At 54.5% G+C, this 57,671-nt stretch carries 44 protein-coding genes (2 of these 44 only partly in view); 16 read left to right on the forward strand and 28 right to left on the reverse strand.

The genetic code is table 11. The features are described from left to right. The 3 genes from asnS to K6R05_RS12470 form a co-directional block, all read left to right on the forward strand. On the forward strand, nucleotides 1–601 hold the final stretch of the coding sequence (gene asnS / locus K6R05_RS12460) for an asparagine--tRNA ligase (protein WP_222924261.1). The gene continues 800 nt to the left of window position 1, outside the view; only the last 601 of its 1,401 coding nucleotides appear in the window; its start codon lies beyond the left edge, outside the window; it ends in the stop codon at nucleotides 599–601. Nucleotides 602–901: 300 nt separating this feature from the next. Further along, nucleotides 902–2,005 carry a porin OmpF gene (gene ompF, locus K6R05_RS12465; RefSeq protein ID WP_304621843.1) on the forward strand — a complete coding sequence of 368 codons (1,104 nt, stop codon included), beginning with the start codon at nucleotides 902–904 and terminating at the stop codon, nucleotides 2,003–2,005. 232 nt (nucleotides 2,006–2,237) lie between these two features. After that, on the forward strand, nucleotides 2,238–3,428 hold the full coding sequence (locus K6R05_RS12470) for an amino acid aminotransferase (protein ID WP_222924262.1): 1,191 nt from the start codon (nucleotides 2,238–2,240) through the stop codon (nucleotides 3,426–3,428). Nucleotides 3,429–3,468: 40 nt separating this feature from the next. Here K6R05_RS12470 and K6R05_RS12475 read toward each other — a convergent pair whose 3' ends face one another. The 7 genes from K6R05_RS12475 to cmoM all read right to left on the reverse strand — a co-directional run bounded on the left by K6R05_RS12475 (nucleotide 3,469) and on the right by cmoM (nucleotide 14,122). After that, a complete protein-coding gene (locus tag K6R05_RS12475; RefSeq protein ID WP_161736085.1) occupies nucleotides 3,469–4,098 on the reverse strand; it encodes an MBL fold metallo-hydrolase in 630 nt (209 codons plus the stop codon). A gap of 39 nt (nucleotides 4,099–4,137) precedes the next feature. Further along, the gene (mepK, locus tag K6R05_RS12480; RefSeq protein WP_010254972.1) at nucleotides 4,138–4,686 is read right to left on the reverse strand and encodes a peptidoglycan L,D-endopeptidase MepK; all 549 of its coding nucleotides are present in this window, start codon (nucleotides 4,684–4,686) and stop codon (nucleotides 4,138–4,140) included. A gap of 185 nt (nucleotides 4,687–4,871) precedes the next feature. After that, nucleotides 4,872–6,683, reverse strand: a complete 1,812-nt coding sequence (ldtD, locus tag K6R05_RS12485) for a L,D-transpeptidase (RefSeq protein WP_222924263.1) — start codon at nucleotides 6,681–6,683, stop codon at nucleotides 4,872–4,874. Between the two features lie 147 nt (nucleotides 6,684–6,830). Continuing rightward, nucleotides 6,831–11,318, reverse strand: coding sequence for a chromosome partition protein MukB (gene mukB, locus K6R05_RS12490; RefSeq protein WP_222924264.1), 4,488 nt, complete (start codon nucleotides 11,316–11,318; stop codon nucleotides 6,831–6,833). Then, nucleotides 11,315–12,037 (reverse strand): chromosome partition protein MukE, encoded by a 723-nt coding sequence (gene mukE / locus K6R05_RS12495; RefSeq protein WP_147788446.1) that lies wholly within the window; start codon nucleotides 12,035–12,037, stop codon nucleotides 11,315–11,317. The genes mukB and mukE overlap by 4 nt, the downstream gene beginning before the upstream one ends. After that, nucleotides 12,018–13,340, reverse strand: coding sequence for a chromosome partition protein MukF (mukF, locus tag K6R05_RS12500; protein ID WP_013357325.1), 1,323 nt, complete (start codon nucleotides 13,338–13,340; stop codon nucleotides 12,018–12,020). The genes mukE and mukF overlap by 20 nt, the downstream gene beginning before the upstream one ends. Next, complete coding sequence (cmoM, locus tag K6R05_RS12505) at nucleotides 13,337–14,122, reverse strand: tRNA uridine 5-oxyacetic acid(34) methyltransferase CmoM (RefSeq protein WP_161736088.1); 786 nt, start codon at nucleotides 14,120–14,122, stop codon at nucleotides 13,337–13,339. The genes mukF and cmoM overlap by 4 nt, the downstream gene beginning before the upstream one ends. Before the next feature lie 125 nt (nucleotides 14,123–14,247). On the opposite strand from cmoM, the gene elyC reads away from it, so the two are divergent. Beyond that, nucleotides 14,248–15,033: an envelope biogenesis factor ElyC gene (gene elyC, locus K6R05_RS12510; RefSeq protein WP_161736089.1), complete on the forward strand. Its 786-nt coding sequence runs from the start codon at nucleotides 14,248–14,250 to the stop codon at nucleotides 15,031–15,033. Here elyC and K6R05_RS12515 read toward each other — a convergent pair. The 12 genes from K6R05_RS12515 to serC all read right to left on the reverse strand — a co-directional run bounded on the left by K6R05_RS12515 (nucleotide 15,013) and on the right by serC (nucleotide 29,020). Then, nucleotides 15,013–15,906, reverse strand: a complete 894-nt coding sequence (locus K6R05_RS12515) for a phosphotransferase (RefSeq protein ID WP_222924265.1) — start codon at nucleotides 15,904–15,906, stop codon at nucleotides 15,013–15,015. The genes elyC and K6R05_RS12515 overlap by 21 nt on opposite strands. A gap of 111 nt (nucleotides 15,907–16,017) precedes the next feature. Further along, nucleotides 16,018–16,767: a 3-deoxy-manno-octulosonate cytidylyltransferase gene (gene kdsB / locus K6R05_RS12520; protein WP_161736091.1), complete on the reverse strand. Its 750-nt coding sequence runs from the start codon at nucleotides 16,765–16,767 to the stop codon at nucleotides 16,018–16,020. Continuing rightward, nucleotides 16,764–16,946, reverse strand: a complete 183-nt coding sequence (locus K6R05_RS12525; RefSeq protein WP_003849374.1) for a Trm112 family protein — start codon at nucleotides 16,944–16,946, stop codon at nucleotides 16,764–16,766. The genes kdsB and K6R05_RS12525 overlap by 4 nt, the downstream gene beginning before the upstream one ends. Nucleotides 16,947–17,051: 105 nt before the next feature. Then, nucleotides 17,052–18,266: a winged helix-turn-helix domain-containing protein gene (locus K6R05_RS12530; protein WP_222924266.1), complete on the reverse strand. Its 1,215-nt coding sequence runs from the start codon at nucleotides 18,264–18,266 to the stop codon at nucleotides 17,052–17,054. 39 nt (nucleotides 18,267–18,305) lie between these two features. Then, nucleotides 18,306–19,292 carry a tetraacyldisaccharide 4'-kinase gene (lpxK, locus tag K6R05_RS12535; RefSeq protein WP_161736093.1) on the reverse strand — a complete coding sequence of 329 codons (987 nt, stop codon included), beginning with the start codon at nucleotides 19,290–19,292 and terminating at the stop codon, nucleotides 18,306–18,308. Then, nucleotides 19,289–21,037 carry a lipid A ABC transporter ATP-binding protein/permease MsbA gene (gene msbA, locus K6R05_RS12540; RefSeq protein ID WP_010669759.1) on the reverse strand — a complete coding sequence of 583 codons (1,749 nt, stop codon included), beginning with the start codon at nucleotides 21,035–21,037 and terminating at the stop codon, nucleotides 19,289–19,291. Before msbA ends, lpxK begins: the two co-directional genes overlap by 4 nt. A gap of 34 nt (nucleotides 21,038–21,071) precedes the next feature. Then, nucleotides 21,072–23,327, reverse strand: a complete 2,256-nt coding sequence (locus tag K6R05_RS12545; RefSeq protein WP_222924267.1) for a DNA internalization-related competence protein ComEC/Rec2 — start codon at nucleotides 23,325–23,327, stop codon at nucleotides 21,072–21,074. Between the two features lie 203 nt (nucleotides 23,328–23,530). Further along, the gene (ihfB, locus tag K6R05_RS12550; protein ID WP_003849360.1) at nucleotides 23,531–23,815 is read right to left on the reverse strand and encodes an integration host factor subunit beta; all 285 of its coding nucleotides are present in this window, start codon (nucleotides 23,813–23,815) and stop codon (nucleotides 23,531–23,533) included. Between the two features lie 82 nt (nucleotides 23,816–23,897). Further along, a complete protein-coding gene (rpsA, locus tag K6R05_RS12555) occupies nucleotides 23,898–25,571 on the reverse strand; it encodes a 30S ribosomal protein S1 (protein WP_003849352.1) in 1,674 nt (557 codons plus the stop codon). 108 nt (nucleotides 25,572–25,679) lie between these two features. Then, nucleotides 25,680–26,366: a (d)CMP kinase gene (cmk, locus tag K6R05_RS12560; RefSeq protein WP_013357315.1), complete on the reverse strand. Its 687-nt coding sequence runs from the start codon at nucleotides 26,364–26,366 to the stop codon at nucleotides 25,680–25,682. Nucleotides 26,367–26,565: 199 nt separating this feature from the next. Further along, nucleotides 26,566–27,852: a 3-phosphoshikimate 1-carboxyvinyltransferase gene (aroA, locus tag K6R05_RS12565; protein WP_161736095.1), complete on the reverse strand. Its 1,287-nt coding sequence runs from the start codon at nucleotides 27,850–27,852 to the stop codon at nucleotides 26,566–26,568. Nucleotides 27,853–27,934: 82 nt separating this feature from the next. Beyond that, entirely contained in the window at nucleotides 27,935–29,020 is a 1,086-nt protein-coding gene (serC, locus tag K6R05_RS12570) for a 3-phosphoserine/phosphohydroxythreonine transaminase (RefSeq protein ID WP_161736096.1), read from the reverse strand. A 326-nt stretch (nucleotides 29,021–29,346) separates the two neighbouring features. Here serC and ycaO point away from each other — a divergent pair, with 326 nt between their 5' ends. The 4 genes from ycaO (at nucleotide 29,347) to pflA (ending at nucleotide 35,602) form a co-directional block, all read left to right on the forward strand. Then, nucleotides 29,347–31,110: a 30S ribosomal protein S12 methylthiotransferase accessory factor YcaO gene (gene ycaO, locus K6R05_RS12575; RefSeq protein ID WP_222924268.1), complete on the forward strand. Its 1,764-nt coding sequence runs from the start codon at nucleotides 29,347–29,349 to the stop codon at nucleotides 31,108–31,110. A gap of 373 nt (nucleotides 31,111–31,483) precedes the next feature. Further along, entirely contained in the window at nucleotides 31,484–32,344 is an 861-nt protein-coding gene (gene focA, locus K6R05_RS12580) for a formate transporter FocA (RefSeq protein WP_161734222.1), read from the forward strand. A gap of 71 nt (nucleotides 32,345–32,415) precedes the next feature. Beyond that, nucleotides 32,416–34,698 (forward strand): formate C-acetyltransferase, encoded by a 2,283-nt coding sequence (gene pflB / locus K6R05_RS12585; RefSeq protein ID WP_222924269.1) that lies wholly within the window; start codon nucleotides 32,416–32,418, stop codon nucleotides 34,696–34,698. A 163-nt stretch (nucleotides 34,699–34,861) separates the two neighbouring features. Then, nucleotides 34,862–35,602: a pyruvate formate lyase 1-activating protein gene (pflA, locus tag K6R05_RS12590; protein ID WP_161734226.1), complete on the forward strand. Its 741-nt coding sequence runs from the start codon at nucleotides 34,862–34,864 to the stop codon at nucleotides 35,600–35,602. A 52-nt stretch (nucleotides 35,603–35,654) separates the two neighbouring features. On the opposite strand, the gene K6R05_RS12595 is transcribed toward pflA, so the two are convergent. From K6R05_RS12595 to lrp, 6 genes are all read right to left on the reverse strand, one after another. Continuing rightward, nucleotides 35,655–36,806 carry an MFS transporter gene (locus K6R05_RS12595; protein ID WP_222924270.1) on the reverse strand — a complete coding sequence of 384 codons (1,152 nt, stop codon included), beginning with the start codon at nucleotides 36,804–36,806 and terminating at the stop codon, nucleotides 35,655–35,657. 320 nt (nucleotides 36,807–37,126) lie between these two features. Next, a complete protein-coding gene (gene serS, locus K6R05_RS12600; protein ID WP_033732108.1) occupies nucleotides 37,127–38,419 on the reverse strand; it encodes a serine--tRNA ligase in 1,293 nt (430 codons plus the stop codon). A 92-nt stretch (nucleotides 38,420–38,511) separates the two neighbouring features. Beyond that, nucleotides 38,512–39,855: a replication-associated recombination protein A gene (locus K6R05_RS12605; protein WP_161734230.1), complete on the reverse strand. Its 1,344-nt coding sequence runs from the start codon at nucleotides 39,853–39,855 to the stop codon at nucleotides 38,512–38,514. Between the two features lie 7 nt (nucleotides 39,856–39,862). Next, nucleotides 39,863–40,474, reverse strand: coding sequence for an outer membrane lipoprotein periplasmic chaperone LolA (gene lolA, locus K6R05_RS12610; protein ID WP_003849334.1), 612 nt, complete (start codon nucleotides 40,472–40,474; stop codon nucleotides 39,863–39,865). Nucleotides 40,475–40,651: 177 nt separating this feature from the next. After that, nucleotides 40,652–44,308: a DNA translocase FtsK 4TM domain-containing protein gene (locus tag K6R05_RS12615; protein ID WP_222924271.1), complete on the reverse strand. Its 3,657-nt coding sequence runs from the start codon at nucleotides 44,306–44,308 to the stop codon at nucleotides 40,652–40,654. Nucleotides 44,309–44,426: 118 nt separating this feature from the next. Further along, nucleotides 44,427–44,921 (reverse strand): leucine-responsive transcriptional regulator Lrp, encoded by a 495-nt coding sequence (gene lrp, locus K6R05_RS12620; RefSeq protein ID WP_006118610.1) that lies wholly within the window; start codon nucleotides 44,919–44,921, stop codon nucleotides 44,427–44,429. A 520-nt stretch (nucleotides 44,922–45,441) separates the two neighbouring features. On the opposite strand from lrp, the gene trxB reads away from it, so the two are divergent. The 5 genes from trxB (at nucleotide 45,442) to infA (ending at nucleotide 51,343) form a co-directional block, all read left to right on the forward strand. Continuing rightward, nucleotides 45,442–46,410, forward strand: coding sequence for a thioredoxin-disulfide reductase (gene trxB / locus K6R05_RS12625; RefSeq protein WP_161734234.1), 969 nt, complete (start codon nucleotides 45,442–45,444; stop codon nucleotides 46,408–46,410). Nucleotides 46,411–46,553: 143 nt separating this feature from the next. Then, on the forward strand, nucleotides 46,554–48,323 hold the full coding sequence (gene cydD, locus K6R05_RS12630) for a heme ABC transporter permease/ATP-binding protein CydD (RefSeq protein ID WP_222924272.1): 1,770 nt from the start codon (nucleotides 46,554–46,556) through the stop codon (nucleotides 48,321–48,323). Next, nucleotides 48,323–50,053: a heme ABC transporter ATP-binding protein/permease CydC gene (gene cydC / locus K6R05_RS12635; protein ID WP_222924273.1), complete on the forward strand. Its 1,731-nt coding sequence runs from the start codon at nucleotides 48,323–48,325 to the stop codon at nucleotides 50,051–50,053. The genes cydD and cydC overlap by 1 nt, the downstream gene beginning before the upstream one ends. 33 nt (nucleotides 50,054–50,086) lie before the next feature. Continuing rightward, nucleotides 50,087–50,779, forward strand: a complete 693-nt coding sequence (aat, locus tag K6R05_RS12640; RefSeq protein ID WP_161734240.1) for a leucyl/phenylalanyl-tRNA--protein transferase — start codon at nucleotides 50,087–50,089, stop codon at nucleotides 50,777–50,779. Nucleotides 50,780–51,124: 345 nt separating this feature from the next. Continuing rightward, complete coding sequence (infA, locus tag K6R05_RS12645) at nucleotides 51,125–51,343, forward strand: translation initiation factor IF-1 (RefSeq protein ID WP_002211347.1); 219 nt, start codon at nucleotides 51,125–51,127, stop codon at nucleotides 51,341–51,343. An 86-nt stretch (nucleotides 51,344–51,429) separates the two neighbouring features. Here the strand turns inward: infA and clpA are convergent, their stop codons facing one another. Both clpA and clpS read right to left on the reverse strand, forming a co-directional pair. After that, nucleotides 51,430–53,706 (reverse strand): ATP-dependent Clp protease ATP-binding subunit ClpA, encoded by a 2,277-nt coding sequence (gene clpA / locus K6R05_RS12650; RefSeq protein ID WP_161734242.1) that lies wholly within the window; start codon nucleotides 53,704–53,706, stop codon nucleotides 51,430–51,432. 52 nt (nucleotides 53,707–53,758) lie between these two features. Further along, nucleotides 53,759–54,079 carry an ATP-dependent Clp protease adapter ClpS gene (clpS, locus tag K6R05_RS12655; protein ID WP_003849318.1) on the reverse strand — a complete coding sequence of 107 codons (321 nt, stop codon included), beginning with the start codon at nucleotides 54,077–54,079 and terminating at the stop codon, nucleotides 53,759–53,761. Nucleotides 54,080–54,394: 315 nt separating this feature from the next. On the opposite strand from clpS, the gene cspD reads away from it, so the two are divergent. Next, nucleotides 54,395–54,616, forward strand: a complete 222-nt coding sequence (cspD, locus tag K6R05_RS12660) for a cold shock-like protein CspD (RefSeq protein ID WP_098051073.1) — start codon at nucleotides 54,395–54,397, stop codon at nucleotides 54,614–54,616. Nucleotides 54,617–54,690: 74 nt separating this feature from the next. Here cspD and K6R05_RS12665 read toward each other — a convergent pair whose 3' ends face one another. Beyond that, on the reverse strand, nucleotides 54,691–56,328 hold the full coding sequence (locus K6R05_RS12665; RefSeq protein WP_222924274.1) for an ATP-dependent nuclease: 1,638 nt from the start codon (nucleotides 56,326–56,328) through the stop codon (nucleotides 54,691–54,693). Between the two features lie 125 nt (nucleotides 56,329–56,453). Between K6R05_RS12665 and K6R05_RS12670 the strand changes: the two genes are divergently transcribed. Both K6R05_RS12670 and poxB read left to right on the forward strand, forming a co-directional pair. Beyond that, the gene (locus tag K6R05_RS12670; RefSeq protein ID WP_222924275.1) at nucleotides 56,454–57,353 is read left to right on the forward strand and encodes a LysO family transporter; all 900 of its coding nucleotides are present in this window, start codon (nucleotides 56,454–56,456) and stop codon (nucleotides 57,351–57,353) included. A 130-nt stretch (nucleotides 57,354–57,483) separates the two neighbouring features. After that, nucleotides 57,484–57,671, forward strand: the 5' portion of a protein-coding gene (gene poxB, locus K6R05_RS12675) for a ubiquinone-dependent pyruvate dehydrogenase (protein WP_222924276.1). It continues 1,534 nt past the right edge of the window; the window shows 188 of its 1,722 coding nt (coding positions 1–188); its start codon is at nucleotides 57,484–57,486; the stop codon falls past the right edge of the window.

Raw genomic sequence — 57,671 nt, forward strand, 5'->3', positions numbered from 1 at the left:
AGCAATGCTGAAGTATGTCTTCAACGCGGTGCTGGAAGAGCGTGCCGATGACATGGCGTTCTTCGCTGAGCGCGTGGATAAAGATGCCGTTGAGCGTCTTCAGCGTTTCATTACCACCGATTTTGCCCAGGTCGACTACACCGACGCGGTTGAGATCCTGATGAACTGCGGTCAGACCTTCGAAAACCCGGTTTCCTGGGGTATTGACCTCTCCTCTGAGCATGAGCGTTACCTGGCCGAGAAACACTTTAAAGCGCCGGTGGTGGTGAAAAACTATCCGAAAGACATTAAAGCGTTCTATATGCGCCTGAACGAGGATGGCAAAACCGTGGCGGCGATGGATGTTCTGGCGCCAGGCATTGGTGAGATCATCGGCGGTTCACAGCGTGAAGAGCGTCTGGATGTCCTGGATGCGCGTCTGGAAGAGATGGGTCTGAATAAAGAAGATTACTGGTGGTATCGTGACCTGCGTCGCTACGGTACTGTGCCACATTCAGGTTTCGGATTAGGCTTTGAACGTTTAATCGCCTATGTGACTGGCGTGCAAAATGTCAGGGACGTTATCCCCTTCCCGCGCACGCCACGCAATGCAAGTTTCTAAAATTCAGCATTAAATATAACAAATTCATATATATAAAGAGGTCGGCACTGCCGGCCTTTTTTTATTTTTGTAAATTTTGAGTTCTCTCACAAAGTTCCGTATTTTTTACATTTTGTAATACATATTTTCTTACTGAAACAAGATTACGAGTTTAGTAGCATTTAAGCGCTAGAATTACGGCGGGTGGGATGGAAAGATGCGTGCAGACACAGGAAGACACCAAACTTCGCTCAGGGTTCTGTAAAGATTTCCTGACGGCAGTGGCAGGTGTACAAATAACTCCAATGAGGGTAATGAATAATGATGAAGCGCAATATTCTTGCAGTGGTTATCCCTGCTCTGTTAGCCGCCGGCGCAGCAAACGCTGCAGAAATCTATAACAAAGACGGCAACAAACTGGACCTGTACGGTAAAGCAGTCGGCCTGCACTACTTCTCTGATAACGATGGCAGCGATGGCGACAAGTCATACGTTCGTTTCGGCTTCAAAGGTGAAACTCAGATTAATGACCAACTGACCGGTTACGGCCAGTGGGAATACAACATTCAGGCTAACAACTCTGAAGGTTCCGACGCACAGAATAACAACAAAACCCGTCTGGGCTTTGCGGGTCTGAAATTCGGTGATGCTGGCTCAATCGACTACGGCCGTAACTACGGTGTGGTTTACGATGCAATCGGCTGGACCGATATGCTGCCAGAGTTCGGTGGCGACTCAGGATACTCAGATAACTTCATGAACGGTCGTAGCACCGGCCTGCTGACCTACCGCAACACCAACTTCTTTGGTCTGGTAGATGGCTGGGACTTCGCAGTTCAGTATCAGGGCAAAAACGAGCGTAGTGACATTCGTCGTGCTAACGGCGACGGCTGGGGTCTCTCAACCTCTTACGTTTCACCAATCGGCGTAGGTGTTGTTGGTGCTTATAGCAGCAGCGATCGTACTGATGCACAGGCAGCCGGTGTTGCTGCTAACGGTACAGTTGTTGGTCAGGGCAAACGCGCTGAAAACTGGGCAACTGGTCTGAAATATGATGCGAACAATGTTTACCTGGCTGCTTACTACGGTGAAACCCGTAACTCAACGCCATTTGACTTAACAATTGCTCCTGGCACCACCACCACTGCATTCGCTAACAAGGCTCAGAACATTGAATTGGTTGCACAGTACCAGTTCGACTTCGGCCTGCGTCCTTCCGTTGCTTACGTGCAGTCTAAAGGCAAGGACATTGAAGGCGTGGGCGATGCTGACCTGGTTAAATACATCGACGTTGGCGCGACTTACTACTTCAACAAAAACATGTCTACCTATGTGGACTATCAGATCAACCAGCTGGATGACAACAACCGTCTGGGTCTGAACACAGACGACGTGGTTGGTGTTGGCCTGGTTTACCAGTTCTAATTCCGCTTTAAACATGTTGAAAAACGGGGCTACGGCCCCGTTTTTTATGGCTGCTATTCCCAACAGGTGCGTTTTTCCCCGAGCCGTTACCTCGCTTTAATCACTACCTTTCTCCGTCGCGCAATCCACACTGCAAAATGTATGAATTTGTCTCGCAAACGGTTGGCATTTGTCTGGCCGGACGCTAACCTGAGAGCCCTCTTGCTAAAGTTCACGCTAATGGACCTGACACATGTTTGAATCGATCTCTGCTGCACCCGCCGATCCTATTCTTGGACTGGCCGATCTGTTTCGTGCTGATGACCGCCCTGAAAAAATCAATCTGGGTATCGGCGTTTATAAAGACGAAACCGGCAAGACCCCGGTACTGACCAGTGTTAAAAAAGCTGAGCAATACCTGCTGGAAAATGAAACCACCAAAAACTATCTCAGCATTGATGGGCTGACGGATTTTGCCCGCTGCACGCAGGCCCTGCTGTTCGGCAACCAGAGTCCGCTAATCACCGCTGGCCGCGCCCGCACGGCTCAGACACCGGGTGGTACAGGTGCGCTACGCGTTGCAGCCGATTTCCTCGCCACGCAAACATCGGTGAAGCGGGTCTGGATAAGCAATCCAAGCTGGCCAAATCACAACAACGTGTTTAAGGCTGCCGGTCTTGAGGTCTGTGAATACCACTATTACGACCCGGCAAACCATACGCTGGATTTCGATGGCATGCTGGCGTCACTGAAACAGGTTCAGCCAGGCGACGTGGTGCTGTTCCACGGCTGCTGCCATAACCCGACCGGTATCGACCCGACCGCCGGGCAGTGGCAACAGCTGGCGCAGCTGTCACAGGCCAATGGCTGGCTGCCGTTGTTCGACTTCGCTTACCAGGGCTTTGCCCGTGGTCTGGATGAAGATGCAGAAGGCCTGCGCATATTTGCCGCCTCGCATCAGGAACTGATCGTCGCCAGCTCTTACTCCAAGAACTTCGGTCTGTATAACGAACGTGTTGGTGCCATCACGCTGGTTGCCGCCGATGCGAGCGTGGCAGATACCGCGTTCAGTCAGGTGAAGTACACCATTCGCGCGAACTACTCCAATCCGCCTGCACATGGTGCCGCCATCGTCGCCACCATTCTGGGCAATGATACCCTGCGTACCATCTGGGAGCAGGAGCTGTCGGACATGCGTCAGCGCATTCAGCGCATGCGTCAGCTCTTCGTAAATACTCTGGCGGAAAAAGGCGCACAGCGCGACTTCAGCTTTATTATTAAGCAGAACGGTATGTTCTCCTTCAGTGGCCTGACCAAAGACCAGGTGATTCGCCTGCGTGAAGAGTTTGGCGTCTACGCGGTGAACTCAGGGCGGGTGAATGTGGCGGGCATGACGCCAGACAATATGTCGGCGCTGTGCGAAGCGATTGTCGCGGTGCTGTAACGCTGTCGACGAAACAAAAATGGGCCTGCTGGCCCATTTTTTATTGCAGGAAAGGATTGCTGATGCGTTCATGCCCCAGCGTAGAAATCGGGCCGTGACCGGGAAGAAAAGTCACATCATCGCCCAGCGGCAGTAATTTTGTGCGGATAGCCTCGATGAGCTGCTGATGATCGCCCTGTGGGAAGTCAGTACGCCCAACACCACCATTAAAAATCACGTCGCCTGAAATCAGTAATTGACCTGGCCGGTCAAAGAACACGACATGGCCAGGTGAATGTCCCGGGCAGTGCAGAACGTCCAGCGTGATCAGCCCGACCTGCACGCTCTCTCCCTCTTCCAGCCAGCGATCGGGGGTAAACGGCGCGCACTCGTCAAGTCCGAACATCCGGCTCTGAGTTGGCAGCGCTTCAAGCCAGAAGGCATCGCGCTTTTGCGGTCCAACAATCGGAATCTGATAAAATGCTGCCAGTTCAACAGCGGCCCCGACATGATCAAGGTGTCCATGTGTCAGCAGAATCTGAGCGGGTTTAAGTTTAAGCTGTTCCAGCGTTTGTTTGATCAGTCCGGCATCGCCGCCTGGGTCGACCAGTGCGGCTTCGCGAGTCGTGTCGCACCAGATAACTGAGCAGTTCTGGGCAAAAGCGGTAACAGGAATAATGTGGTAATTCATAACGCTCCATGACCGGCTCACGCAGCGTTGCCGGTGTCACTACCAGTGCCTGATCGGACCGGTATCAATATGTACAAAGTTACTGCGGGGATAATATCCTACACCACCCGCACGCAGAGATAACGCCGCTTTGCGTACATTCGCCAGCGAAACGCCTTCAATATGAAAATCCATCGCCTGGCCTTTGGTGTGATAGCTGTGTTTCGCGACTCCCGGACCGCTCTCACGTAACATGTTGTTGGTTGCCAGTGAACGATAGCCAGAAACCAGCTGTATCGGTTTACGCATACCCAGCAGCGCCTGCAGGCGAAAAATCTGGTCAAACAGATGTGGATCGATGCTTTTCACTTTGTTGGCGCGATAGTCACGGAAAAAATGATTTAATCGTGACAGCTCATCCTTGTCGTAACTCTTACCATTAAAAAACTCAGTTTTAAGGGTTTCACCGGTGTGAAGATTATTAAGCATCAATACACGCGGGCGAGACGTTGAAAGCGAGGCCCTTGCAGAAGCTGGCAATAATGCCAGTCCGGCGGCGGCACTACCGCACAGCAGTAGTTTGCGACGAAAAGAATCAATAGTAGACATGTAACGGTTTACCTGAGAGTGGAGCCATAGAAATGTGCAAAAAGCGCACAGGCCGAACCATAACTTTCTCTCAGAGAAGCGTCAACCCATCTGCCATGAGTTTGCGAGGCGATCCCCTGAGGGATCGCCATTTGATAAGATTTTTCTTTAATAAGGATTTGCGGGGAACGATTTAAAATCAATTACTAGAGCAGTAATTGCTCGGCCCGACTCAGAGCCTGACTGCCCGAACGGGCGGTGTCATCATAATTGTAAATATCTGTGCGGAACTGCGGTTTGCCATCATCAGCGACCCACGCCGTCAGATAATAGAGATTGACCGGAATGCGGTGGCGAATCGGCACATAGCGGGTGTCACCCTCTTTCAACGTACTGGAAATTCGGGAGTCGTTCCAGCCCGCATCCTGCAGCAATAAGCCTGCCAGCTCAGAAGCTTTGTTCACCCGCACACAACCTGAACTGAGCGCACGGATATCACGCTGGAACAGGTTATGGTTTGGCGTGTCATGCAGGTAGATCGCATCTGAACTCGGCATATTAAATTTATACCGGCCCAGCGCATTCGCCACGCCCGGGGCCTGAATCAATCGGTAAGGGAACGATGAGGCGGTGACCATGCGCCAGTCGATCATGCTGGGATCAATTACTTCAGCATCTGCGCTCCAGCCTGACAGCAGGGTATACCCATGCTTATAAAGATAGGTTGGATCCTGCTTCACCTTTGGAATGATGTCTTTACGCACCAGGGTTGTCGGCACATTCCACGGCGGGTTAAGCACGACATTATTCAGCGCACTGCGCATAAGTGGCGTTTTACGATCGGGACGACCGACGATAACGCGCGATGAAAGAATTTTGTTGCCGTTGTTGTAATAGATCAGCGAATAGTTGGCGATGTTCACCATAATGCCGTTGTGCATATCGTCCGGCAGCAGACGCAGGCGCTGAATATTCAGCGCCAGCAGAGAAGCACGCATCTGCGGAGAGACGTTAAGCCACTGCCGTGTTCTGGCACCGATAGCGCCATCGCCATCCAGTCCCTGCCAATGCTGGAAACGCTTCACACCGGCCACCAGCGTCTCGTCATAGACATTGGCGGTATTCCCTTCCAGCGTCTGACCCTGGACATTACCCGGTGACTGCGGTGATGGCGTAAGCAGATTAGTGACTGGCGTAGCGGAAGGACTCACCGCGACAGGCTGGTCGCTGTGCGTCACCGGCGACGGCGCGACAGGCACCGCATCGTCATCCGGTGCGGGCGCGTTAACCTGTGCCGTTAACATGCCGCTGCGCTGCAAAATTTCACGCAGGGCTGGAACGTCATCACTGACCTGGCCGGGACGCAGGGTTTCACTGCTTTTCAGTTGTGGCCAGGGCTGCTTATCGCTGAGCAACGTTTTCAGCGCGGCGTGCATAGGCTGATACTGTGGGTGCTGCGGCTGTAATGAGGCAATAAACGTGTTATCAGAACCCGCATTGACCGCGTTCTGCCACTGATTCACGACCGCGATCGACGGCTGTGTCAGCCTGTAAGGAACGTTGCTGTAGAGCCACGTTTCACCCTGTGTCGGCACATTTGAAACAAACTGCAGATAACCCAGCATTGCATCGGAGAGCGCGACATCGCGGGCAAAGCCGGTAATAGCCGGATTCGTCAGACGCTCAATCCAGCGCGTGAACTGTGGCTGAACACCTGAAAGCGCCACTTCAGCCAGCTGCTGCTGAAATTTTTGCACCGCCTGAGCATCCTGCCAGAGCGGCTGCATATGGCGGGATGCATAGAGCGTCGCCAGCGGTGCCAGATAAAACGGCTGATCGGCGCTGGAAAACGCCTGCCGGATGCGTTGCTGACTTTCGGAAACGGAGATAGCCGCCTGCGTTGTCCCGGGCAAAGCGGCGATGACAGCGGCCTGCGGTAGCGTAAATGGAACAACGGTTAGCGCCAGCGCTAACAATGATAGAACGCGATGATGATTTAATTTTTTTACCAGCAACATCCCTGCCCCCTTGTTTTTCAACTTCGCAGTGTTCCCTGTATCCACTGCGACCGCGCCGTGACTCATCATGTGAGTATACAAACAAAAACGGCATTTGCCTCATGCGACAAATGCCGTAACCAGATTAACGAATGGTTCAGTTTTTGACTACGTTTCCGCCTGCGAATTTTCAGCGGTTAAATCGGGCAGCGCATCTGCGTCACTTCCCGCACGCACCGGCGAAGGATCGGCAGCAAAACCCCGCAGACCGACCACATGCACATGCTCGGTGTTATTAAACACCTTACGTACCAGTTTGTAGGTCGTGCCTTTCTCCGGGCTGATATTCTCCGGCGCGGCAATCACTAACTGCATCTCCAGTCGCTCACAGAGTTCAAACAGTGTGGCGATGGAGCGTGCATCCAGACGTGCTGCTTCATCAAGGAACAGCAGTCGGCATGGCGAAATATCTTTGCCGCGCAGACGACGGGACTCCTCTTCCCAGCTCTGTACCACCATCACCAGAATGGACATACCGGTACCGATCGCCTCACCCGTTGAGAGCGCACCGCTTTCTGCACGCAGCCAGCCATCGGAACCCCGGTTCACTTCCACTTCCATCTCCAGATAGTTGCGGTAGTCGAGCAGCTCCTCACCGATGGTCTGCGGCGTCCGCTGACCCATGTCGATATGCGGGTTAAGTCGCTGATAGAGCTTCGCCAGTGCCTCAGAGAAGGTCAGGCGGTTGCTGTTGAACAGATCCTGATGCTGCTCATGCTCTTCTGACAGCGTATCCAGCAGCATAGCGTGGGTTTCACGGACGTTCACGTTAAGCCGCACGCTGCGGACCTGACCAAAGCTGACAGTCTGCAACCCCTGGTTGAGCTGGCGGATGCGGTTCTGTTCACGCTGGATCGTCTTGCGGATGATGTTCGCCGCACTGCGTGAACTGATCGCCAGCATCTGCTCACGCGCGGTCAGCTCTTCGGTCAGACGGTTCAGTTCGATTTCCATCTGCTCAATCGCTTCGACCGGATCGTCGGTACGAATAATATCCTGACGGATACGCTCGCGCAGATGCTGATAGACCGCAATAAAGAACTGAATCTTACGCTCAGGACGTTTTGGATCTTCCGACAGCCGCAGTACGTCGCGCAGATGTTCGTTGTCCGACACCGCCAGACGCAATGCACCCAGCGCTTTATCCGACATCGAGCGCAGCTCATCGCCGCTCAGGTAAGCCAGTTCACGACGATGCAGGCGACGCTCAACGCCATTCTCTTTCACCAGACGCAGGACGGTACACCAGCCCGCTTTTGCACTGACCACCTGCTCACGCATCTGATGATACTGACGCTCCAGCTGACGCAGGCGCTTCTGCAGATTATCCATCTCCGCTTCACAGAAGGTAAGCTGTTTCTCCAGCTGATTGCGGCGGGCGCGATTGTGGCTCAGTGCCGTGTAGAGCTCATCGCGGCGAACGCGCGCGCGTTCTTCTGCGCTGCTGTCAGCCTGGACGCCAATGTCCTGCATCTCCTGCTGCAACTCTTTCAGCATGTCGCGCTTGGCGTCATAAGCGCTTTTCAGCGAAGCCAGCACCTGCGCATATTGCGTCAGTTGCGCCTGATGTTCACGCAGGCGATCGCGGCTGCGGCTGCGTTCACCCTCAGCCTGCTCAAGACGCTGACGCAGCTTATCGCTAAGGTCATTGTTGCCGTTGAGCATGCTGGCGGAGTCGTCATAACTGAAGTGGGCGCGACGCTGCACCACCTCTGTCAGCGCAAAGGCCTGCTGACGCGCGTTGCGCTGCTGCTGCTGCGCCTGCTGATAATCTGCCTGTAACTGCTCGTGCTGTTCCGGATCGCTCTGCAATACGGCGAGGATCGGTTCCAGTTTCGCCAGCTTCGCGCCATGCTGATGCAGGAAGCGCGCCGCGTCCTGAGCCGCATCGACCTGCTCACGGATCTCTTCGCAGCGATCGCCCAGCGTGTCATCCAGCAGCAGGTTGACGCGTGGCAGCAGTCGGTTTAACTGCGATACGCCCTCTTTCGCCAGCTCATACTGCTGACGCTGCTGCTGATTATTGCTCTCATGCTGATTCAGCGCCCGCTCCAGTTCACCCCGACGCGCGCCCAGCTGACGGATCTGCGCTTCCGGGTCGGCGTCAAAGGCAACGGCCAGATGCGTGCCGATAAAGCGGCTGAATGACTGATGCAGACGCTGCGTTTTCTGCACATCGAACGACAACGTGGCGTAACGCTCAGCCAGTTTGTCGCGCTCAAGGTGCAGCAGCTCCAGCTGATTTTCGCGCGCTGCGCGGCCAAACAGCGGGATTTTCGGGAAGCGGGAGTAGCGCCACTGACGCTCTGCCACTTTCACCACAACGGCATTCTGCAGCTCATCAACGCTGAAGACACTGTCATCGAATGACTGCGGGTCACCCTCGATCAGGTAGAGATCTTCCGGGCACTCCTCCAGACCATCCAGCATCTCACGCACGCGGGAGAGATCCGGCACCACGATTGCATGACGTGACGGACCATAGAGCGCCGAGAAGTACGGCGCATCATCCAGGGTCACATCATCATAAATCTCAGAGAGTAATACGCCGCCAAAGCGTTCCGCCAGCTGGGTCAGGCGCGCATCTTCCGCCCCGCCCGGCTGACTGAGCCGCTCAATCTGCTGCTCGATATCACGTTTGCGTGCCGCCACTTCGTCGCGCTCGACGGTGGTTTCACGCTCACGCTCCAGCAGTTGCTGCATAAATTCGGTAACGTCCTGGCTGCTGTTCAGCGCCTGACCGGTCTGTTCACTGAGCTGCGTCAGGATCTCCTGTGCCGCCAGCCAGTGTGGCGCACGGGCTGTCAGGCTGGTGATGCGTTCGCGCAGCTGTTCCAGCTCCTGACGCATCATCATGCGCTGCTCACCGGCGTCCGAGACGCTGCTGTTCAGCTGTTCGATCTGCGCTTCAAGCTCCTGCTGCAGGCCAGCCAGCGCATCGGCTTCGTAATGCTGTCCCTGACGCTTGCAGAATTCGGCCAGCAGTCGCTCCGCCTCATGCTGCTCACGCAGACGCTGTTCCAGCTCATTGAGCCGCAGACGCAGCGACGAGAGCTGTTCGGCGTGATGACGCTGATTGCTGGCATCACGCAACAGTTCGCGGCCGGTCTGCCAGGCATCCTGACGGGTCACATCACCGGCAATGCTGGTCACCAGCGCCAGCGCCTGTTCAAACTGGCTGTGCGCGGCTTCGGCCACGCTCAGCTTCTGCTCCAGGCGCAGCAGGCGTTCTGTCGCTTCTTCCTCTTTAGCCTGGAAGCTCTCCTGCCATTCTGCCGCGTTATCGATAGTCAGATCGGGCAGCTGGCACAGCGTGCGGGCGCGTTCCAGCGCCTGCAAGGCCTGCTGATACTGGATGGCGCGCGTTTGCTGAACGTCGAGTGCCTGCTGGAAATCGGCCAGCTGACTTTTCAGTTCATCCACTTCCAGCTCAGCCGCTTCAGCACGCGCTTCATTCTCTTCCTGAATTTCGCGCGCTTCGGCAACCACTTCGGTCTGCTCTTCCAGCCGCAGCGTCAGATCTTCGATATCCGCATCGTAGCGCTCAATCTTCTCCTGCTGCCGCATCGCCGTCTGCACCAGGTTCAGGTGATCGCTGGCGGCCTGATAATCGACTTCAAGATCGTTTTCTGCACCACTGTGCTCTGACAGCTCGCGCGCCATCTCCACGTGACGATACTGCTCGGTGGCGAGTTGCTTACGACTGCTGAACAGCTCATTGCGCAGCTGTAATGCGCTGTCGAGATGTCCACGGCGCTCGTTGGCGTGACGCATATAATCAGCCGACACGTAGCTGGTCGCCTCGGAGATGAGATGCTTAAAGAGGTCGCGGTCGGACTGGGTAACGCGGATTGCCTCCAGCGTCATGCGGTTCTCGCGCAGCGCAGCTTCCATATCCTGGAACGCTTTACGCACGCCGCTGTTTTCAGGCAGCAGGTAATCACGCAGCGATCGGGTGATGGCGCTGGAGATACCGCCATAGAGCGAGGCTTCAATCAGGCGATAGAACTTGCTGCGATCGCTGGCAGAGCGCAGACGACGCGGCACCACGCCCAGATCAAACAGCATAGCGTGATAATCCGTCACCGAGTTATAAGCGCGGAACTGCACGCCTTCCTGTGCCTCAACCCGTTCTTTTACCTCATTCAGCGGTAAGACGCGTGCCTGACGGCTGTTAAGCACTTCCGTCAGCATATCGGTCGGATTTGTGTCGGTTGGCAGACCGTGGATACTGAACGGCTTGATATCGACTTTTTTGTCGCGTCCGGCCACCTGTTGCAGACGGACACCGACCACCACACGCTGATGGCGTGAGTTCACTACGTCCAGCATTGAGTAGCAGACGCCGGCCCGCAATTTACCGTGCAGACCCTTATCACGGGATCCCGACGTCGCGCCCGCTTCTGTGGTGTTACGGAAGTGCAGCAGTGTTAAATCGGGGATCAGTGCGGTGACAAATGCCGCCATGGTGGTGGACTTACCCGCACCGTTACCGCCTGACAGTGTGGTCACTAGTTCATCAAGATCAAAGGTACGGGCAAAAAAACCGTTCCAGTTGATCAGCGTAAGCGAACGAAACTTTCCGCGCTCAATCATGCCTGTTCTTCCTCTGCGTTCTCACTGTCGCCTTCCTGCCCTTCACTTTCATCTGTGTCGATCGGTGCAGTCGCATTTTCCAGTAGCATGGCTTCGCCATCACGAATCAGGCGAAGCTGCGCTTCACGGGCATCATCACCGCCACGCACGTCGGCACCAAAGCGGAACACCGATTCCGTGATACGGAATTTGCTGCTGTCATTGCCGAAGAACCACACCATCCCAAGACGGCGCAGGCGGCTCAGAGAGGCGCGCACTTTCTCCTGCAGCTTGGTGCGATCCAGATCCGAACCGGTTGAACGCTGATTAACCAGCTTCAGCAGACGGTTCTCGTCGGCCAGCGAGAGCAGTTCGTCATACAGCTCCTGCTGGGTGAAGATTCCCTCATTAGCCAGGCGTTCCGGGCTGAGATAGAGGTAGCAGAGAATTTTCCCAACCATCATGTCCAGCTCAGAGAGCACAGAACGCGGAATCAGCGTGGTTGAACGCGGACGCAGATAGAAAAAGCCTTCCGGCGCACGAATTAACTCAACGTTATAGCGGGTGTAAAACTCTTCGAGAAATGACTGGTAGTCCATCAGAAAAGCGTGGTTATCCAGCTCTTCAATTCCGATATGGCGTCCGGCGCGTAACTGGCTGTCCAGCGCGGGAAAAATCGGGTTGGCCAGTGCCTGTGCCAGCTTAACCGGCATCACTTGTTCAATATTTGTCGATGACATGTGCCTGCACCTTGGCTCCGTAATCATTGATGGCTTGCCATTCCACAGGCAAACCGGCTAAATCAGCTTCCGCTACGCCAAGGCGTACCGCCTGGTCCACCACAATGCGCGCCAGGTCGAAATGGCGGGCACGTGGATACTGGGCCAGGTAGTCACGCATCACTGACGCGAGGTTGAGCGGTTTTTGTTGCGATTTGTAGACCTGCAGCGCTTCTTCAATCATCGCTGCCAGCTGTTCGCGAATTTCATTAATCTCTTCGTATTCCATCTCTGGCGGCAGTTCGCCCATCACTTCGTCATTCCGCAGCGTCAGCGCCTCATCGCGCATGTCATACAGGCGGTCGGCATTGGCGTAGGTCAGCGCCCAGGGCGCGTCGAAGTAGTTCTGTACCGATACCCGCAGGCGCTGGGCAAAGACGCGATTTTTATCCATGTCGATGGCGGTACGAATAAATTTATGAACGTGCCGGTCATAGCCGATCCACAGGTCAATCGCCTGCTGACCCCAACTGGTAATACGGTCGAGCTTGCTTTGCAGGTCAAACACCAGTTTATCGACGAAGCCCAGGTCTGGGCTGTCCAGCGTGGCATCCTGAATACGCAGCAGGTTTTCCTGAAGTTTGTCGCCCGCCGCTTCCAGCGTATCCTGCAGTTCACGCAGTGTCCCGGAGGTTTCAGAGAGCAGCATTTCACAGCTGGAGATCGCCGCGCGCCAGTCTTTATTCAGCAGTTCAGCGATATCGTTTTTCACCGCCTGCTGCTGTTCATCCATCAGACGCTGGGTCATATCGATGCTGTCGAAGATCTCCGCCACCGAATATTTCAGCGGCGCGAAAACATTGCGATGCCAGTGAAACTCATCACCGTTTTCCTGCGCGGCATCGGCTGCCCGCTTGAGCTCGCTGGCCACAATTGACAGCTGCATCGACAGGCGCAGCGTTGAAAACTCACGCTGACGGATGTAGTAGTCGGTGATGCCGATCGCCAGCGGCGTCAGGCGATAGATAGCGTTGCCTTCGGTGAGTTCACTGGTAAAGCGGTTGAGCAGACGCTGACGCACCATGTCGTTGATGGCGTTGTTGGCACGAACCAACACGGTTTCATGGGTTTGTTCAAAAGCTTTACTGACATGACGGAAAGCGTCAATCAGATCGCCTTCGCTCATTTCGCCATCCATCCGCTCACCGTTGAGGGTGGCGATAGCCAGCAAAAAGGCCAGACGTTCCACTGGCAGCGCAAGGGAAAAGTCATTTTTGCGCGCCCAGGAGACCAGTTCAGGTACCGTCTGGGAAAATTCACTCATAATTCGTCCTTCTGCCCCGGTTTACGCGCGGTCACATGGATGTAGCGCCCTAAGCTTAAAAAGGGTTCCTGACGGCAGTAACGCCGCTCCATCTCAATAATTTCGTCGTCGCTTTTTGGCTCGCCTTTCGGCGGTTTCATGTAGTCACTGAATACCCGGATCCCGGCACGCTGCTCAATCACAAAGCCACACGCCTCCAGCCAGCGATAGACCTGCTCTGGGTCGCGCGGATAGTCAGGCGACAGGGTTCGCTTTTTGCGTTTAGTCAGGTTGGTGCGCAGATAGCCGAAGTTACCCAGCGTTAAGGTGCGCAATGTCAGGCCGTGCAGATTGTAAAACATCAGCGACATGACGCCCCCCGGACGCAGCAGATCGAACAGCGCTTTGAGCACCTTCTCCGGTTCAGCGACCCACTCAAGCACAGCGTGGAACAATACCAGATCCACCGGCTTATCCAAATGTTCGCCCACCTGCTGCGCGCTAATTTGTCTGAATTGCATGTTGTGGCTCACACCCTGTGCCGCCGCATTTTCGGCGGCCCGGCGCAGCATCTCAGCAGAGAGGTCGCACAGCAGAACCTGATGGCCCTGTGCAGCCAGCTCGCTGGAGACCTGGCCGACACCGCCGCCAGCATCCAGCACCGATAGCGGGTGCGGTGACAGGCCGGGCACTATCTTCTCCAGCTCATCCCGGAGGATGGCCTGGCGTATCTTCCCTTTGGTGGTGCCGTAAATATTTTGCGAAAATTTATCCGCGAGATCGTCAAAGTTACGATCCTGCATGGCATGCGCTCCGGTATGCTGCGGTGAGACTTGTGCTATTTTGTCACAGGCATCAGAAGAATGAACCTTTCATCCCCATCTTCCCTTCCGGGTGCTCTATTTTCGGACAACAGGACGCGTTTTCGATGTTATTTACCCTGAAAAAAGTGATTGGCGGGCTGCTTTTACCCTTGCCGTTTCTGCTTTTGCTGATGGCGCTGGGCATTTTACTGCTTTGGTTTACTGACTGGCAAAAAAGCGGCAAAACCGTGATCTCTGTCAGCTGGCTGTTATTGCTGCTGCTGAGCCTGCAACCGCTGGCCGATCGGCTGCTTTTGCCGCTGGATAACCGCTATCCGACCTGGAACGGTGCAGAGAAGGTGGACTACATTGTGGTGCTGGGCGGAGGCTATACCTTCAACCCGGCATGGGCACCCAGCTCAAACCTGCTGAATAACAGTCTGCCACGCGTGGCGGAAGGTATTCGTCAATGGCAACGCAATCCACAGTCGACCCTGATTTTTACCGGCGCTGCCGGTGGCACCAATCCGAAGAGCAGCGCCTGGGTAGCCGCTCAGGTGGCAGAAAGTCTGGGCGTACCGCGCGAACACATTCAGATTCTTGACCAGCCTCGTGATACCGCGGATGAAGCGCAGGCGGTCAAAACGGTAGTAGGCGATCGCACGTTGCTGCTGGTCACCTCAGCGAATCATATGCCGCGGGCGATACGCTTTTTCCACGCGGTCGGTCTGAAGCCGATTGCTGCCCCTGCCAATCAGCTGGCGATTACCTCGCCGCTGAATGGCTGGGAACGCGCGATACCTTCATCGATCTGGCTGAGCCACAGCGAACGGGCAGTGTATGAAACGCTGGGCACGTTACTGCAGCGGCTTAAAGGTGAGAAACCCGACTCAGCCGAGCCAGGGAAGTAGTTGCGCACGGGCATGGTCAAAACGCGGGCGGTTGAACGTGCCGGTCTGCACGAGATGTTCGATGCAGTCCCACAGCTGATAAATCCACCGGCGCCAGACAAAGCCTTCAGAGACGGGTGCCCGTTGCAGGTAGTCGTGCAGCAGCGCTGTCTCAGCAGGTGAGGTATCCAGATGGATCAGGTCATATTCACGGGGCGCCCAGAGAATCGTGCCCGGCTGTGTCATCGCGACTAACTGGTCACTGCGGCTGTTTTTCAGCATGCTCTGCAGCCGCACGTTGCCGTGAACCATCACGCAGGGATCATCGAAGTCGCGGAAAAGATGCGCCAGACGTGACCGGCAGCGGAACAGAATCTGGCGATCTTCCAGCGTGAAGCCGGGTGGGCGCAGATAGCTGAGTGTCGACCACAATACCTCAACCCGTTGTGCATACCAGGCCGGCCAGCAATTCTGCTGCGTGCTGTCTACCGTTCCGACCAGACCGTGGCTGTCGAGCCGGTGCCAGGCCAGCAGACCCTCGACTGCCTGCTCGCAAAACTGTTGCCATCGCTGAGCATCCCGCGCAGGCGCCTCCGCCGTCACGCCATTCAGTCTCGCCATCAGAAGCGTTTCATGCACCGGCGGCTGCTGGCTCAGCACCAGACCATAGACCGCTGGCACAGGGATCAATCCGGCCTGCCCCAGTAATGCCAGCTTTCTGGCTTCCAGCGCTGCCCGCCCCTGATGACGAAAATATTTTGCCACCATCGGCATGGGGTGCCCCTGCCTATCGTACAGGGCATAGAGTCGGGTGGGCGGATGTTCACTGATTAATTCGAGGCGGCTGATGCTTTCACCCAGCGCCAGCGTGAGTTCTGATTTAAGCTGTTCCATGCGGCATCCTCCTCAGATGAGTATCATAATATCCTGAAGGAAGTACTGGCGATAAGTTTAGCGGCGGATCAATAACGTTGCGCTGAAACGGGGAGACTGACTCCCCGTATATCAGGCCTGCATGGCATTGCGGACGCGTTGCAAATCGTCTGGCGTATCCACACCCACGCTGGGAATGGTTTTTGCTACGGCGACATGAATTTTTTCGCCGTACCATAAAACACGCAGTTGCTCGAGCAGCTCAATCTGTTCAAGAGGACAAGGTGCCCAGGCAACATAGCGGCGAATAAAACCGGCACGGTAGGCATAGATACCAATGTGACGAAGTAGCGTATCGCCAATCTGCTCGCGTGAGGCAGCATAGCGTTCCCGATCCCAGGGAATGGTGGCCCGTGAGAAATAGAGCGCATAGCCATTCGCATCCATGACCACCTTCACCGCGTTCGGATTAAAGGCTTCTTCCACATCGGTTATTGGCACCGCCAGCGTTGCCATCCCGGCCGCTGAGCCCGCCAGATTGGTCGCCACCTGGCGCACAATCTCTGCCGGGATCATCGGCTCATCACCCTGCACATTGACGATGATTTCGTCATCTGCAAACTGATATTTTTCGATCACTTCCGCCAGCCGCTCCGTGCCGGACTGGTGATCGACGCGGGTCATGCAGACTTCACCGCCTGCCGCCTCCACTGCTCTGGCGACGTCAGGATGATCGGTAGCAACAATGACCCGACTGGCACCCGATTCACGGGCGCGTTCCATCACATGCACCACCATCGGTTTACCGTGAATATCGAGCAGCGGCTTGCCGGGTAACCGGGTTGACGCATAGCGCGCAGGAATGATGGCAGTGAAACTCATGGATGAATCTCTTCAACTGACAGAGTACGGGCTTCGGTTTCCAGCAGCACCGGAATACCATCCCGAACCGGGAAGGCCAGGCCATCAGGCTTGCAGATCAGCTCCTGCTGAGCATTGTTGAAGTAAAGTTTGCCATTGCACACCGGGCAGGCAACGATTTCGAGTAAACGATGATCCATATGTCCTCCATCAGGAACCGAATGCTTAAGGCATCAAGCATACCATAGCGCAGCGCAGGCGGGATGGGGTAAAACGCCTTCCCGCAGCGGCTGCCGCAAAATTGATTAATCCAGCCGCCACTGGGCTGGCCAGTGATCGTTGAGTGCATCGGGTGCCTGCAGAATAGCGACGCTTTCTGCTCCCTGCCAGACCGCGAAGCGCTCAATTGCACGCCGGATATCCACCACAAAGCGCGCCGTGATGCGGGTCGTCTCTTCCAGCCAGAGTTTTTTAATCTCCAGCTGTTTTGCCTGACGCAGCATACGGGCATCGAGCCGTCCTTTTATCTGACCACGATGAAGGATGGGCAAAACGAAATAGCCAAATTTACGCTTCTCCTCGGGGGTGTAACACTCGATACGATAGTCAAAACTGAACAGCTCCCGCGCACGCTTGCGATCCCAGACTACCGGATCAAACGGGGACAGCAGCGCGCTGTGCGTCGCCTGCAGCGGTGTCTCCAGTAATGGCAGGTAGTCACGATGCAGCCACATCTCACCCAGCCCCTCTGTATCGACGGCGACCAGATCGCCCGCGGCCTGGGCATCAGCGATAAAGTCGTTCAGGGGTGCCCGTTTAAGGCGATAGTAGTCCGGCAGCCAGGCCGCGCGGAAAATCCCTAAGCTACGGGCGCTGTTCATCAGCATCTGTCGGGTGGCCTCGGCTTCGCTGATGCCATGCACCGCATCCTGCCAGTCGGGCATGACGCGGCTGCGCAGATCATAGACACGCTGAAAGTTACGGCGTTCCGCGACCATCAGCTCACCGGCGCTAAACAGATTTTCCAGATGGCGTTTGTGTGGTTTCCATGCCCACCAGCCCGACTTCGGGTTATCGGCATGGGTGAAATCGGCGGCGCGCACCGGGCCGTTTTGCTGAATCAGCTGCAGTAATTCGGTAATCGCCTGCTGGTGGTCAGCAACCCATTGCGCATTGTATTTCCAGCCCAGACGTTCAGGAGAGAGCATGCGATGACGAAGCAGTCTGTAATCGGCGCGGGGAATAAAGCAGGCTTCGTGCGCCCAGTACTCGAAGAGTTCGCCCTGGGCCAGCGCCTGTTCCAGCCATGCCTGAGGATAGTTCCCCAGGCGACTGAACAGCACCAGATAAGGACTGCGTGCCACCACATGAATGGTATCAATTTGCAGCAGTGACATGCGGGAGATGCAGCTAATCAGATCCTGATAAACCGCGCGTTTTGCCGGAGGGCGCAGCAGGCCCTGCGCGGCGAGATGAAGATGACGTGCTTGCTGTAACGAAAGTGAATGCGGGGTGTTCATCCTCTTCCTTATCAGGCTTCACCTGAATGGGTGCGGCTATCAGAGCCGGCGACGGCAGCGTTGTTCAATATCGTCCAGTAACGGCGTTACGGCTTTACCGGTTAAATGGGCGTCCACCGGCAGATACCACCAGTCAGGCTGCGCAAAGTGACGGCATTTCACTGCGTCCTTTTCAGTCATTAATAGCTGCTGACCCGGCTGTAATAATCGTGTCAGCTCATCTTCACTGTAGGCGTGATGATCGGCAAAGGCGATCTCTGCAACCGGCGTAATACCCTGCTGTTTCAGCGTGGTGAAAAAGCGCGGAGGATGACCAATACCGGCCATGGCAACCACTGCGCCCAGTTGCTCAGGTGCGCGGGTTTCCCCGGTCAGCAGATTGGTGGCGAGTCCGGGCTGAAGTTGCATCGCAATCTCGTCACCCAGGGCCTTACCGCCATTAATGATGACGGCATCCACCTGCCGCAGACGATCGGCACGTTCACGCATCGGACCGGCAGGCAACCACCAGCCATTACCAAAGCGACGGACCCCATCAACCACCACGATTTCGCGATCGCGCTGCAGGGCGTAATGTTGCAGGCCATCATCCGTGATGATCACATCCAGCGGCCCCTGCTTCAGTAACGCTTCAATCGCCTGTCGCCTTTTGGGAGCAACCGCAACCGGCGCTCCGGTGCGCTGGGCGATCAGTACCGGTTCATCACCGGCCTGTTGCGTGGGGGTCTGCGCCGTGACCAGCAAAGGATAGTGGTCCGCCTTGCCGCCATACCCTCTGGAGACGACGCCAGCGCGCAGGCCACGTTGCTGCAACGCCTCAACCAGCCAGATCACGACTGGTGTCTTACCATTTCCGCCGGCAGTCAGGTTACCCACCACCACGACCGGCAGAGGCGCACGCCAGCTTTTACGCCAGCCGCGCCTGTAACTGAAGCGTATCAGGGCCGTGATCGCGCCATACAGCAGGCTGAATGGCCATAGCAGTAGCCATAGCGGTGAACGACCACTCCAGATACGTTCAATCATTGGCCGAACTGCATTTTATGCAGCTGTGCATAGGCGCCGCGTTCTGCTAACAGCACCTGATGCGTTCCGCGTTCAACAATCTGGCCATCTTCAATTACCACGATTTCATCCGCTTTCTCAATGGTAGAAAGGCGGTGCGCAATTACCAGCGAGGTACGGTTCTTCTGCAACTCATCCAGTGCAGACTGAATCGCGCGTTCTGACTCGGTATCCAGCGCCGAGGTCGCTTCATCCAGGATCAGAATCGGACAATCACGCAGCAACGCACGGGCAATGGCGATACGCTGACGCTGACCGCCAGATAACAGCACGCCATTCTCGCCAATCATCGTATCCAGACCCTTATCCATTTTATTGATAAAGTCCATGGCATGCGCCATGGTGGCCGCCTGCTCGATCTCTTCACGACTGTATTGCTCACTGCGGGCATACGCGATGTTATTGGCAATCGTGTCGTTGAAGAGGTGCACATTCTGTGACACCAGCGCCACCTGATTACGCAATGAGCGCAGGCTGTACTCACGCAGATCATGACCGTCCAGCAGGATTTCGCCCTGCTGGATGTCATAAAAGCGGGTCAGCAGACTCGCCATCGTAGACTTACCGGAACCGGAACGGCCCACCAGCGCCACCGTTTTTCCTGCCGGCAGCGACAGATTGATATTGCGCAGGGCCGGAATTTCACGACCAGGGTAGGTAAAGGTCACATCACGGAATTCAATATCCCCTTTAGCACGGGTGATTTCGCGCGTACCGTTATCCACTTCCTGCTCACTATCCAGAATAGAGAACAGTGTCTGACAGGCCGCCATCCCACGCTGGAACTGGGCGTTGACGTTGGTCAGAGACTTAAGCGGGCGCATCAGGGCAATCATCGAGGAGAAAACCACGGTGATGGTACCGGCTGTCAGGGTATCCATGACGCTGGGGAAGCTGGCAGCATAGAGCACAAAAGCCAGTGCCAGCGACGCGATCAGCTGAATAATCGGATCGGAAATGGAGGAGGCTGAAACGAGTTTCATTCCCTGCTGACGCATCCGGTTACTGACGCGGGAAAAGCGCTCCGATTCAATGTCCTGTCCGCCAAAAATCAGCACTTCTTTGTGCCCTTTCAGCATCTGCTCGGCGCTGGTTGTCACCTGCCCCATAGTGTTCTGCATACTTTTGCTGATGGTGCGGAAGCGCTTAGAGACGGTGCGGATAGCAAAGGAGACGATAGGTGCCAGTACAATCAGGATCAGCGACAGTTGCCAGCTGTAGTAGAACATCATGATAAACAGGCCAATAATGGAAGCCCCTTCACGCACTACGGTGACCAGCGCGCCCGAAGAAGAGGAGGCGACCTGCTCAGAATCGTAAGTAATGCGTGACAACAGGGTGCCGGTTGACTGCTGGTCGAAAAACGAAACCGGCATGCCCATCATATGGCTGAACAGACGACGGCGGATGTTCATCACGACGTTGCCAGAGACCCAGGAGATGCAGTAGCTGGAGATATAACTGGTGACTCCGCGTACCAGCATCAGGCCAATAACCACTAACGGCAGCCACAGCATCACCGATCTGTCAGCTTTACCAAAACCATCATCCAGTAACGGTTTCAACAGTGAGAGCATTAAGGCGTCGCCCGCAGCATTAATAATCAGGGCGACTGAGGCCGCAATTAATCCCGCTTTATTAGGCGCGATCATCGGCCAGAGTCGGCGAAACGTCTGCCACGTAGAGAGATCTTTATCTTGATGCATTATTTATTCACGCTGTTGGAAATAGCCGGCCATTCTACCTGGATTCGCGTTTGACGCCAAACCACTGATGATACCAACGGGGCATTAATTGATCCCGCAAGGTCGAAACCTGCGCTCTGCCCTGCGCTATCCTGATACTGATTTGTCCTGACTGGCCCGTATCCAGCCACTGAAAACCGGCCGTTCGATAGTTTTCCAGCACATTTTTCGCGGGCATACGCCATGCATTGTAGCGTGCCAGCGAGGCGATAGCGGTGTGGCCTGCGGCTTTACGCAGCAGCAATGAGGTCGACGAAGTACGGCTGCCGTGGTGCGGGACCTGCAGAATATCGACCTTCAGCCCCTGCTTCTCCAGCGCCACCAGTTGGCGTTCCGCTTTCGCTTCAATGTCACCGGTTAACATCAGACGAACCTGACCATCATCGACGATCACCACACAGGAGTCATTATTTCCGCCCGGCAGGGGGGCCGTCAGCGGCCAGACCACCCGAAAGTGGAGCTGCCGCCAGCGCCACTGCGTGCCCCGTACGCAGGGTAAGTGTGCCTCATCAGCCAGCGCACTTCTGACGTCAACCGCTGGCCAGCGTTGCGTAATCGCCTCCAGCCCGCCAGTATGATCCAGATGCTTATGACTCAGGATGACCTGTTTTAACCGTAACTGCCTGCGCTCCAGCCACGGAATGATCACCCGACTCCCCGCATTATCGTTCTGCCAGCGCGGGCCGGTGTCATACATTACGGCCTCGTCGCCCTGGCTGATCACCAGACTCAGACCGTGCCCGATATCCAGCATATCGATGCGCCAGCCCTGCTCCTGATTTGGCTGGCGACTCAGTATCATCGCCAGCGCTAACGCGCAGCTGCTTAGTGGCAGAGAGAAGAAGAGCTGCGCACGCCAGAGAATCAGGCCACCCCATACCATGACCGTAAACCAGGTTGTGCCACTCAGCGGCCACCAGCCTGGTGGCAGCAACGTCAGGCAATGAAACAGTGCGCGTAAAGAGAGATCGGCCGCTCCCCAGAAGAAGCCAGATAAATGCGCCACCGGTAGCAGCAGGGCGAGCGTCACCAGAGGCATGGTAATAAACGAGACGACCGGAATCGCGACAACATTCGCCACCAGCGCAGTCAGGCTGATGCCGTTGAAAATCGCCACCTGCAACGGCACCATTAAAATCATCATGCCCGCCTGCAAATGCAGTAGCTGTACCGGAATCCAGCGCCATTGATGGCGGAACTGTGCAGGCAGCGGGAACCAGTGATACCAGACCAGCAACATGCCGACAGCCAGTACCGAAAGCCAGAAGCTGTCAGACAGCACGGTCAGTGGATCCATCACCAGCAGCAACGCAATACAGAACGTCCAGATCTGCCAGCTGTTCAGCTGAACACCCGCAAGCCGTGTTATCGTCCATAGCGTCAGGGCGAGCAGAGAACGGGCTGCAGGAGGCTGCGCCCCTGAAAGCCAGGTATAGATTGCTGCAAACAGCCAGCTCACGATGAGGGGAAAAAGATAGCCGATAAAGCGGGCTGGCAATATAAACTGCACGCCTCGCGCAAGCACCCAGCCAGTGCTGGCTGCCAGGGCAATATGCATGCCCGATATCGCCATCAGGTGCGCCGTGCCGGTATCACGCAGTAGCTGGCGCGTCTGCGGGCTCATTTCCTCCCGGATACCAAATGCCAGCGCCTCCAGCGTGCCACGCGAAGGCATTTCACGGGTCCTGTCACGGTGCCCTACAATAAATCGCCAGCGGCCATCACAGCGATCGCTGATAGCATCCTGTTTAAGGATCCGCCCCTGAAGCGGCGTATTATTCGCGAGTGCAAAACGCTGTGCATCAAAGTCGCCTTCATTAAGGCGGGCATGGACCGGTCGCAGACGGAGGTGCATGGTCCAGCGCTGGCCCGGACAGTAAATCTCTGGATCAGTATCGAAAAAGAGCCAGGCAAAGCGAGGCGGAAATATCATCCTGCCCTGTTCTTCAAGCAGACGAACCCGGATTTGCTTCCGCTCTTTTCGCAGTTCACTGATCTGAAGGGTGTAGGTGGCAGGACGCGCCGAGAACTTTTCGATATCCCGCACCATCAGACGCGCGTCGTTACAGGCCCATGCCAGAAACAGCAGAGTAAGACCGGCCAGACGGACAGGTTGGTAAGGGCAATGCAGCAGAGCCAGTCCTGTGAGGAGGAAGCCCCACATCACCTCACCGGAAGGCAGCCGCGCCATCAGCAGTAGCGGTAACGTTGCAACGATCGCCAGTCGCGCCAGAATGGTCCATGTCAGCATAATCATATCCATTGATTCAGTTCGATTATTCTGGGCAATTGGGGAGAAATTAACAGTGGACAATGAGTGAGGCTGGAGCCGTTTCGCAAGGAGAGCGCGGCATTGCAGTGTGGATGACCGTAATCTGGATGTCAGGTCTCAACCTGGATAGCAGGCAAAAAAAACGACATCCGGAGATGTCGTTTATCTGGTTCGGTATCGGCTTAGCCGTAGATATTTGCGCGATCGCGCAGTTCTTTGCCTGGCTTAAAGTGGGGAACGTATTTACCTTCCAGATCCACTTTGTCACCCGTTTTCGGGTTACGTCCAGTACGCGGAGCGCGATAGTGCAAAGAAAAGCTGCCGAATCCCCGGATTTCGATGCGTTCGCCTTGTGCCAGCGTAGTGGCCATATGCTCAAGCATCTCTTTTACTGCATCCTCAACGACTTTCGCCGGTATATGAGTATGCTGTCCCGCCAGTCTTTCGATCAGTTCTGACTTGGTCATGTAACCTCCGGTTTATCCCTGTAGGAATGTATGACAGCTTTTACCGAAACCGGGTGGTTGCCCACCCGGTGCTTCAGGTCGATTACTCGCCTTTAGCCGCTTTGAACGCTTCAGCCATAGCGCTAGAGAAATTGCCTTCTTCCTGTTTGGTGTTAACAGTATTGATAGCTTCTTTCTCATCAGCCTGGTCTTTCGCACGGACAGACAGGCTTACGACACGGTTTTTACGATCAACGCCGGTGAACTTAGCTTCAACGTCGTCGCCAACGTTCAGAACCAGAGTTGCATCTTCAATGCGGTCCAGTGAAGCTTCAGAAGCGCGCAGGTAACCCTCAACGCCGTCTGCTAATTCAACTGTAGCACCTTTAGCATCAACTGCAGTCACTTTACCGGTGACGATGGCACCTTTCTTGTTCAGAGTGATGTAGTTGTTGAACGGATCTTCTGCCAGCTGTTTAACGCCCAGAGAGATACGCTCGCGCTCTGCATCAACCTGCAGTACAACGGCAGCGATTTCATCGCCTTTTTTGTACTCACGAACGGCTTCTTCGCCGGTCGCGTTCCAGGAGATGTCAGACAGGTGAACCAGACCGTCGATGCCGCCGTCCAGGCCGATGAAGATACCGAAGTCAGTGATTGACTTGATTTTACCTTCAACACGATCGCCTTTGTTGTGCGTCTCAGCGAACAGCTGCCATGGGTTAGATTTACACTGTTTCAGACCCAGGGAGATACGACGACGCTCTTCGTCAATGTCCAGAACCATAACTTCAACAACATCGCCTACGTTAACAACTTTAGACGGATGGATGTTTTTGTTGGTCCAGTCCATTTCAGACACGTGTACCAGACCTTCAACGCCTTCTTCGATTTCCACGAAGCAGCCATAATCAGTCAGGTTGGTAACACGACCGGTCAGGCGGGTGCCTTCCGGATAGCGTTTAGCGATAGCAACCCATGGATCTTCGCCCAGCTGCTTCAGACCCAGAGAAACACGGGTACGCTCGCGGTCGAACTTCAGCACCTTAACGGTGATTTCGTCGCCAACGTTAACGATTTCGCTTGGATGCTTAACGCGTTTCCATGCCATATCAGTGATGTGCAGCAGGCCATCAACGCCGCCCAGATCAACGAATGCACCGTAGTCAGTGAGGTTCTTAACGATACCTTTAACTTCCATGCCTTCCTGCAGGTTTTCCAGCAGCTGATCGCGCTCTGCGCTGTTTTCGGATTCGATAACCGCACGACGTGAAACCACGACGTTATTGCGTTTCTGATCCAGCTTGATGACTTTGAACTCAAGCTCTTTGCCTTCCAGGTGCAGCGTATCGCGCACCGGACGCACATCTACCAGTGAACCTGGCAGGAACGCACGGATACCGTTGAGCTCAACTGTGAAGCCGCCTTTAACTTTGCCGTTGATAACACCGGTAACAGTTTCAGCGTCTTCGTAAGCTTTTTCCAGCGTGATCCATGCTTCATGGCGCTTAGCTTTCTCACGGGACAGCAGGGTTTCACCGAAGCCGTCTTCCACTGCATCCAGAGCAACATCAACTTCGTCGCCTACCTGGATTTCCAGTTCGCCGGCTGCGTTCTTGAACTGCTCTGCAGGAATTGCAGATTCAGATTTCAGACCCGCATCAACCAGAACGACATCTTTGTCGATAGAAACGACGATGCCACGAACGATAGAACCCGGGCGGGTTTCGATTGTTTTTAAGGATTCTTCAAATAGTTGAGCAAAAGATTCAGTCATATTGATAATCTTCAGGATTCTTCAATTTAACGTCCATCTGACTTCATGTCGGATGGGGTTGTTTCACATGCCCGGCACCGGATCCGTGGTACAGGGTGATAAATTCAGTTAAGCCGGAATGCCCAGCTTCTCGCGGGCATAGTGTAGCGCTTTTTCAATGACCTGGTCGATAGACATCTCTGTAGAGTCCAGAACCAGTGCATCGGCAGCAGCGACTAAAGGCGCAATTGCGCGGTTACGATCGCGGTCGTCGCGTTCTTTTATCTCGGCTAAAAGGCGGTCAAAGTTAACATTAAAGCCATTTCCCTGCAACTGTAGCATACGTCGCTGAGCACGCTCTTCCGGGCTGGCATCAAGGAAAATCTTTACTGGCGCATCCGGGAAAACCACGGTGCCCATATCGCGGCCATCAGCGATCAGGCCCGGCATCTCACGGAAACCGCGCTGACGGCGCAATAACGCTTCGCGCACCCGCGGAAAGGCAGCGACACGTGAGGCGGTGTTGCTGACCTCCTGAGTGCGGATTTCACCGGTAACATCTTCACCTTCAAGTATGACCTGCATTTCACCATTCTGTGACAAAAAGCGCACATCAAGATGTGCAGCAATCGGCACCAGCGCTTCTTCAGATTCAATGTCCACTTGATGATGCAATGCCGCTAACGCCAGCACGCGATAAATAGCACCGGAGTCCAGCAGATGCCACTGCAGCGATTCTGCCATCGCTTTGCACAGGGTTCCCTTTCCCGCTCCACTTGGCCCATCAATAGTTATGACCGGGGCAGTTACTGTCATTATTCCCTCCTGTTGCTGCGTGCATTATGACCTTCAGGTCACCCTTAATGCTTAGCATTATACGCTGCATAGCAAGGCTTGGTTACCCTTTCGCACTGACCGGGTTCGAAATGTTAGTCAATTCAGAGGATATCGGTCAGGTTACAGCCAGATTAAATCAGGGGGAGACCCGGTGCGGAACCGCACCGGAAAGGCGATATCAGGCGTGCTGGCTGATTTTAGCCAGCTGAACAAAATAGTCCGGGAAGGTTTTCGCTGTACAGCCAGGATCGAGAATAGTTACTGGTGTATCGGAAAGGGCAACCAGCGAAAAACACATTGCCATGCGGTGATCGTTGTAGGTACCAATATCAGCATGAATCAGCGATGCTGGCGGTGTAATACGGATATAGTCATGGCCCTCTTCAACTTCAGCCCCCACTTTACGCAGCTCTGTAGCCATTGCGCTCAGTCGATCAGTCTCTTTTACCCGCCAGTTATAAATATTACGTAACTGGGTCGTGCCGTCGGCAAACAGCGCGGTGGTCGCGATGGTCATGGCAGCATCCGGGATATGGTTCATGTCCATATCAATGGCCTGCAGTTTTCCGGCCGTGCAGGCAATGAAATCATCGCCCCACTCAATTACCGCACCCATCCTTTCCAGCACATCAGCGAAACGGATATCGCCCTGCACACTCTGGCGTCCGATACCGGTGACGCGAACCGTGCCACCTTTTATTGCGCCGGCAGCCAGGAAATAGGAGGCGGAAGAGGCATCGCCTTCAACCAGGTAATCGCCCGGTGACTGATACTGTTGCTGTCCCTTAATCAGGAAGCGTTGATAGTTCTGATTCTCAACCCCGACGCCAAAGCACTGCATCAGATTGAGTGTGATATCAATATAAGGTTTGGAAACCAAATCGCCTTTGATAGTGATGCAGGTATCCTGCTGTGCCAGCGGCGCGGTCATCAGCAGTGCTGTCAGGAACTGACTGGAGACGCTGCCATCTACACTGACTTCCCCCCCGGTGAAACCACCGCGTAAACGCAGCGGCGGATAGTTTTCGTTTTCCAGGTACTCAATACTTGCTCCCCCCTGACGAAGTGCATCAACCAGATGCCCGATTGGACGCTCTTTCATGCGGGGTTCGCCGGTCAGCTCAATATCGTGCTCGCCCAAACAGAGTGCAGCGGCCAGAGGACGCATTGCGGTTCCGGCATTGCCCAGAAACAGCGACAACGGTTGAGAGGAGTGCAGCGGCCCGGCATTTCCCGTCACTTCACACACGGTGCGATCGCTGGAGAGCGTATAGCTTACGCCCAGCGCGGTCAGCGCATTCAGCATATGCTTAACATCATCGCTGTCGAGCAGGTTGGTGAGACGGGTGGTACCTTCAGCCAGCGCAGCCAGCAGCAATGCGCGATTGGAAACGCTTTTTGAGCCGGGCAGATTTACGGTGCCATCGACACGCGCGATCGGTTGGAGAGTCAGGGAGTCCTGCATGTGAAACGAAATCCTCAAAAAATACAGAGACCTCGCCCTATGACGAGGTCTGGCATCAGCATCAACGCTGATATCTTAATAATCAGCCGTGACGGCGTTCAAAGTCGACCATGAAATCGGTCAGCGCCTTCACACCTTCCAGCGGCATCGCATTATAAATAGAGGCGCGCATACCGCCTACTACACGATGGCCTTTAAGCGCATGCAATCCTGCCTTAAATGACTCTTCCAGGAACAGTGCATCAAGCGACGCATCCGCCAGCTGGAAAGGAATATTCATGCGCGAGCGATTTTCTTTAGCCACATCGTTACGGTAGAAGCCACTGTGATCGATAACGCCATAAAGCAGGTCAGATTTTGCCTGATTGATACGATCAATTTCGGCCACACCGCCCTTCTCTTTCAGCCATTTAAACACCAGGCCTGAGAGATACCATGCAAATGTTGGCGGGGTATTAAACATCGAATCATTATCGGCCAGCACTTTGTAATCAAGAATTGAAGGTACAGAGGCGTGCGCCTGACCCAGCAGATCGTCGCGAACGATAACCAGCGTTAACCCGGCCGGACCGACATTTTTTTGCGCACCCGCATAAATCACGCCATAGCGGCTCACATCGATCGGACGTGACAAAATGGTAGATGAGAAGTCAGCGACAACAGTTTTATTGCCGAAATCGGGCTGTTCATCAATGGCGATGCCATCGATAGTTTCATTCGGGCAGAAATGCAGATAAGCAGACGATTCACTCACCTGCCATTCGCTCATCGGCAGAATGGCACGTTTACCATCGCGAGTGGTTTTCACATCCAGCGTACGCGGAGAACAATACTTTTCCGCTTCTTTAATTGCACTGTGTGCCCAGTAGCCGCCATCGACATAGTCGGCGCTGGTCGCTTGCCCGAGCAGATTACCCGGTACTGCAGCGAACTGCGCACGCGCGCCGCCATGACAGAATAAAACTTTGTAATTAGCCGGTATTTTTAGCAGATCACGGAAGTCCTGCTCCGCTTCCTCAGCCACCTGAATAAACTCTTTACTGCGGTGACTGATCTCCATTACAGAGGTACCCAGACCGCGCCAGTTCGTCAGCTCCTGTTCTGCACGACGAAGGACTTCAACCGGTAGCATCGCCGGGCCAGAGCTAAAATTATAAACTTGCGTCATTTCCCCTCACCACTGTCATATCGAACGGTTATGAATAACCATCCGGTTTTATCACTGCATTCTGATAGCTGCAATCATAAATCAGGGTGCGGTCACATTTTCTGAATCCGGCTCGCCGGAGGTTATGTTACCAATGCAAATCTGAACGGAATTTTGTGAGGCTTTATCCAGCGCCATCAATTTGCGTTTGGCCAGAGTGCCGCTGTGATGAAAACTACGTCGGTAAACTAAGCCGGTAAAAATGTCCCGCCCTGATAGCGGTCAGTTAGCAAAATCCGTATCATGGCGCGCTTTACGCACCCTATGACAACAGAGAGAGCGGCACTATGACGCAAACATTTATCCCGGGCAAAGATGCCGCACTGGAAGACTCCATCGCGCGTTTCCAGAACAAGCTGCAGGATCTTGGCTTTAACATTGAAGAAGCCTCCTGGCTGAATCCTGTCCCCCATGTCTGGTCAGTGCATATCCGCGACCGCGATTGCCCGCTCTGTTTTACCAATGGTAAAGGCGCCAGTAAAAAAGCGGCACTGGCCTCTGCACTGGGTGAGTATTTCGAGCGTCTCTCTACTAACTATTTTTTTGCTGACTTCTGGCTGGGGAAAAAGATCGCTGACGGTGATTTTGTTCACTATCCCAATGAAAAATGGTTTGCGTTACCAGAGGATGATTCCTTACCTGAAGGCATTCTGGATGCGCGCCTGCACGCGTTTTACGATGCCGACAATGCTCTGACGGCTTCCGGCCTCATTGATTTGCAATCCGGCAATGCTGAGCGTGGTATATGCACTCTGCCCTTTACCCGCCAGTCCGATCAGCACACTGTCTATATTCCGATGAACATTATCGGCAACCTCTATGTTTCAAATGGCATGTCTGCAGGTAACACCGCAAATGAAGCCCGTGTTCAGGGGCTTTCAGAAGTGTTTGAGCGCTACATTAAAAACCGCATTATTGCGGAAGCAATCAGCCTGCCAGCGATTCCTGATGAGGTGATGCAGCGCTATCCTGACGTCATTGAAGCGATTGCGCGCCTTGAAGCAGAAGGCTTCCCGATTTTCGCTTATGACGCCTCGCTGGGTGGCAAATATCCGGTTATTTGTGTGGTACTGTTTAACCCGACCAACGGCACCTGCTTTGCCTCATTTGGTGCGCATCCTGATTTCGGTGTGGCGCTGGAGCGTACCGTCACCGAGTTGCTGCAGGGTCGCAGCCTCAAAGATCTGGATGTGTTTACACCACCGACCTTTGATGACGAAGAAGTGGCTGAACATGCCAACCTCGAAACACACTTCATCGATTCAAGCGGTCTTATCTCCTGGGATCTGTTTAAAGAGACGGCGGATTATCCCTTTGTCGACTGGTCTTTCGCAGGCAGCACCGAGCAGGAATTTGCTACGCTGATGGCGATCTTCGCTTCAGAAGATCAGGAAGTCTATATCGCTGACTACGAGCACCTGGGTGTTTATGCCTGCCGCATTATCGTACCTGGCATGTCTGATATCTACCCGGCGGAAGATTTGTTCCTGGCGAATAACAGCATGGGTGCTGGCATCCGTGCAACCCTGCTTGCCCTGCCTGACAGCAACTGGAATCCGGAAGAGTATCTGGATCTGATTGGACAGCTGGATGATGAAGGTTTTGACGACTTCACCCGTGTTCGCGAGCTGCTGGGTCTGGCAACCGGTAAAGACAACGGCTGGTACACGCTGCGTATTGGCGAACTAAAAGCGATGCTGGCGCTGGCGGGCGGCGATCTGGATCAGGCATTGATCTGGACAGAATGGACAATGGAGTTTAACAGCTCAATCTTTACGCCAGAGCGGGCTAATTACTATCGTTGCCTGCAGACCCTGCTGTTACTGGCAATGGAAGATGAGCGCGATCCGCTGCAATATCATCACGCCTTCCTGCGTATGTATGGTGAGAACGCAATGGAAGCGGCTTCCGCCGCTATCAGTGGTGAGAATCCGTTTAATGGGCTTCAGGCTGTGGATGAAGAGTTGCAGGCATTTCCGGCTCATCAATCCCTGCTTGCTGCATACGAAAAACTGCAAGCTGCCAAACGTCATTACTGGAAAAAAGCGTAAGGCATAACGCCTGACGCTGGAAACAGATAGCTCAACATGGCACTGGATTTATCTGGTGCCATAATTTTCCTCTATCTCAATGAAACATTAGCTGTAATAAAAATACCTTCCGCCACATTCCATTATTTTACTTAACATATAAGATATTAATTTATAACACCGCTTGAATTAAAAACGCGCGCAATCGCCTGTCATTAAAATATATTTGTATTTTTAAAATTTATTTAATACTTTATTTTCAGTAAGTTACGAAATTATTTTTCCATTTAAACGCGATAGCCTGGCTACCATTTCGTCAAACATGATCCACATCAATTACTGACCTATACTCCTTTGTTAGTATTTTTTCAGACAACTTCAGGAGTAAGTTAGTGTGAAAACTGACAACCCTTTTAATCTTTTATTACCCGCCGCAATGGCGAAAGTGGCCGAAGACGCCGGTATCTATAAAGCAACCAAACATCCCTTTACTACCTTCTTTCTGGCCATAAACGCTGGCGTATTCATCTCAATCGCATTCGTTTTTTATATTACAGCGACTACCGGCAGTGGCGCGATGCCTTATGGTATAGCCAAACTGATTGGCGGTATCTGCTTCTCTCTCGGTTTGATGCTGGTCGTGGTGTGTGGCGCCGACCTTTTTACCTCGACGGTACTAATCGTCGTGGCTAAAGCCAGTGGTCGCATCAGCTGGGGTCAACTGGCCCGCAACTGGATTAACGTCTACGCCGGTAACCTGGCCGGTGCACTCTTCTTTGTCGCCCTGATGTGGTTTGCCGGACAGCATATGGTTGCGAATGGTGCATGGGGGTTGAATGTCCTGGAAACCGCCGATCACAAGATGCATCACACCTTTATAGAAGCAGTCTGTCTGGGTACATTAGCTAATCTGCTGGTCTGCCTCGCCGTCTGGATGAGCTATTCCGGTCGCAGCCTGACCGATAAGCTGGTCGTGATGATTCTGCCTGTTGGGATGTTTGTCGCCAGCGGTTTCGAACACAGCATCGCTAACATGTTTCTCATTCCCTATGCCATTACTATCCGCGACTTCGCAACACCTGAGTTCTGGCAGGCTGCTGGCACCACGGCTGCACAGTTTCATTCGCTGACCGTCAGTAACTTTATTCTCCATAATCTGATTCCCGTAACGATCGGTAACATCATCGGCGGTGGCGTTTTGGTTGGGCTGACTTACTGGGTTATCTATCTCCGCAAAGGTGACCAGGTACATTAAACGCATTTTTGACGGCACAGGACGTTGACTGTGCCCGACCGTAAAGTCTCTTCATATAAGGCAGGTATATTATGACCGAACTTAATGCAAAACTGGCTTCAGCATGGGAAGGATTTGCTGAAGGCGAATGGCAGAACAGCGTCAATGTGCGCGACTTCATTCAGAAAAACTACACCCCCTATGAAGGTGATGAGTCATTCCTGGCGGGCGCCACTGAAGCAACCACCAGGCTGTGGGAAAGCGTGCTGGAAGGCATCAAAATTGAGAACCGCACCCACGCGCCAGTCGACTTCGACACCGATCTCGCCTCCACAATTACCTCGCACGACGCGGGCTACATTAATAAGTCTCTGGAAAAAATTGTTGGTCTGCAGACTGAAGCACCATTAAAACGCGCCATCATTCCTTATGGCGGCATCAAAATGGTCGAAGGTTCATGCAAAGTGTATGGCCGTGAACTCGACCCTTCTCTGAAAAAAATCTTCACCGAATACCGCAAAACACACAACCAGGGTGTCTTCGATGTTTATACCCCGGACATTCTGCGCTGCCGCAAATCAGGTATTCTGACCGGTCTTCCTGATGCTTATGGTCGTGGTCGTATTATCGGTGACTATCGTCGTGTGGCGTTGTACGGCATCGATTTCCTGATGGCGGATAAATTCTCTCAGTTCGCATCACTGCAGGAAGATTTAGAGAACGGTGTGAATCTCGAGGCGACCATTCGTCTGCGTGAAGAGATCTCCGATCAGCATCATGCGCTGGCCCAGATCAAAGAGATGGCCGCAAAATATGGTCATGACATTTCCGGTCCGGCCACCAACGCGATAGAAGCTGTGCAGTGGACTTACTATGGTTACCTGGCTGCCGTTAAATCACAAAACGGTGCTGCCATGTCCTTTGGCCGCGTCTCAACCTTCCTGGATGTTTACATTGAGCGTGATCTTAAAGCCGGTAAGCTGACGGAAGAACAGGCTCAGGAACTGATTGACCATCTGGTCATGAAACTGCGCATGGTTCGCTTCCTGCGTACCCCAGAATATGATGAGCTGTTCTCTGGTGACCCAATCTGGGCAACCGAATCACTGGCAGGTATGGGCGTTGATGGTCGTACACTGGTATCCAAAAGCACTTTCCGCTTCCTGAATACCCTTTACACCATGGGTCCTTCACCTGAGCCAAACATGACCATTCTGTGGTCAGAAAAACTGCCCATTAATTTCAAGAAATACGCCGCTAAAGTCTCTATCGATACCTCATCTTTGCAGTATGAGAACGATGACCTCATGCGTCCTGATTTCAACAATGACGACTACGCCATCGCCTGCTGCGTGAGCCCGATGATTGTCGGCAAACAAATGCAGTTCTTTGGCGCACGTGCCAACCTGGCGAAAACGCTGCTTTACGCAATCAACGGCGGCGTGGATGAAAAACTGAAAATGCAGGTCGGACCGAAAGGCGACAAAATCAGCGACGACGTGCTGGATTTCGACACCGTCATGGAGCGTATGGATCACTTCATGGACTGGCTGGCGAAGCAGTATGTGACTTCGCTGAACATCATCCATTACATGCATGATAAGTACAGCTATGAAGCGGCACTGATGGCCCTGCATGACCGGGATGTCTATCGCACCATGGCCTGTGGTATCGCCGGTCTTTCTGTTGCTGCGGATTCACTTTCAGCAATTAAATACGCCAAAGTGAAACCGATTCGTGACGAAGATGGTCTGGCGATCGACTTCGATATCGAAGGTGAATATCCACAGTTCGGTAACAACGATGCCCGCGTTGATGACCTGGCCTGCGATCTGGTTGAACGCTTCATGAAGAAAATTCAACAGCTGACTACCTATCGCAATGCCGTGCCGACGCAGTCTGTCCTGACTATCACTTCGAACGTGGTGTATGGTAAGAAAACCGGTAACACGCCGGATGGACGTCGCGCTGGCGCACCGTTTGGACCCGGTGCTAACCCGATGCATGGTCGTGACCAGAAAGGTGCTGTGGCTTCACTGACTTCTGTCGCTAAACTGCCGTTTGCCTATGCGAAAGATGGTATCTCCTATACCTTCTCAATCGTGCCAAACGCGTTGGGTAAAGATGATAATGTGCGCAAAACCAACCTTGCCGGTCTGATGGATGGTTATTTCCATCACGAAGCCAGCATCGAAGGCGGCCAGCACCTTAACGTCAACGTCATGAACCGTGAAATGCTGCTGGACGCGATGGAGCATCCGGAGAAGTATCCGCAGCTGACAATTCGCGTTTCTGGTTACGCTGTACGCTTTAACTCATTGACTAAAGAGCAGCAGCAGGATGTGATTACCCGTACCTTCACACAGTCACTGTAATCACGGCTAAACCCGATAAAAAGGCTCCTCGCGGAGCCTTTTCCTTAAAAAGTCTGTTCTGATGGTCATCTTCATCAAGGTTCCTCTCAGAATCGATTTCCTGCCCTGAGCGCAACAGAGATTGCGCCGTCTGTCCCGGCAGACTCACTGGAGAAACATCGCAATGTCAGTTAACGGTCGTATCCACTCATTTGAATCCTGCGGGACCGTCGACGGTCCCGGCATCCGTTTCATCACCTTCTTCCAGGGCTGCCTGATGCGCTGTCTCTACTGTCACAACCGTGACACCTGGGATACTCACGGCGGAAAAGAGATCAGCGTCGAGGCGCTGATGGCGGATGTGCTCTCCTATCGCCACTTTATGAATGCGTCTGGTGGCGGTGTTACTGCGTCAGGGGGTGAAGCGATTCTTCAGGCTGAATTTGTGCGTGACTGGTTCCGCGCCTGCAAGGCCGAAGGCATCCATACCTGTCTCGACACCAACGGTTTCGTACGCCGCTACGATCCAGTGATCGACGAACTGCTCGACGTGACTGACTTAGTGATGCTCGATCTCAAACAGATGAATGATGACGTGCATCAGATTCTGGTGGGTGTATCCAATCATCGTACGCTGGATTTTGCCCGCTATCTGCAGAAAAAAGGCAAGCGGACCTGGATCCGATTTGTCGTGGTACCTGGCTATTCTGACGATGATGACACCGCGCATCGGCTGGGTGAATTCACACGTGACATGAAGAACGTCGAGAAGATTGAATTACTGCCCTATCACGAGCTGGGTAAGCATAAATGGATTGCGATGGGTGAAGAGTACAAGCTGGATGGGGTGAAACCACCGGGGAAAGAGACGATGGAACGCGTTAAAAACATTCTCGCCAGCTACGGTCACGAAGTGATGTACTGAATAATCGGTCATAAAAAAGGGAGCTTAACGCTCCCTTTTTACTGTTCAGCGATCAGGCATGTGCCACTGGCGTCGCCTGCTGATCCACTTTACGCAGCAGCATCAGCAGATAGATCAGCGCCACTGCGGCGATCATCACAAACAGCAGCCGGTCAGAATAATTCTGCATCAGAACAGAGGTCATTGCGGGTCCAGCCAGACTGCCAACGGTATAACTCATCAGCAGCGCCTGATTCATCGCAACCAGTTCATGATGTGCGACTGTCTCGCAAGCCCAGGACATCGCCACCGGATAGAGTGTGAAGCCTGCCAGTCCCAGAACAAACAGCGCTGGCGCCATTGCGGCATTGGTTAACATGGCCATCGCCCCCAGGATAACGACAAAGACCTGCACCCGCAGCACCAGCAAGCGGCCGAAACGATCGGCAAGACGACCAACTGGCCACTGCCCGACAATCCCTGCGCTAACCAGTAACGCCATCCAGTAGCCGACATTGGCATCACTCATTCCCTGATGCGACAGGTAAAGCGGCATCAGGCCATAAAGCGAGCCTAAAACGATACCGGAGATAATGCACCCATTGATGCCGAGACGTGAACTGCGGCGACGAAGCATCGGCCAGATGCGAGCCGGTGCCGCTTCAGCCGCTTCACCGGTGGCTGATACCCGTGTGAAGACCAGCGGCAGTACCGCGCAGAACACCAGCGAAGTGACCCAGGGTACTACGCTCAGTAATTCTGTTGAGAGTGTGCTGACCAGTAACTGACCGGTTACAGTGCCGAGATAATAAACGATCATATAGGCAGCCAGTAGCTGTCCACGATTGCGGACGGTTCCGCTACAGAGAAGTGCGCTTTCAACCACGACCCACATCAGTGCACAGCCTACGCCCGCGACAAAACGAAGCGAACTCCATGCCCAGAAACCTTCCATCGCTACCAGGCAAATCGTTGCCACGGCAAAGAGTCCTGTTGCCAGATAATAACTGCGATTAAACCCGTAATGCCTGATTAACCAGCCTGCCAGCAATGTACCTGCCAGATTGCCGGTGTAATAAGAGGAACTTACGATACCTACCTGCCAGGTTGTCAGTAAGTCATGCGTCAGCCACAGCGGAACAAGCGTATTCAGCACGGCAATGGCGACAGTCATTAACATCAGGCCGCAAAGCAGCAATATCACGGGGCGTGACCAGGTTGACATAGGGGATAAAAACCAGAGCAAAATGAAGGAAATTGCGCGCAGTTTGCCACTGGCTTTTTTAAAGTCAATGGGCCGAATTTGACAGCAGCACATTTTGCTGCGGGACAATTTAATCTACTAATCTTCAGTGGGTTACAATTGTATTATGCGGCACGCTGCTGAACGCTATCTCTATGAAAAATTAGCTTTTTAAGCGTTCCGGCGCACCTGGTATCGATAACGTTTATTTGTGAATAAATTCCGTCTCAATAAATCCTTTTTTTCAAAAATCAGGCATAAAAAAACCCGGCCATAGCCGGGTTTAAGAGATTGTGAATCGCTTAGCCGATGATATCAACGCCATTCATGTAGGGGCGTAAAACTTCAGGTACGGTGATGCGGCCATCTTCCTGCTGATAGTTCTCCAGCACCGCGACCAAAGTACGGCCTACGGCCAGACCTGAGCCATTCAGGGTATGAACCAGACGCGGTTTCTTTTCCTGTTTGTTGCGATAACGCGCCTGCATACGACGCGCCTGGAAATCACCCATGTTGGAACAGGATGAAATCTCACGATAGGTATTCTGCGCTGGCAGCCAGACTTCCAGATCGTAGGTTTTGGTCGATCCAAAGCCCATATCGCCAGTACAGAGTAAAACCTTACGATACGGCAGATTCAGCAGCTGCAGCACTTTCTCTGCATGACCAGTCAGCTCTTCCAACGCATCCATTGACTGTTCCGGAGTGACAATCTGCACCATTTCAACTTTGTCGAACTGGTGCATACGGATCAGGCCGCGCGTGTCACGACCGTAAGAACCCGCTTCAGAACGGAAGCATGGCGTATGCGCGGTCAGTTTAACCGGCAGGCTATCCTCTTCCACGATCTCGTCGCGCATCAGGTTGGTCAGCGGCACTTCCGCGGTAGGAATCAACGCATAGTTGCTGCTGTCTGACTGCTCTTCCAGCGGACGGGTATGGAACAGGTCTTCGCCAAACTTAGGCAGCTGTCCGGTACCATAAAGCGTTTCGTGGTTAACGAGGTAAGGCACGTAGGTTTCAAGGTAGCCATGCTGCTCAGTGTGCAGGTCAATCATAAACTGACTCAGTGCACGGTGCAGGCGGGCAATCTGCCCCTGCATGACCACAAAGCGCGAACCGGTCAGTTTAACGGCAGCCGCAAAATCCAGACCTTTCGCCGCTTCACCCAGCTCAACGTGATCTTTAACCTGGAAGCTGAATTCGCGCGGTGTACCCCATCGGCTCACTTCCTGGTTTTCGCTGTCATCTTTGCCCAGCGGCACTTCATCTGCCGGAATGTTCGGCAGCGCCAGCGCAAAGTCACGGATTTGATTCTGCAGTTCATCCAGTTCTGCTTTTGCGGCATCCAGGCGTTCGCCCAGCGCGTTCACTTCCTGACGCAGCGGCTCGATGTCTTCCCCACGTGCTTTGGCCTGACCGATGGATTTGGATCGGGAATTACGCTCTGCCTGCAGATTTTCAGTTTCCACCTGCAGTACTTTGCGACGCTCTTCAAGCGAACGCAGCGTTTCCACATCCAGTTTGTATCCCCGGCGTGCCAGTTTTTCTGCGACTGCGTCTGGCTCGTTACGCAGCAGATTGGGATCGAGCATGCTTATCCTGTGTATAAAAAGTTGGTTGAAAGAAGGGACGCATTCCTGCGGAATGCGTTGAAAACATTGCCCACATTACCGTAACGTCTGTTTCAGCGGTAGCGTTTTGTCGGGCTATTTTGATCCTGCTCAGCGAGCCAGCTTAGCTTTTCACCAATCTTACCCTCAAGCCCGCGCTGGGTTGGAGTGTAATAGCGTGCGCTGGCCAGTTCCTGCGGAAAATAGACTTCACCGGCGGCATAAGCGTTGGTTTCGTCATGGGCATAACGATACTCTTTGCCCAGGCCCATCTCTTTCATCAGCTTAGTCGGCGCATTGCGCAGATGCTCAGGTACATCGTAATCGGGATGGTCGCGCGCATCACGCATTGCAGCCTTAAACGCGTTATAGACCGCATTACTTTTAGGCGCGCAGGCCAGATAGACAATTGCCTGCGCAATAGCACGCTCCCCTTCTGCCGGCCCGACACGCGTAAAGCAATCCCAGGCCGCAATTGCCACCTGCATACCGCGTGGGTCGGCATTGCCGACATCTTCTGAGGCGATAGCCAGCAACCGGCGTGCCACATAGAGCGGATCGCCACCTGCGGTAATAATGCGTGCATACCAGTAAAGCGCCGCATCGGGTGCCGAACCGCGCACAGATTTGTGCAGAGCCGAAATCAGATCGTAAAAGCGGTCGCCTTTGTTATCAAAACGCGCGGATCGCTCACCCGAGACTTCGTTGAGCAACTGCGGCGTCAGTTCACGCTGACCCGAGGCGGTGATTTCGGCCATATCCGCCATCATCTCCAGCGTGTTCAGCGCCCGGCGTGCATCGCCATTAACCAGCTCAGCAATCATCCTGCGCGTGTTGTCCGGCAGCACAATATCACTGTCGCCATACCCGCGTGTTTTGTCCTGCATCGCCTGATCCAGCACCTGCTCAATATCTTTCAGAGTCAGCGATTTCAGCAGATAGACGCGGGCGCGGGAGAGCAACGCGGAGTTAAGTTCAAAAGAGGGGTTTTCGGTGGTCGCGCCAATAAAGGTAATCGTGCCATCTTCGATATGCGGCAGAAAAGCATCCTGCTGGCTCTTGTTAAACCGATGGACCTCATCCACAAACAGGATGGTGCGCCGCCCGGCATGTTTATTCTGGCGGGCACGCTCAATTGCCTCACGAATCTCTTTCACACCCGAAGTGACAGCTGAGATACGCTCCACATCGGCGTTACCATAATGCGCAATGATTTCAGCGAGTGTCGTCTTGCCGGTCCCGGGTGGTCCCCACAGGATCATCGAGTGCAGGTGCCCTGCTTCAATCGCGCGCGGCAGTGGTTTGCCCGCACCCAGCAGATGTTGCTGACCAATGTACTGTTTCAATGTTTCTGGCCGCATACGCGCGGCCAGAGGTTTGAAATTTTCGGTGGAAAAATCCAGAGACAGGTTACTCACCGTGACCTCACTGACGTTGGTCGTCCACCGTCACGCCTTTAGGCGGTGTGAACGTGAATTTATCCGGGCTGATAGCGCCATTCTGCTGGCTTTTCAGCTGGTAATCACTGCGCTGGCCATCCTGTTCGATAGCGCTGAAGCGGTTAATGGTGCCGCTGGAGGTCACCTGAATGGTGAACTGTTTCAGGTTGCCATCACTGTTTTTCGGTGTCAGCTCGAAATTGTCACCCTGCTGTTTGATGTTGTACTGCTTCCAGTCGTTCGACTGGTTGCGGGCAATCAGCATAAACGGCGTATTGCTGGTCGCATTCTGCAGCAGACTTACAGTCGCCTGCTCAACAAATGGATTGTAGAACCACAGCGATTTACCGTCAGAGATAATGATGCTTTCGTCCGGCGCGGTCATGTGCCAGTTAAACAGGCTGGGACGTTTAACCCACAATTCGCCTTCGCCATCCTGCACATTGGCACCGCTGCTGTCGGTCACTTTTTGCGTGAAGCTGGCGTGGAAGCTGCTGACCTTGTTCAGGCGCTGTTGCAGATCACTGGAAGCATCAGCCAGAACGCTGGCTGAAGAAAAAGTGGCCAACAGGCCAAGAGCGATTACGCGTAATTTCATCTGCTTCGATTCCTTATTTAAACGTTCCCATCGATAACTGCATTAAGCCTGGTCGCCGTTCCGCCATCAGAACAGAGGAAAAAGCCGAAAGCTGATCCAGATATGGGGGTTAACCGTATAAAAACAATGAGCCAGTCGAAACTGGCTCATTAAGTAGTGTTTCAAAACATTTAACCGCTACATATCGTGAGGCGGTGGCGACAGCACTTCACGGTTACCATTGTGGCCTGGTGCAGAGACGATACCCTGCGCTTCCATCTGCTCAATAATACGTGCAGCACGGTTATAGCCGATGCGGAACTGACGCTGAACGCCTGAAATCGAGGCTCGGCGCTTATCGACCACAAAGCCGACAGCCTGATCGAAGAGTGGATCGAGTTCTTCATCGCTATCGATGCCACCAGCACTTTCGCTCTCTTCGCCTGCCGTAATACTGTCGATATATTGCGGACGACCACGTGCTTTCCAGTCCTGAACCACCGCATGCACTTCCTGATCACGCACAAAGGCACCGTGAACACGAACTGGCAGTGAGGAGTTTGGCGGCATGTAAAGCATGTCACCCATACCCAGCAGTGACTCCGCGCCGCCCTGATCGAGAATGGTACGTGAGTCTATCTTGCTTGAAACGGTAAAGGCGATACGTGTCGGGATATTCGCTTTGATCAGGCCAGTAATGACATCTACGGATGGACGCTGTGTTGCCAGCACCAGATGGATACCCGCAGCACGGGCTTTTTGTGCCAGGCGCGCAATCAGCTCTTCAACCTTTTTCCCCACCGCCATGATCAGGTCAGCAAACTCATCGACCATCACCACGATATAAGGCAGTTTCTCCAGAACCGGCGGGGTCATATCCATGCTGTCGCCCGGTTTCCAGAACGGATCAGGAATCGGACGGCCCATCGCTTCGGCTTGCTCCACTTTTTCGTTGTAACCCGCCAGGTTACGAACGCCCAGCGCCGACATCAGCTTGTAACGTCGCTCCATTTCACCGACGCTCCAGCGCAGCGCATTCGCGGCATCCTTCATGTCGGTGACAACTTCGGTCAGCAGATGCGGAATGCCTTCGTAGACCGACAACTCCAGCATTTTCGGGTCGATCATAATGAAGCGAACTTCTTCCGGTGTCGCCTTGTAGAGCATGCTGATGATCATGGCGTTCACGCCCACAGACTTACCGGAACCGGTAGTACCGGCAACCAGCAAGTGTGGCATTTTCGCCAGGTCGGCCACGACCGGCTGACCGGCAATGTCCTTACCCAACACGACGGCCAGTGGCGACGGATTGTCGCGGAATTTAGGGCAATCCAGTACTTCACGCAGATAGACGGTCTGACGATGTTTGTTTGGCAGTTCCAGGCCCACATAAGGTTTGCCAGGGATCACTTCCACCACGCGAACTGCGACAGTCGAGAGTGATCGTGCCAGGTCGCGCGACAGGTTAGAAATACGTGCGGCCTTCACACCCGGTGCCAGGTCAAGCTCGAAACGGGTGATAACCGGGCCAGGCGAGATGCCAACTACTTCGGCTTTGACGCGGTAATCGCCTAAGCGTGACTCCACCAGACGGGCAGTCTGCTCCAGCGAGAACATATCAACCGGCTCTTCCTCTTCAGGTGGCGCCGTCAGGAGATCCAGCGAAGGCAGTGGCGTGGACGGTTTCTCCAGCGGCTGCTCATGGCGCATCAGGAACGGATGGATCAGGCTGTCATGCAGTGAAGGTTTCGCTTCTTCAACTGGCTGAACCGGCTCAGCGGCTGGCGCGCTATAAGACGGCGCGCCATAAGCCGGGGCCTGAGGCGCCGTTGGTGCAGCATACACAGGCGCAGACGGAGCGGCATAATCCGCTTCAGGCTCTGCTGGCGTACCATAAGCAGGTGCAGAATAAGCCGGGACCTGAGCTGCCTCTGGTGCATGATAAACAGGCTCTGCGGGTACCGCAGGCGTCGCTGGCGCACTATAGGCAGGTTCTGCCGGTGCAAAACGGGCAGGTGCAGGCACCTGAGCCGGTGCCTGAGGGCTTGAGACCTCACTCACCTGCTGCCACGGTTCGTGTGAAGCCGCAGGTGCTTCCGGCTCCGGCGTCGCGGCAATCGTAAACAGCGGTTCAGACGGGCCGTCATCCACCAGATCTTTCATCGGTGAAAAATCGAACGCTGAGGCAGTATCAATATTTAATACCGGCTCTTTTCTCACTTCAGGTTCATAGCGCTGCTGTTGCTGCTCGGCGAACTGACGTGCCAGTGCATCCTGCTGCTGCGCATCCTGCTCATCTTGTTCGTCCTGCTGCCAGCTGGTGCCGTAACGTTGCTGCTGCTCAGACTGGAAGGCCTGACGCAGTTCAGCCTGCTGCAGTGCCTCTTCTGCATCAGATGCAGTGGAAACCGACGTAACCGGGGCCGTTTCGCTCTCTTCCGCTTTGGCTTTCTCTTCAGCCATGCGCTGAGAAGGTAACTTAATGCCATAAGAGGCCAGTTCACGACGTGTAGGCAGTTTTACCGGATTAGGACGCGGCAGCGCCGGTCCGATACCCTGCTTAACCTGCGGATTCAGATTGGTTTCAGGTGCCAGGTCAAAAACAGGTGCAGTACGTGTGGCCGCCGTTGCGGCAGCGGCAGTGGCAGTGGCGGCTGTAGCGGCCGCAGGGATCGCTGATGTGTCACGCCAGTTACCCATTTTAGGTTCGTCATCGTCGTAAGCATTGAACGACGGCGCAGCCGGGGCTTCGTCTGGCATTTCAAAGTGGTAAAGCGGTGGTGAGGCCGCGGGTGCAGGAGCATTCTGCGCCGGAGACGGGGCCATCGTTGTACCATAGGATGCAGGGGTGCTCTGTGCAGATGCTGGAGCAGGTTGTGCCGTTGGCGATGCGGGCATTGCTGCTGATGCGGCAGGCGCCGATGCAGTAAAGGCCGCTGCAGCAGGTGCCGCGTTAACCGGCGCTGCGGGAGCGATGGTCACTTCTGCAGCTTCCGCAGTGGCGGCTACTGCCGCACTGGTTGCGGCTGCCGCTTTCGCCAGTAGCGGATCCGGCTGTGTCGGCACAGGCTGAGGGGCAGCGCGTGGCGCGGAAAGCAGCACATCATCTTTCTGATCGGCAGCACGCGGCGCAGACAGCAGCACGTCATCATCCTGGTCGGCGACATGCAATGCAGGGACATCCGCATAATCTTGCGCGTCCCGCTCGTCATCCTCTTCCTGCCAGGGCTCATCGTGACGTGAGCGGTTGCTGGCAAACGTCAGCACGCCCATGACGACGCCGCCAATTCTTTCTGCAATGGTGAGCCATGACCAGCCGGTATACAGGGTTATCCCCGCTGCCCAGACGCAGAGCAGCATCAGCGTGCCGCCAGCCGGACTGAACCAGGGGGCAATAGCATTACTGACCAGGCTGCCAATCACGCCGCCCGAGGCAAAGTACCAGATATCATCGGCGTTCAGCGCCGCCATACCACAGGTCGTCACCACCAGCGCGAGGACGCCAATTAAGCGTAACCCGACGGCAAAGTAGTCAAAGTAGTCCTGGCTGTCGCGCTGACGGAAAGCAATCCAGCACAGACCCAGGATGACGGGCGGAATGGCGTACGCCATCACACCAAAGATGAAGAGTAAGGTGTCAGCCAGCCAGGCACCGACGCTGCCGCCGATATTATGGATAGGTTCATGCCAGGCCGTTTGCGACCAGCTCGGATCGGAAGGGTTAAAACTGACCAGTGAAACCATCAGGTAGATAGCAAACAGCGCCACCAGAATCAGCAACGCTTCCAGCAGACGACGTCCACTGCTCAGCGATTGTAACGAAACGTCTTTATCTTCTGTATATTCCTGGCTCAAGAGGACTCTCCAGGTGCCTGTAAAGTAAGAAGCAACAGCGTCGGGCAAGCCCGACGCTGATCCTGTATGAATGCACAGGAGTGTACCGAAATCTCACAGGTTTTGCACCTGCCCCGCATCAGCGAGTTTTGATAACCAGTCGATTGCTCTGTTTGACCTCTTCCATCACCACATAAGTTCGCGTGTCGTTTACGCCCGGCAGGCGCAACAGGGTTTCACCCAGCAGCTTACGATAGGCAGACATATCAGGTACGCGCGTTTTCAGCAGGTAGTCGAAATCACCAGAAACGAGGTGACACTCTTGAGTTTCCTCAAGTTTTTGCACAGCGGCGTTAAATTGCTCAAACACATCCGGCGCACCACGATTCAGAGTAATCTCAACGAATACCAGCAGAGAGGCATCCAGATAGTGCGGGTTTAACTGCGCGGTGTAACCAAGAATAAATCCCTGGCGTTCGAGACGGCGTACACGCTCAAGACATGGCGTAGGCGATAAGCCTACGCGTTTGGAAAGCTCTACGTTTGAAATGCGACCATCTTTCTGAAGTTCATTCAGAATGTTCCTGTCAATTCTGTCGAGGTCTTTCCCGGGGCGTTTCTTATTGTCTACCATTATTATTGTCTCTCTTAATTCCTTCCCTTTACCTGCCACGCCCTGAAAACGCTCAATGTTCGGGGCATTTCTGAAGTGAGCTAACAGAGCCTGTGATCTGACACCTATCGATATGACGCATGTTGTCTGTCCACATCATGCGTCATTATCCATATCAGGCTGCTTTTATTCGGCGTTACACGCAAAACAGGCGACGAAAACCTGTTTTGTTCCGATAAATGTTATTCGCTTCTGATAATGTTTTCGCAAAAGCGCAGGCGATTGTCAAAGTAAAATCACCAAATTCAGGACAAGATGCCAGACAGACCGCTGGGTATCTGTTTTTAAATGAGTATTTTTCCACTTTTGCACCTCTCAAAGCCGATTTTTGCCCCATTCTGGCGCATTGACCAGGCAAAACCGCCGCTCATCGTCTACGCCACTTGCAGCTATCGTTAACAAAATTGGCTAAGTCTTGTTATTGTCGCCGGATATTCCCTACAATCGCAGGCTATGTCAGCCGAATGAAACTGAGGAACGCATGAGTACGGCCAAACACAGTAAGTTACTCATTCTGGGCTCCGGCCCAGCGGGTTATACCGCAGCCGTTTATGCTGCACGCGCCAACCTGAATCCGGTACTGATCACCGGTCTGGAAAAGGGCGGACAGCTGACCACCACCACTGAAGTGGAGAACTGGCCGGGCGACCCGCACGATCTGACAGGTCCATCGCTGATGGAGCGCATGCACGAGCATGCTGAAAAATTTAATACTGAGATCATTTTCGATCACATCCACACCGTTGATCTGCAGAACCGTCCGTTCACCCTCACTGGCGATAGCGGCGTATATACGGCAGATGCGCTGATCATCGCCACCGGTGCGTCAGCGCGCTACCTGGGTCTGCCCTCTGAAGAGGCGTTCAAAGGCAAAGGCGTTTCCGCCTGCGCAACCTGTGACGGTTTCTTCTATCGCAACCAGAAAGTCGCAGTGATTGGCGGGGGTAACACGGCCGTTGAAGAGGCGCTCTATCTGGCGAACATCGCGGCTGAAGTGCATCTGATCCACCGTCGTGACAGTTTCCGCGCAGAGAAGATCCTGATCGACCGGCTAATGGAAAAAGTGCGCAATGGCAATATCGTGCTGCACACCCATCGTACGCTGGAAGAAGTCACAGGCGATCAGATGGGTGTGACGGGTCTGACACTGCGTTCTACCCAGAACAGTGATGAAACAGAAGCGCTGCAAGTCGCGGGTCTGTTTGTTGCTATCGGACACAGCCCGAATACGGCTATCTTCGAAGGTCAGCTGGCGCTGGAAAACGGTTACATCAAAGTTCAGTCGGGTCTGCACGGTAACGCCACTCAGACCAGCATTCCTGGCGTCTTTGCGGCAGGGGATGTGATGGACCATATCTATCGTCAGGCGATTACCTCTGCGGGCACCGGCTGCATGGCCGCGTTAGATGCTGAGCGTTTTCTTGACGGGCTGGTTAAAAACGATCGGTAAGTTGTTAACCCTCTGATCTCAAATATTCCAGGCGACGGTTTTTCCGTCGCCTTTTTTATAGCTCTCATGCTAGATTCTGGCGCCTGAAGAGATGGAAATGTCTTTCCATTTTCCCCTGTCACCGACATTTAGTATGGTCTCGCATGGACAAATCGCGGCAGCAGCATCTTACCCGCTGGCTTCGTCAGCAACGTCGTTTCGCCGGTCGCTGGTTGCGGCTCAACACGCTGCTGGGCATGGTAAGTGCCCTGCTGATCATTGCCCAGTCTGGTTTACTGGCCTCGCTGCTGCAGGCGCTGATCGTTGACCAGCAACCGCGTGAAGCACTGACGGTCAGTATCCTGCTGTTACTGCTTTGCTTCGTACTGCGCGCCCTGATTAACTATGCCCGTGAACTGACCGGCTATCGTGCCGGGCAGGCTATCCGTCAGGCGTTACGTCAGCAGGTCTTAGACCGGTTGTCTGCGCTGGGCCCGGCGTGGATACAGGGGAAACCAGCCGGGAGCTGGGCGACTCTGCTGCTGGAGCAGATCGAAGAGATGCAGGAGTATTACGCCCGCTATCTGCCGCAGATGACGCTGGCGGTGCTCATCCCCTGCTGCATTCTGCTGACTGTTTTTCCGCTGAACTGGACCGCGGGTCTGATCCTGTTTGCCACTGCGCCGTTGATTCCGCTGTTTATGGCGCTGGTCGGCATGGGTGCGGCCGAGGCCAATCGCCGCAACTTCCTGGTGCTGGCCCGCCTGAGCGGTAACTTTCTCGACCGTCTGCGCGGCAGAGAAACGCTGCGGCTGTTTCATCGTGGTGAAGCAGAGCAGCAGGCGGTTGCCGACGCCACCACCGATTTTCGCCAGCGCACCATGGATGTGCTGCGTTTAGCGTTTCTCTCCTCCGCCGTGCTGGAGTTTTTTGCCTCGTTAGCCATTGCTGTGGTAGCCGTCTATTTTGGCTTCTCCTATCTGGGCGAATTGCATTTCGGTGATTATGGCCACGGCGTGACGCTGTTTGCCGGGTTCCTGGTTTTGATCCTCGCCCCGGAATTTTTCCAGCCACTGCGCGATCTCGGCGCGTTCTATCATGCCAAAGCCCAGGCGGTCGGCGGTGCCGATGCACTTGAAGCCTTTATGCAGGCGACGCCCGACGTTATCCGGCAGGATGGCCCGCAGCCTTTCACTGCCGAGCGCGCAATCTCACTTGTCGCCGATGATCTGCGAGTCTGCGCGCCCGATGGCCAGGTGCTGTGCGGCCCGCTCACCTTTACCATCGCTGCGGGTGAGCAGATTGCGCTGGTCGGTCAAAGCGGGGCCGGTAAAACGGCCCTGATGAACGCCCTGCTCGGTTTCCTGCCTTATCAGGGCTCGCTGAAGGCGAATGGCGTTGAACTGCGTGATATACGACGGAGTGACTGGCATCAGCAGCTTAGCTGGGTAGGACAGAACCCGCAGTTACCGGCAAGCACCTTGCGCGACAATATCGTAATGAATGCTGCCTGGGACGGCGAGCGCTTTGCAACGCTGCTGGAATCGTGCGGCATTAATGAGTTCCTGCCTCGTCTGCCCAGGGGCATTGAAACCCAGCCCGGCGATGGTGGTCATCAGCTGTCGGTGGGTCAGGCACAGCGAGTGGCGGTCGCACGCGCGCTCTATAAATCCTCACATTTATTGCTGCTTGATGAACCGGCAGCCAGCCTGGATGCACTCAGCGAACGTCATGTCATGGTGGCCCTGAACCAGGCGGCTGCCCGCCAGACCACGCTGATGATTACTCATCAGATTGATACGCTGAGTCGCTGGCAGACCCTCTGGGTGATGGAGGCGGGTAAGCTGGTGCAACAGGGTAACTGGCAGCAGCTGTCGCAACAGCCTGGTCCCTTCAGTGAGATGCTGAAGCATCGTCAACAGGAGATTCGCTGATGTCAGCCTTGCGTCCTTTTCTTCGTCTCTGGCTGCGCCACCCTTTCCGTCTTGCGCTGGGCATTGTGCTGGCGATTGTTACCCTGCTGGCCAGCATCAGCCTGCTGACCCTGTCAGGCTGGTTTCTTGCCGCATCGTCAGTGGCAGGCGTAGCAGGCCTCTATACCTTCAATTATATGCTGCCCGCGGCAGGCGTCCGTGGTGCAGCGATCATCCGCACTGCCGCACGCTATGCTGAACGTCTGGTCAGCCATGATGCGACATTCAGAGTGCTTCAGCATCTGCGTGTCCACACCTTCAGCCGCCTTATGGCGCTTTCGCCAGAGCAGCTGTTGCAGTTCCGCCAGGCGGACCTGCTCAACCGTTTTGTGGCCGATGTTGATACGCTGGATCATCTCTATCTGCGCGTCATTTCGCCGCTGCTTGGCGCATTTTTGGTGATAGTGGTAGTCACCGTCGGGATGAGTTTTATTAATATTCCGCTGGCACTGACGCTGGGCGGTATCATGCTGAGTACGCTGATTCTGATGCCGTCGCTATTTTATCGTCTGGGCTCACCGGCAGGCATCGCGATTGCCCACGGACGCGCCCGCTGGCGCTTGCAGCTGATGCAGTGGCTGGCGGCGCAGGCTGAACTTACGTTATATGGGGCCTCGCAGGGCTGGCGTCAGCAACTTGACGAAGATGAACGGCGCTGGCAGCAGGCACAGAGCCAGCAACAGCGTTTACAGGCCGCCGCCCAGAGCCTGCTGCTGCTGATCAGCGGCATAACCGTAACCCTGCTGCTCTGGCTTGGTGCTGCGACAATCAGAGAACAGCAGTTACCCGGCTCGCTGATTGCGCTGGTCGTGTTCTGCGCTCTTGCCGCCTTTGAGGCGCTGGCACCGGTTGCAGGGGCTTTTCTGCCTATGTCGCAGGTGACAACTGCCGCGCATCGGGTTAATGACATTATCGATCAGTCACCCGCTATCACCTTCCCGGCAAGGTCAGACGCCCGGTCAGGACCGCTCTGCATCAATATTGATCGGCTCGACTTTAGCTACCCCGACCGTCCGGATAAGGTACTCAACAGCTGTACCCTGCAGGTGGCCGCGGGTGAACATATTGCGCTACTGGGACCGACCGGCTGCGGAAAATCGACGCTACTGGCGCTGCTGACCCGCGCTCGTGAGAGCCAGCACGGTGTCATCAGCCTGAATGATCTGCCGATTACCGCCTGGTCAGAGTCCGCGTTGCGCCAGCGTATCAGCGTGGTGACGCAGCGGGTTCACCTCTTCAGCCAGAGCCTGCGCGATAATCTGCTGCTGGCCTGCCCCGATGCCACTGATAAGCAGCTATGCCGCGTTCTGAACGACGTTGGCCTGCAACGCCTGCTTGAGAATCAGGAAGGATTAAACGCCTGGATGGGCGAAGGGGGTCGCCCGCTTTCCGGCGGCGAACTGCGTCGGCTGGCGCTGGCGCGTGCGTTACTGCACGACGGCGATCTCTGGCTGCTGGATGAGCCCACCGAAGGGCTGGATGCCACCACCGAGCAACATATTCTTGCCCTGCTGCAACGGCTGACTGCCGGAAAAACCATGCTTATGGTCACTCACCGGCTGAGTGGCCTGGAACAGATGGATCGCATCTGCGTGATGGATAATGGCGCGATTGTTGAGCAGGGCAGTCATGCGGAATTAATCTCAAAAGCAGGGCGCTACTGGCGTTTCCGGCAGCGTATTGCGTTATAGTCTTAGCGAAATGCCGATGAGTAACATAACGCGATGAGACTGGTACAACTGTCACGGGAATCTCTGATCTTTCCCCCGCCGGAGATGGCGCTGCGTGAGCCAAATGGCCTGCTGGCCATGGGCGGTGATCTCTCCCCTGCCCGATTACTTAACGCTTATCAGCACGGTATCTTTCCGTGGTTTTCGCCCGGCGATCCCATTCTCTGGTGGTCGCCCGATCCCCGGGCCGTCCTGCTGCCTGAGCAGTTTCATCTCAGTCGTAGCATGAAGCGTTTTCACAGTCGTTCACCTTATCGGGTAACAATGAACGAGTCCTTTGCCGAGGTCCTTGAGGGCTGCGCAAGCGGTCGCGAGGAAGGCACCTGGATTACCTTTGAGATGAAGCGTGCCTGGTTACGACTGTATGAACTGGGCCACGCGCACTCGATCGAGGTGTGGGATGAACATCAGCTGGTGGGTGGCATGTACGGGCTGGCGATGGGGCAAATCTTCTGCGGTGAATCGATGTTCAGCCGTCAGCAGAATGCATCAAAAACAGCACTTTGGGTCTTTTGTCAGCATTTCGTCCGACATCAGGGCCGACTGGTGGATTGTCAGGTACTTAATCCCCATACCGCCTCGCTGGGTGCGCAGGAGATCCCGCGCGCGGATTATCTGCAATATGTGCAAAGCCTTGCTTACCAGCCGGTCAGCGATGGCTGCTGGCAGACACAAACGCTTTTTTAGCCCTGCAGAGATGTTTTGCACACATAAAGGCGCATAAGTGGTATATTAGTCGGGTTTGGTATGTCGTCCGCGCTTCGCAATATCGAGCCGGAATTGCCAGGCTGGGAATCTCAACGCACTCTCGGAACTGTTTTCAATCGTGCGCATGTAACCGGTTGATTCAGATTCTTAGCCCGCTAATCCCCTGCAGACGTCACCTTAAACACCCTAATTTTACCGGATGCGCGCAACTTACGTGCACCCCGGCAAAGCGTTGGCAAAATCGCCGACGGTTCTTTACATAAATCGTTGAATTGGGCATTATCTTGCCGGTTCAACTGAAAGGTAGTACACCCAGAGGATTCGATGGCCAAAGAAGACAATATTGAAATGCAAGGTACCGTACTGGATACGTTACCTAACACCATGTTCCGCGTAGAACTTGAAAACGGACACGTGGTCACTGCTCATATCTCCGGTAAAATGCGCAAAAACTACATCCGTATCCTGACGGGTGACAAAGTGACCGTTGAGTTGACCCCGTACGACCTGAGCAAAGGCCGCATTGTCTTCCGTAGTCGCTAATTTGCAGTAATCTCATCGCTCTGCATATTGCAGCGAAAAAAAAGGCCGGATTTTAATCCGGCCTTTTTCACATCTGTAGCAGGTGATTAATGCACAGTGCCTTCGGTTTTGCGTTTTTCAGCACTCAGGAAGTGATAGGTCAGTTCACCTTTCTCACGATCCAGCGCGACTGATACTGAGCCGCCATCCACCAGCGAACCAAACAGCAGTTCATTAGCTAACGGTTTCTTCAGGCTGTCCTGTACGGTGCGCGCCATCGGACGTGCGCCCATCGCTTTGTCATAGCCCTTCTCAGCCAGCCAGTCACGCGCTTCATCACTGACTTCCAGCGATACGCCTTTCGCATCCAGCTGCGCCTGCAACTCGACAATAAACTTGTCGACCACCTGATGGATCACCGCTGGGGACAGGTGACTGAACCAGATAATGTTGTCGAGACGGTTACGAAACTCTGGCGTAAAGATCTTTTTGATCTCCTCCATCGCATCGGTGCTGTTGTCCTGATGAATCAGGCCAATCGACTTACGTTCAGTTTCACGTACACCGGCGTTGGTGGTCATGACCAGTACCACGTTGCGGAAGTCCGCTTTGCGACCATTGTTGTCGGTCAGCATACCGTTATCCATTACCTGCAGTAGCAGGTTGAAGACATCCGGGTGTGCTTTCTCAATCTCATCCAGTAACACCACCGCATGAGGATGCTTAATCACGGCATCCGTCAGCAGGCCGCCCTGATCAAAGCCGACATAACCCGGAGGCGCACCAATCAAACGGCTGACGGTGTGACGCTCCATATACTCGGACATATCAAAGCGCAGCAGCTCAATACCCAGCGCTTTCGCCAGCTGCACGGTGACTTCCGTTTTACCGACCCCAGTAGGCCCGGCAAACAGGAAGGAACCGACCGGCTTACGATCCTGACCCAGACCTGCACGGCTCATTTTGATCGCTTCCGTCAGCGCCTCAATGGCGTTGTCCTGACCAAACACCAGCATCTTCAGGCGATCGCCCAGATTTTTCAGCGTATCGCGGTCGCTTGCTGACACGCTTTGCTCAGGAATACGGGCAATACGGGCCACCACAGTTTCAATGTCAGAGACGTTGATGGTTTTCTTGCGCTTACTGGCTGGCATCAGGCGCGCACGCGCACCCGCTTCATCAATCACATCAATCGCCTTGTCAGGCAGATGACGGTCGTTGATATATTTCACCGCCAGTTCCACCGCTGCGCGCACCGCTTTCGCGGTATAGCGCACATCGTGATGCGCTTCGTACTTGGTCTTCAGGCCATTCAGGATCTGCACGGTCTCTTCAGGTGAAGGCTCCGTGATATCGATCTTCTGGAAGCGACGCGCCAGGGCACGGTCTTTTTCAAAGATGTTGCTGAATTCCTGATAGGTGGTGGAACCCATCACCCGAATCTTGCCAGAGGAAAGAAGAGGTTTGATCAGGTTCGCCGCATCGACCTGGCCGCCGGACGCGGCACCCGCACCAATGATGGTATGGATTTCATCGATAAACAGAATGCTGTGTTCGTCCTGCTCCAGCTGCTTCAGCAGCGCTTTAAAACGTTTTTCAAAGTCACCACGGTATTTGGTGCCCGCCAGCAATGAACCGATATCCAGCGAGTAGATGGTGCAGTCTTTCATCACTTCCGGTACATCGCCCTGCTCGATACGCCAGGCGAGGCCTTCTGCAATAGCGGTTTTACCCACACCCGATTCACCCACCAGCAGCGGGTTGTTTTTACGACGACGGCACAGCACCTGAATGGTACGTTCCAGCTCTTTATCGCGACCAATCAGTGGATCGATACCACCGACGCGAGCAAGCTGATTAAGATTGGTGGTGAAGTTTTCCATACGATCCTCCCCGCCTGCTTGCTCTTCGTTAACCGGATTTTCAGCGCCTGGCGCCTGGCCCGGTTCGTCTTTGCGCGTACCGTGAGAGATGAAATTCACCACATCAAGGCGGCTGACTTCATGTTTGCGTAACAGATAGGCCGCTTGCGACTCCTGCTCGCTGAAGATGGCGACCAGCACATTTGCCCCGGTGACTTCGCTGCGACCGGATGACTGGACATGGAAAACCGCACGCTGCAGGACGCGCTGGAAGCTGAGCGTCGGTTGAGTGTCACGCTCCTCTTCGCTGGCGGGCAGCACCGGTGTGGTTTGTTCGATGAAGGCTTCGAGTTCCTGCCGCAGAGCCACAATATCCACCGTACAGGCTTCCAATGCCTCTCTGGCCGACGGGTTACTGAGCAACGCCAGTAACAGATGCTCGACGGTCATAAACTCATGACGGTGCTCACGCGCTCTGGCGAAAGCCATATTTAAACTGAGTTCCAGTTCTTGATTGAGCATTAGGCACCTCCCCCAATTATCGCCCTTACCAGTTTCCTATATGGAGACGGGTTCAGGCTTTTTCCAGCGTACACAGCAACGGATGATGATTTTCCCGCGCATAGTTGTTCACCTGGGCCGCTTTTGTTTCGGCGACTTCTGCAGTAAATACACCACAGATCGCCTTGCCGTGATAGTGAACTTTCAACATCAGCTGCGTTGCACGTTCAACATCATAAGAAAAGAACTTTTGTACGACGTCAATAACAAATTCCATAGGTGTATAATCGTCATTATTCAGAATGACTTTATACATAGAAGGCGGCTTTAACCCTTCACGTACTTTGTCTTCGGCCAGATGTTCAAAGTTAAGCCAGTCGTTTGTGTTTGCCATAGTGTTCCGTTGAGATTGTGCTTTAGCCTTTTAATGACTACATGTTGAGAGTTTAACATGCCTGTCAAGCTCCTGGTCGCTGCTGAAATTTTATTCAGAAATTCCCTTGCGCGACCTGCATCACAAAATTTCCAATAGCGTTAACCACCTCAAATTTTGATGATTTTTTCCCCACCTGGCCCGGTGGTTTGCTTGACGCCGGCGGCGCTTTCTCTACATTCTACCTGCACAGGCTGATTGAGTTTTAATCAAATCAGACTCACAGCCTGTAAGACCTCACCTACTTATAAAATGTCTTGCGAGGGAAGTAAAAGCATGGAGACGGGCACAGTTAAATGGTTCAATAATTCCAAAGGCTTTGGCTTTATCTGTCCGGTTGGCGGTGGCGAAGATATTTTTGCACACTACTCCACCATTCAGATGGAAGGCTACCGCACGCTAAAGGCAGGCCAGCAGGTTCAGTTCGACGTGCATGAAGGCCCGAAAGGTAATCACGCCAGCCTCATCGTGCCGGTTGAGATACAGGCCGTGGCCTGATACTTACCCCATCTCTGAACAGTGACCCAAAAATGCCAGCCAGTGCCGCTGGCATTTTCCTGTCTGAAGCAGACTTAATCTGCCTGGCCCTGCGCCAGCCCAATCACCCGGGCAAACATCTCCCGTATTAACGGCGGGATGGCTTCCGGCCCGCGTTCCGCCGCCGATGTCGCCACAGCGATCGCCAGTTCTGGCTTGGAGCTCTGGTGAATCGCTTTGGTAATAATACGCCTGGAACTCATCGGAACGTTTAACGGCAGGTGCGCCATCTGATGATAGACATCCTGAAAACCCTGGTGATAGAGAAAATTCTCCATATCCAGTGCCGGTAACTGCGTCAGAAAACGCAGCTCAGGATCGCCGGGCTGTAACTGCGTGCGTGCCGTGCTGGCATATTTGTTACCCGCCTGATCGCCGTCTGTCAGCACATGCCAGGCGATGCCCATGCGACGGGCAAACTTCAGCAGCGGCTTTAAGCCCGACTGAGCAAACTCAATTACCTTCACCCCTTCAGCCGCAAAGTTGTAACCGCACTGCTGTGCCAGCTCATTCATAATCCAGACTTCGGTTTCCCCCTCCACCAGCAGCCAGCAACGGGCAAACAGCGCCGCAGGCCGGTTGACACGAATATGGAAGCCAATGCGCCGGCTCTCTTCGGCACTCAGCCCTTCTGGCCCGATGCGCCAGGCGGCCACGCGCGAGGGACCGCGTACCAGACGACAGACGTTCTCTACCGGCACCTGAGACAGAAGCTCAGCAGAATTGGTAGTGGCGATTTTTTGCAGCGGCAACAGCCTTAGCAGGTTCCACGCCACCGACAGCATAATCGGATGCAGCCGGGTTTCCGGATCTTCAATCAGCAGCAGCGGACGGGCATCAGCGGCCAGCGGGACGTCGCCTCGCGCCTCAATCAACAGGGTAAATATCTGCAGCAGAATCAGCTGACGGCTGCGGGAGTCGGTTCCGGCTATCAGCTGATTGAGATGATCCAACGCCCGCCATCCCTTTTCCCCGTCGCGTGTCTGCGGATCCCGTGACCTGAGTTCATTGCCCGCATCGGGCAACTGCACCAGAAAGTAGTGCTGCATCAGTTGCTGCATGGTCTTCAGCCCCTGTCGCAGCACCTCATCACTGAGCTGCTGGGGATGGTGCTCCAGATCGCGCGCCAGCGACGCCATGCCCGCCAGCACCTCAGGATGTGGAGTAGCCACAGGCGCACTGTTACGCGTCCGCTTACTAAAGCGCGCATCGCGCAGCCGCAGCACCGGATAGCGTTTCATCAACAGATCAATGGCCGCCGCGCAGTGCTGCTCTGGCAACAGCTGCGCGTTCACATCAACGAAACGCCGTCGGGTTTCGATGCCGCTGTCACGCCAGGCCGCGCTGACGCTGTAATAAAGCCGACGCTGGCCCTGAGCATCGCGCTGCCAGAATGTCGAGAGCACAGCATCCGGGTCGCTGCCATCATCGCGAAAATGAAATACGATTGACAGACGGCGCATGGGATCGGCCACATCACCTGGGGTGAAATGGAAATCAGCCTGGGTAAAAACATAAGCTGGTTCATTGGGCGAAAGTAACAGGCTCAGGGCATCCAGCAGGCTGGATTTGCCCCAGGCATTCTCACCAATCAGCAGATTAGTCCGGGTTAAAGGGAGTGAGAGCTTGTTGATGCCGCGGAAACCGCGAATATCGATATGTTCCAGAATCATAGGCGTCCGTCCTCAGGTTATAAACAGCATGGTTGCCGCCAGCGAACCGGTCAAGCTGCTATGGGGTTTACTCCGATACGCTTTTTCGCTAGCGTGTTGCCTCTTCCCCCATGGATGGCATTGATATGTACTCCGGACTTTTGATTATTCTGCTGCCGCTGATCGCCGGCTGGCTGTTGCCGTTCCGTAAAACCACTCTGCTGCGTCGGGTAAACCAGCTGTTAGGCTGGATGGTTTACGTCATTCTCTTCTTTATGGGCATCAGCCTGGCCTTTCTCGACAACCTCGGCAGTAACCTGCTGGCGATATTTCACACCGCACTCGTAGCGGCGTTCTGCATTCTGCTGTGCAACCTGCTGGCGCTGCGCGGACTGGAAAAGTATGCGCCCTGGCAGCATGCACACCGGCAGGAGAAACTGCCCTCGCGGCTGCATATGGCACTGGACTCCCTGAAGCTGTGCGGCGTCGTTGTCCTTGGTTTTCTGCTTGGCCTGAACCAGTGGCCGCTGTTGCATCACGCCTCAACCGCCAGCGAATATGCGCTGATTTTCCTGCTGTTTCTGGTGGGTATTCAGTTGCGCGGCAGTGGCATGACGCTGCGTCAGATCATCCTGAACCGTCGTGGCATGCTGGTGGCCGTTGTCGTGCTGCTCAGCGCGCTGCTCGGGGGCATGATTGCCGCGCTGGTGCTGGGCATGCCGTTAAAGACCGGTCTGGCGCTAGCCAGCGGCTTTGGCTGGTACTCCCTCTCCGGCATTCTGATGACCGAAGCCTTTGGCCCGGTCATCGGCAGTGCCGCCTTCTTCAACGACCTGGTACGTGAGCTGGTCGCCATCATGCTGATCCCGGCACTGATTGGTCGCCATCGTTCGAGTGCACTGGGTCTGTGTGGCGCCACCTCAATGGACTTTACCCTGCCGGTGCTGCAGCGGGCGGGCGGCAATGAGATTGTCCCTGCCGCCATTGTGCACGGTTTTGTCATGAGCCTGCTGGCCCCGATTCTGATCGCCCTCTTCTCTGCCTGAACCCGGTCTGATATGCGCTGAGCTCTGCCAGCGCATTTTTTCACGCCTGCTTTTCTGCCGTGTCGTCTACGCTTCTTTTTTCGGTTCTGGTCACGTCACTCCTCAGGGCGGGCCGACAAAGGAGAAGAGCATGAAACAAACCGTGGCGGCGCTGGTCGCCAAAACGCTGGAAAGCGCGGGCGTCAAACGCATCTGGGGTGTCACCGGGGACTCCCTTAACGGCCTGAGCGATAGCCTTAATCGCATGGGCACCATCGAGTGGATGCCGACACGACACGAAGAAGTCGCCGCCTTTGCGGCGGGCGCAGAAGCCCATAT

Source organism: Pantoea alfalfae (assembly GCF_019880205.1).
GTDB classification, from domain to species: Bacteria; Pseudomonadota; Gammaproteobacteria; order Enterobacterales; family Enterobacteriaceae; genus Pantoea; species Pantoea alfalfae.

Excerpts from the sequence above, each read along its gene's own strand:
- ompF (WP_304621843.1), top strand. The coding sequence starts at position 902 with ATGATGAAGCGCAATATTCTTGCAGTGGTTATCCCTGCTCTGTTAGCC.
- K6R05_RS12470 (WP_222924262.1), top strand. The coding sequence starts at position 2,238 with ATGTTTGAATCGATCTCTGCTGCACCCGCCGATCCTATTCTTGGACTG.
- K6R05_RS12475 (WP_161736085.1), bottom strand. The coding sequence starts at position 4,098 with ATGAATTACCACATTATTCCTGTTACCGCTTTTGCCCAGAACTGCTCA.
- mepK (WP_010254972.1), bottom strand. The coding sequence starts at position 4,686 with ATGTCTACTATTGATTCTTTTCGTCGCAAACTACTGCTGTGCGGTAGT.
- ldtD (WP_222924263.1), bottom strand. The coding sequence starts at position 6,683 with ATGTTGCTGGTAAAAAAATTAAATCATCATCGCGTTCTATCATTGTTA.
- mukB (WP_222924264.1), bottom strand. The coding sequence starts at position 11,318 with ATGATTGAGCGCGGAAAGTTTCGTTCGCTTACGCTGATCAACTGGAAC.
- mukE (WP_147788446.1), bottom strand. The coding sequence starts at position 12,037 with ATGTCATCGACAAATATTGAACAAGTGATGCCGGTTAAGCTGGCACAG.
- mukF (WP_013357325.1), bottom strand. The coding sequence starts at position 13,340 with ATGAGTGAATTTTCCCAGACGGTACCTGAACTGGTCTCCTGGGCGCGC.
- cmoM (WP_161736088.1), bottom strand. The coding sequence starts at position 14,122 with ATGCAGGATCGTAACTTTGACGATCTCGCGGATAAATTTTCGCAAAAT.
- elyC (WP_161736089.1), top strand. The coding sequence starts at position 14,248 with ATGTTATTTACCCTGAAAAAAGTGATTGGCGGGCTGCTTTTACCCTTG.
- K6R05_RS12515 (WP_222924265.1), bottom strand. The coding sequence starts at position 15,906 with ATGGAACAGCTTAAATCAGAACTCACGCTGGCGCTGGGTGAAAGCATC.
- kdsB (WP_161736091.1), bottom strand. The coding sequence starts at position 16,767 with ATGAGTTTCACTGCCATCATTCCTGCGCGCTATGCGTCAACCCGGTTA.
- K6R05_RS12525 (WP_003849374.1), bottom strand. The coding sequence starts at position 16,946 with ATGGATCATCGTTTACTCGAAATCGTTGCCTGCCCGGTGTGCAATGGC.
- K6R05_RS12530 (WP_222924266.1), bottom strand. The coding sequence starts at position 18,266 with ATGAACACCCCGCATTCACTTTCGTTACAGCAAGCACGTCATCTTCAT.
- lpxK (WP_161736093.1), bottom strand. The coding sequence starts at position 19,292 with ATGATTGAACGTATCTGGAGTGGTCGTTCACCGCTATGGCTACTGCTA.
- msbA (WP_010669759.1), bottom strand. The coding sequence starts at position 21,037 with ATGCATCAAGATAAAGATCTCTCTACGTGGCAGACGTTTCGCCGACTC.
- K6R05_RS12545 (WP_222924267.1), bottom strand. The coding sequence starts at position 23,327 with ATGCTGACATGGACCATTCTGGCGCGACTGGCGATCGTTGCAACGTTA.
- ihfB (WP_003849360.1), bottom strand. The coding sequence starts at position 23,815 with ATGACCAAGTCAGAACTGATCGAAAGACTGGCGGGACAGCATACTCAT.
- rpsA (WP_003849352.1), bottom strand. The coding sequence starts at position 25,571 with ATGACTGAATCTTTTGCTCAACTATTTGAAGAATCCTTAAAAACAATC.
- cmk (WP_013357315.1), bottom strand. The coding sequence starts at position 26,366 with ATGACAGTAACTGCCCCGGTCATAACTATTGATGGGCCAAGTGGAGCG.
- aroA (WP_161736095.1), bottom strand. The coding sequence starts at position 27,852 with ATGCAGGACTCCCTGACTCTCCAACCGATCGCGCGTGTCGATGGCACC.
- serC (WP_161736096.1), bottom strand. The coding sequence starts at position 29,020 with ATGACGCAAGTTTATAATTTTAGCTCTGGCCCGGCGATGCTACCGGTT.
- ycaO (WP_222924268.1), top strand. The coding sequence starts at position 29,347 with ATGACGCAAACATTTATCCCGGGCAAAGATGCCGCACTGGAAGACTCC.
- pflB (WP_222924269.1), top strand. The coding sequence starts at position 32,416 with ATGACCGAACTTAATGCAAAACTGGCTTCAGCATGGGAAGGATTTGCT.
- pflA (WP_161734226.1), top strand. The coding sequence starts at position 34,862 with ATGTCAGTTAACGGTCGTATCCACTCATTTGAATCCTGCGGGACCGTC.
- K6R05_RS12595 (WP_222924270.1), bottom strand. The coding sequence starts at position 36,806 with ATGTCAACCTGGTCACGCCCCGTGATATTGCTGCTTTGCGGCCTGATG.
- serS (WP_033732108.1), bottom strand. The coding sequence starts at position 38,419 with ATGCTCGATCCCAATCTGCTGCGTAACGAGCCAGACGCAGTCGCAGAA.
- lolA (WP_003849334.1), bottom strand. The coding sequence starts at position 40,474 with ATGAAATTACGCGTAATCGCTCTTGGCCTGTTGGCCACTTTTTCTTCA.
- lrp (WP_006118610.1), bottom strand. The coding sequence starts at position 44,921 with ATGGTAGACAATAAGAAACGCCCCGGGAAAGACCTCGACAGAATTGAC.
- trxB (WP_161734234.1), top strand. The coding sequence starts at position 45,442 with ATGAGTACGGCCAAACACAGTAAGTTACTCATTCTGGGCTCCGGCCCA.
- cydD (WP_222924272.1), top strand. The coding sequence starts at position 46,554 with ATGGACAAATCGCGGCAGCAGCATCTTACCCGCTGGCTTCGTCAGCAA.
- cydC (WP_222924273.1), top strand. The coding sequence starts at position 48,323 with ATGTCAGCCTTGCGTCCTTTTCTTCGTCTCTGGCTGCGCCACCCTTTC.
- aat (WP_161734240.1), top strand. The coding sequence starts at position 50,087 with ATGAGACTGGTACAACTGTCACGGGAATCTCTGATCTTTCCCCCGCCG.
- infA (WP_002211347.1), top strand. The coding sequence starts at position 51,125 with ATGGCCAAAGAAGACAATATTGAAATGCAAGGTACCGTACTGGATACG.
- clpA (WP_161734242.1), bottom strand. The coding sequence starts at position 53,706 with ATGCTCAATCAAGAACTGGAACTCAGTTTAAATATGGCTTTCGCCAGA.
- clpS (WP_003849318.1), bottom strand. The coding sequence starts at position 54,079 with ATGGCAAACACAAACGACTGGCTTAACTTTGAACATCTGGCCGAAGAC.
- cspD (WP_098051073.1), top strand. The coding sequence starts at position 54,395 with ATGGAGACGGGCACAGTTAAATGGTTCAATAATTCCAAAGGCTTTGGC.
- K6R05_RS12665 (WP_222924274.1), bottom strand. The coding sequence starts at position 56,328 with ATGATTCTGGAACATATCGATATTCGCGGTTTCCGCGGCATCAACAAG.
- K6R05_RS12670 (WP_222924275.1), top strand. The coding sequence starts at position 56,454 with ATGTACTCCGGACTTTTGATTATTCTGCTGCCGCTGATCGCCGGCTGG.